This is a genomic window from Morganella sp. HSTU-ASny43, assembly GCF_022819185.1.
Lineage (GTDB): Bacteria > Pseudomonadota > Gammaproteobacteria > Enterobacterales > Enterobacteriaceae > Morganella > Morganella morganii.
This window is the reverse complement of sequence record NZ_WSPG01000008.1, coordinates 57672-113982: the sequence shown is the minus strand read 5'-3', so window position 1 is coordinate 113982 and position 56311 is coordinate 57672. Positions and strand designations below refer to the sequence as shown.

Annotated in this window: 60 protein-coding genes and 2 pseudogenes (2 of these 62 only partly in view); 36 read left to right on the top strand and 26 right to left on the bottom strand. The window is 51.0% G+C overall.

Annotation, left to right across the window (positions count from 1 at the left end; all coding sequences use genetic code 11):
• On the top strand, positions 1-138 hold the final stretch of the coding sequence (locus tag GN208_RS06415; protein WP_004238410.1) for a hypothetical protein. The gene continues 1173 nt to the left of window position 1, outside the view; only the last 138 of its 1311 coding nucleotides appear in the window; its start codon lies off the left edge, out of view; it ends in the stop codon at positions 136-138.
• Between the two features lie 41 nt (positions 139-179).
• Here GN208_RS06415 and GN208_RS06410 read toward each other — a convergent pair whose 3' ends face one another.
• The 3 genes from GN208_RS06410 to GN208_RS06400 form a co-directional block, all read right to left on the bottom strand.
• Positions 180-1370, bottom strand: a complete 1191-nt coding sequence (locus GN208_RS06410; protein WP_004238411.1) for an MFS transporter — start codon at positions 1368-1370, stop codon at positions 180-182.
• 91 nt (positions 1371-1461) lie between these two features.
• Positions 1462-1884: a MerR family transcriptional regulator gene (locus GN208_RS06405; RefSeq protein WP_004238412.1), complete on the bottom strand. Its 423-nt coding sequence runs from the start codon at positions 1882-1884 to the stop codon at positions 1462-1464.
• A complete protein-coding gene (locus GN208_RS06400; RefSeq protein ID WP_004238413.1) occupies positions 1881-2588 on the bottom strand; it encodes a GNAT family protein in 708 nt (235 codons plus the stop codon). Before GN208_RS06400 ends, GN208_RS06405 begins: the two co-directional genes overlap by 4 nt.
• A gap of 424 nt (positions 2589-3012) precedes the next feature.
• Here GN208_RS06400 and GN208_RS06395 point away from each other — a divergent pair, with 424 nt between their 5' ends.
• From GN208_RS06395 to GN208_RS06385, 3 genes are read left to right on the top strand one after another with little or no spacing between them, the layout of a single operon-like run.
• Positions 3013-4077 (top strand): iron ABC transporter permease, encoded by a 1065-nt coding sequence (locus GN208_RS06395; RefSeq protein WP_015422719.1) that lies wholly within the window; start codon positions 3013-3015, stop codon positions 4075-4077.
• A 1-nt stretch (position 4078) separates the two neighbouring features.
• The gene (locus GN208_RS06390) at positions 4079-4819 is read left to right on the top strand and encodes an ABC transporter ATP-binding protein (RefSeq protein WP_015422718.1); all 741 of its coding nucleotides are present in this window, start codon (positions 4079-4081) and stop codon (positions 4817-4819) included.
• 13 nt (positions 4820-4832) lie between these two features.
• Complete coding sequence (locus GN208_RS06385) at positions 4833-5804, top strand: ABC transporter substrate-binding protein (protein WP_061057399.1); 972 nt, start codon at positions 4833-4835, stop codon at positions 5802-5804.
• Positions 5805-5851: 47 nt separating this feature from the next.
• On the opposite strand, the gene GN208_RS06380 is transcribed toward GN208_RS06385, so the two are convergent.
• From GN208_RS06380 to GN208_RS06365, 4 genes are all read right to left on the bottom strand, one after another.
• Positions 5852-6163, bottom strand: coding sequence for an AzlD domain-containing protein (locus tag GN208_RS06380; RefSeq protein WP_004238419.1), 312 nt, complete (start codon positions 6161-6163; stop codon positions 5852-5854).
• Positions 6160-6867: an AzlC family ABC transporter permease gene (locus GN208_RS06375; RefSeq protein ID WP_015422716.1), complete on the bottom strand. Its 708-nt coding sequence runs from the start codon at positions 6865-6867 to the stop codon at positions 6160-6162. The genes GN208_RS06380 and GN208_RS06375 overlap by 4 nt, the downstream gene beginning before the upstream one ends.
• 85 nt (positions 6868-6952) lie before the next feature.
• Entirely contained in the window at positions 6953-7789 is an 837-nt protein-coding gene (locus GN208_RS06370) for an AraC family transcriptional regulator (RefSeq protein ID WP_004238421.1), read from the bottom strand.
• Between the two features lie 88 nt (positions 7790-7877).
• Positions 7878-8282, bottom strand: a complete 405-nt coding sequence (locus GN208_RS06365) for an NUDIX domain-containing protein (protein WP_004238422.1) — start codon at positions 8280-8282, stop codon at positions 7878-7880.
• A 214-nt stretch (positions 8283-8496) separates the two neighbouring features.
• Here GN208_RS06365 and GN208_RS06360 point away from each other — a divergent pair, with 214 nt between their 5' ends.
• Both GN208_RS06360 and GN208_RS06355 read left to right on the top strand, forming a co-directional pair.
• A complete protein-coding gene (locus GN208_RS06360; protein ID WP_004238423.1) occupies positions 8497-8694 on the top strand; it encodes a hypothetical protein in 198 nt (65 codons plus the stop codon).
• The gene (locus GN208_RS06355; protein ID WP_311133478.1) at positions 8658-9680 is read left to right on the top strand and encodes an MFS transporter; all 1023 of its coding nucleotides are present in this window, start codon (positions 8658-8660) and stop codon (positions 9678-9680) included. Before GN208_RS06360 ends, GN208_RS06355 begins: the two co-directional genes overlap by 37 nt.
• Here the strand turns inward: GN208_RS06355 and GN208_RS06350 are convergent.
• Positions 9658-9771 (bottom strand): annotated as a pseudogene (locus tag GN208_RS06350) (LysR family transcriptional regulator); the annotation flags it as partial. The gene GN208_RS06355 and the pseudogene GN208_RS06350 sit on opposite strands and share 23 nt — an antisense overlap.
• A gap of 101 nt (positions 9772-9872) precedes the next feature.
• Between GN208_RS06350 and GN208_RS06345 the strand changes: the two are divergent.
• Together GN208_RS06345 and GN208_RS06340 are read left to right on the top strand one after the other, a co-directional pair.
• Positions 9873-10715: a PhzF family phenazine biosynthesis protein gene (locus GN208_RS06345; protein WP_004238425.1), complete on the top strand. Its 843-nt coding sequence runs from the start codon at positions 9873-9875 to the stop codon at positions 10713-10715.
• A gap of 28 nt (positions 10716-10743) precedes the next feature.
• A complete protein-coding gene (locus tag GN208_RS06340; RefSeq protein ID WP_015422713.1) occupies positions 10744-11601 on the top strand; it encodes a PhzF family phenazine biosynthesis protein in 858 nt (285 codons plus the stop codon).
• Positions 11602-11621: 20 nt separating this feature from the next.
• Here the strand turns inward: GN208_RS06340 and GN208_RS06335 are convergent, their stop codons facing one another.
• Positions 11622-12236 (bottom strand): TetR/AcrR family transcriptional regulator, encoded by a 615-nt coding sequence (locus tag GN208_RS06335; protein ID WP_004237638.1) that lies wholly within the window; start codon positions 12234-12236, stop codon positions 11622-11624.
• Between the two features lie 93 nt (positions 12237-12329).
• Between GN208_RS06335 and GN208_RS06330 the strand changes: the two genes are divergently transcribed.
• Positions 12330-13115 (top strand): DJ-1/PfpI family protein, encoded by a 786-nt coding sequence (locus GN208_RS06330; RefSeq protein WP_004237636.1) that lies wholly within the window; start codon positions 12330-12332, stop codon positions 13113-13115.
• On the opposite strand, the gene GN208_RS06325 is transcribed toward GN208_RS06330, so the two are convergent.
• The 3 genes from GN208_RS06325 to GN208_RS06315 form a co-directional block, all read right to left on the bottom strand.
• Positions 13106-14173 carry an alpha/beta hydrolase gene (locus tag GN208_RS06325; RefSeq protein WP_004237635.1) on the bottom strand — a complete coding sequence of 356 codons (1068 nt, stop codon included), beginning with the start codon at positions 14171-14173 and terminating at the stop codon, positions 13106-13108. The genes GN208_RS06330 and GN208_RS06325 overlap by 10 nt on opposite strands.
• A 4-nt stretch (positions 14174-14177) precedes the next feature.
• Positions 14178-15227 (bottom strand): serine hydrolase domain-containing protein, encoded by a 1050-nt coding sequence (locus GN208_RS06320; protein WP_004237634.1) that lies wholly within the window; start codon positions 15225-15227, stop codon positions 14178-14180.
• A 114-nt stretch (positions 15228-15341) separates the two neighbouring features.
• Complete coding sequence (locus tag GN208_RS06315; RefSeq protein WP_004237633.1) at positions 15342-16244, bottom strand: LysR substrate-binding domain-containing protein; 903 nt, start codon at positions 16242-16244, stop codon at positions 15342-15344.
• Positions 16245-16359: 115 nt separating this feature from the next.
• Between GN208_RS06315 and GN208_RS06310 the strand changes: the two genes are divergently transcribed.
• The 3 genes from GN208_RS06310 (at position 16360) to GN208_RS06300 (ending at position 19275) form a co-directional block, all read left to right on the top strand.
• A complete protein-coding gene (locus tag GN208_RS06310) occupies positions 16360-17547 on the top strand; it encodes an MFS transporter (RefSeq protein WP_243828316.1) in 1188 nt (395 codons plus the stop codon).
• 121 nt (positions 17548-17668) lie between these two features.
• Positions 17669-18643: a prolyl aminopeptidase gene (pip, locus tag GN208_RS06305; protein ID WP_004237631.1), complete on the top strand. Its 975-nt coding sequence runs from the start codon at positions 17669-17671 to the stop codon at positions 18641-18643.
• The gene (locus GN208_RS06300; protein WP_004237630.1) at positions 18640-19275 is read left to right on the top strand and encodes a LysE family transporter; all 636 of its coding nucleotides are present in this window, start codon (positions 18640-18642) and stop codon (positions 19273-19275) included. The genes pip and GN208_RS06300 overlap by 4 nt, the downstream gene beginning before the upstream one ends.
• Here the strand turns inward: GN208_RS06300 and GN208_RS06295 are convergent.
• Positions 19272-20069, bottom strand: coding sequence for a helix-turn-helix transcriptional regulator (locus tag GN208_RS06295; protein ID WP_004237629.1), 798 nt, complete (start codon positions 20067-20069; stop codon positions 19272-19274). The genes GN208_RS06300 and GN208_RS06295 overlap by 4 nt on opposite strands.
• 134 nt (positions 20070-20203) lie before the next feature.
• Here GN208_RS06295 and GN208_RS06290 point away from each other — a divergent pair, with 134 nt between their 5' ends.
• Together GN208_RS06290 and GN208_RS06285 are read left to right on the top strand one after the other, a co-directional pair.
• Entirely contained in the window at positions 20204-21625 is a 1422-nt protein-coding gene (locus tag GN208_RS06290; RefSeq protein ID WP_004237628.1) for an MFS transporter, read from the top strand.
• A 110-nt stretch (positions 21626-21735) separates the two neighbouring features.
• Positions 21736-22131 (top strand): VOC family protein, encoded by a 396-nt coding sequence (locus tag GN208_RS06285; RefSeq protein WP_048884229.1) that lies wholly within the window; start codon positions 21736-21738, stop codon positions 22129-22131.
• Here GN208_RS06285 and GN208_RS06280 read toward each other — a convergent pair.
• On the bottom strand, positions 22084-23304 hold the full coding sequence (locus GN208_RS06280) for an MFS transporter (protein ID WP_004237627.1): 1221 nt from the start codon (positions 23302-23304) through the stop codon (positions 22084-22086). The genes GN208_RS06285 and GN208_RS06280 overlap by 48 nt on opposite strands.
• Positions 23305-23400: 96 nt before the next feature.
• Between GN208_RS06280 and GN208_RS06275 the strand changes: the two genes are divergently transcribed.
• From GN208_RS06275 to GN208_RS06255, 5 genes are all read left to right on the top strand, one after another.
• Positions 23401-24342: a LysR family transcriptional regulator gene (locus tag GN208_RS06275; protein ID WP_015422711.1), complete on the top strand. Its 942-nt coding sequence runs from the start codon at positions 23401-23403 to the stop codon at positions 24340-24342.
• Positions 24343-24352: 10 nt separating this feature from the next.
• Positions 24353-24811 carry a nucleoside deaminase gene (locus tag GN208_RS06270; protein ID WP_004237625.1) on the top strand — a complete coding sequence of 153 codons (459 nt, stop codon included), beginning with the start codon at positions 24353-24355 and terminating at the stop codon, positions 24809-24811.
• 265 nt (positions 24812-25076) lie between these two features.
• On the top strand, positions 25077-26222 hold the full coding sequence (locus GN208_RS06265; protein ID WP_061057397.1) for an MFS transporter: 1146 nt from the start codon (positions 25077-25079) through the stop codon (positions 26220-26222).
• 132 nt (positions 26223-26354) lie between these two features.
• On the top strand, positions 26355-28514 hold the full coding sequence (locus GN208_RS06260) for a TonB-dependent siderophore receptor (RefSeq protein WP_004237621.1): 2160 nt from the start codon (positions 26355-26357) through the stop codon (positions 28512-28514).
• 15 nt (positions 28515-28529) lie between these two features.
• Positions 28530-29522 carry an ABC transporter substrate-binding protein gene (locus GN208_RS06255; protein ID WP_004237620.1) on the top strand — a complete coding sequence of 331 codons (993 nt, stop codon included), beginning with the start codon at positions 28530-28532 and terminating at the stop codon, positions 29520-29522.
• 46 nt (positions 29523-29568) lie between these two features.
• Here GN208_RS06255 and GN208_RS06250 read toward each other — a convergent pair whose 3' ends face one another.
• Positions 29569-30786 carry a hypothetical protein gene (locus GN208_RS06250; RefSeq protein WP_243828315.1) on the bottom strand — a complete coding sequence of 406 codons (1218 nt, stop codon included), beginning with the start codon at positions 30784-30786 and terminating at the stop codon, positions 29569-29571.
• 520 nt (positions 30787-31306) lie between these two features.
• Here GN208_RS06250 and GN208_RS06245 point away from each other — a divergent pair.
• A complete protein-coding gene (locus tag GN208_RS06245) occupies positions 31307-31897 on the top strand; it encodes a phosphatase PAP2 family protein (protein WP_004237617.1) in 591 nt (196 codons plus the stop codon).
• Between the two features lie 237 nt (positions 31898-32134).
• On the opposite strand, the gene metC is transcribed toward GN208_RS06245, so the two are convergent.
• Together metC and GN208_RS06235 are read right to left on the bottom strand one after the other, a co-directional pair.
• Positions 32135-33310 carry a cystathionine beta-lyase gene (gene metC / locus GN208_RS06240; protein ID WP_004237615.1) on the bottom strand — a complete coding sequence of 392 codons (1176 nt, stop codon included), beginning with the start codon at positions 33308-33310 and terminating at the stop codon, positions 32135-32137.
• Between the two features lie 40 nt (positions 33311-33350).
• The gene (locus GN208_RS06235) at positions 33351-34637 is read right to left on the bottom strand and encodes an amino acid permease (protein WP_004237614.1); all 1287 of its coding nucleotides are present in this window, start codon (positions 34635-34637) and stop codon (positions 33351-33353) included.
• A gap of 137 nt (positions 34638-34774) precedes the next feature.
• Between GN208_RS06235 and GN208_RS06230 the strand changes: the two genes are divergently transcribed.
• Positions 34775-35764: a LysR family transcriptional regulator gene (locus GN208_RS06230; protein ID WP_004237610.1), complete on the top strand. Its 990-nt coding sequence runs from the start codon at positions 34775-34777 to the stop codon at positions 35762-35764.
• On the opposite strand, the gene GN208_RS06225 is transcribed toward GN208_RS06230, so the two are convergent.
• A complete protein-coding gene (locus tag GN208_RS06225) occupies positions 35734-36384 on the bottom strand; it encodes a GNAT family N-acetyltransferase (protein ID WP_015422709.1) in 651 nt (216 codons plus the stop codon). The two genes, GN208_RS06230 and GN208_RS06225, sit on opposite strands and share 31 nt — an antisense overlap.
• A 153-nt stretch (positions 36385-36537) precedes the next feature.
• On the opposite strand from GN208_RS06225, the gene GN208_RS06220 reads away from it, so the two are divergent.
• The 6 genes from GN208_RS06220 to GN208_RS06195 all read left to right on the top strand — a co-directional run bounded on the left by GN208_RS06220 (position 36538) and on the right by GN208_RS06195 (position 40464).
• Positions 36538-37125, top strand: a complete 588-nt coding sequence (locus GN208_RS06220) for an NUDIX domain-containing protein (RefSeq protein WP_004237608.1) — start codon at positions 36538-36540, stop codon at positions 37123-37125.
• A complete protein-coding gene (locus GN208_RS06215) occupies positions 37122-37625 on the top strand; it encodes a DUF4274 domain-containing protein (protein WP_004237607.1) in 504 nt (167 codons plus the stop codon). Before GN208_RS06220 ends, GN208_RS06215 begins: the two co-directional genes overlap by 4 nt.
• 64 nt (positions 37626-37689) lie before the next feature.
• Positions 37690-38052, top strand: a complete 363-nt coding sequence (locus tag GN208_RS06210; RefSeq protein WP_004237606.1) for an aminoglycoside adenylyltransferase domain-containing protein — start codon at positions 37690-37692, stop codon at positions 38050-38052.
• A complete protein-coding gene (locus GN208_RS06205; protein ID WP_004237605.1) occupies positions 38049-38564 on the top strand; it encodes a DUF3828 domain-containing protein in 516 nt (171 codons plus the stop codon). The genes GN208_RS06210 and GN208_RS06205 overlap by 4 nt, the downstream gene beginning before the upstream one ends.
• Before the next feature lie 305 nt (positions 38565-38869).
• Positions 38870-39775: a DMT family transporter gene (locus GN208_RS06200; RefSeq protein WP_004237604.1), complete on the top strand. Its 906-nt coding sequence runs from the start codon at positions 38870-38872 to the stop codon at positions 39773-39775.
• Between the two features lie 197 nt (positions 39776-39972).
• The gene (locus tag GN208_RS06195) at positions 39973-40464 is read left to right on the top strand and encodes an ATP-binding protein (RefSeq protein WP_004237603.1); all 492 of its coding nucleotides are present in this window, start codon (positions 39973-39975) and stop codon (positions 40462-40464) included.
• Here the strand turns inward: GN208_RS06195 and GN208_RS06190 are convergent.
• Complete coding sequence (locus GN208_RS06190; RefSeq protein ID WP_004237602.1) at positions 40451-41047, bottom strand: TetR/AcrR family transcriptional regulator; 597 nt, start codon at positions 41045-41047, stop codon at positions 40451-40453. The two genes, GN208_RS06195 and GN208_RS06190, sit on opposite strands and share 14 nt — an antisense overlap.
• Before the next feature lie 197 nt (positions 41048-41244).
• Here GN208_RS06190 and sugE point away from each other — a divergent pair, with 197 nt between their 5' ends.
• Entirely contained in the window at positions 41245-41565 is a 321-nt protein-coding gene (gene sugE / locus GN208_RS06185) for a quaternary ammonium compound efflux SMR transporter SugE (protein WP_004237601.1), read from the top strand.
• A 48-nt stretch (positions 41566-41613) separates the two neighbouring features.
• On the opposite strand, the gene GN208_RS06180 is transcribed toward sugE, so the two are convergent.
• The 3 genes from GN208_RS06180 to GN208_RS06170 form a co-directional block, all read right to left on the bottom strand.
• Entirely contained in the window at positions 41614-42069 is a 456-nt protein-coding gene (locus GN208_RS06180) for an Lrp/AsnC family transcriptional regulator (RefSeq protein WP_004237600.1), read from the bottom strand.
• 229 nt (positions 42070-42298) lie between these two features.
• Positions 42299-43906, bottom strand: a complete 1608-nt coding sequence (locus GN208_RS06175) for an ABC-F family ATPase (protein ID WP_071592711.1) — start codon at positions 43904-43906, stop codon at positions 42299-42301.
• A gap of 117 nt (positions 43907-44023) precedes the next feature.
• Positions 44024-44476 (bottom strand): hypothetical protein, encoded by a 453-nt coding sequence (locus tag GN208_RS06170; protein ID WP_004237597.1) that lies wholly within the window; start codon positions 44474-44476, stop codon positions 44024-44026.
• 117 nt (positions 44477-44593) lie between these two features.
• Here GN208_RS06170 and GN208_RS06165 point away from each other — a divergent pair, with 117 nt between their 5' ends.
• The 5 genes from GN208_RS06165 to GN208_RS06145 all read left to right on the top strand — a co-directional run bounded on the left by GN208_RS06165 (position 44594) and on the right by GN208_RS06145 (position 48781).
• Positions 44594-44956, top strand: coding sequence for a DUF4184 family protein (locus GN208_RS06165; protein ID WP_004237596.1), 363 nt, complete (start codon positions 44594-44596; stop codon positions 44954-44956).
• Between the two features lie 48 nt (positions 44957-45004).
• Positions 45005-45469: a YaiI/YqxD family protein gene (locus GN208_RS06160; protein ID WP_015422708.1), complete on the top strand. Its 465-nt coding sequence runs from the start codon at positions 45005-45007 to the stop codon at positions 45467-45469.
• Positions 45470-45834: 365 nt separating this feature from the next.
• A complete protein-coding gene (locus GN208_RS06155; protein ID WP_004237593.1) occupies positions 45835-47259 on the top strand; it encodes an FAD-binding oxidoreductase in 1425 nt (474 codons plus the stop codon).
• Between the two features lie 40 nt (positions 47260-47299).
• Positions 47300-47788 (top strand): RidA family protein, encoded by a 489-nt coding sequence (locus GN208_RS06150; RefSeq protein WP_004237592.1) that lies wholly within the window; start codon positions 47300-47302, stop codon positions 47786-47788.
• Positions 47789-47980: 192 nt separating this feature from the next.
• Positions 47981-48781 (top strand): hypothetical protein, encoded by an 801-nt coding sequence (locus tag GN208_RS06145; protein ID WP_004237591.1) that lies wholly within the window; start codon positions 47981-47983, stop codon positions 48779-48781.
• A gap of 73 nt (positions 48782-48854) precedes the next feature.
• Here the strand turns inward: GN208_RS06145 and GN208_RS06140 are convergent, their stop codons facing one another.
• Both GN208_RS06140 and GN208_RS06135 read right to left on the bottom strand, forming a co-directional pair.
• Positions 48855-51941: an efflux RND transporter permease subunit gene (locus GN208_RS06140; protein ID WP_004237590.1), complete on the bottom strand. Its 3087-nt coding sequence runs from the start codon at positions 51939-51941 to the stop codon at positions 48855-48857.
• Complete coding sequence (locus tag GN208_RS06135; protein ID WP_004237589.1) at positions 51938-53026, bottom strand: efflux RND transporter periplasmic adaptor subunit; 1089 nt, start codon at positions 53024-53026, stop codon at positions 51938-51940. The genes GN208_RS06140 and GN208_RS06135 overlap by 4 nt, the downstream gene beginning before the upstream one ends.
• Before the next feature lie 128 nt (positions 53027-53154).
• Here GN208_RS06135 and GN208_RS06130 point away from each other — a divergent pair.
• Positions 53155-53343, top strand: a pseudogene (locus GN208_RS06130) (LysE family transporter); the annotation flags it as partial.
• Here the strand turns inward: GN208_RS06130 and GN208_RS06125 are convergent.
• The gene (locus GN208_RS06125; protein ID WP_004237588.1) at positions 53313-54785 is read right to left on the bottom strand and encodes a TonB-dependent receptor plug domain-containing protein; all 1473 of its coding nucleotides are present in this window, start codon (positions 54783-54785) and stop codon (positions 53313-53315) included. The pseudogene GN208_RS06130 and the gene GN208_RS06125 overlap by 31 nt on opposite strands.
• A gap of 163 nt (positions 54786-54948) precedes the next feature.
• On the opposite strand from GN208_RS06125, the gene GN208_RS06120 reads away from it, so the two are divergent.
• Positions 54949-55554 carry a rhomboid family intramembrane serine protease gene (locus GN208_RS06120; protein WP_004237587.1) on the top strand — a complete coding sequence of 202 codons (606 nt, stop codon included), beginning with the start codon at positions 54949-54951 and terminating at the stop codon, positions 55552-55554.
• Between the two features lie 37 nt (positions 55555-55591).
• Here GN208_RS06120 and GN208_RS06115 read toward each other — a convergent pair whose 3' ends face one another.
• Positions 55592-56053 carry a DUF1456 family protein gene (locus GN208_RS06115; RefSeq protein WP_004237586.1) on the bottom strand — a complete coding sequence of 154 codons (462 nt, stop codon included), beginning with the start codon at positions 56051-56053 and terminating at the stop codon, positions 55592-55594.
• A 140-nt stretch (positions 56054-56193) separates the two neighbouring features.
• Here GN208_RS06115 and GN208_RS06110 point away from each other — a divergent pair, with 140 nt between their 5' ends.
• On the top strand, positions 56194-56311 hold the start of the coding sequence (locus GN208_RS06110) for an amidohydrolase (protein WP_004237585.1). 1280 nt of this gene lie beyond the right edge of the window; only the first 118 of its 1398 coding nucleotides appear in the window; its start codon is at positions 56194-56196; its stop codon lies beyond the right edge, outside the window.

Below are 56311 nucleotides of genomic sequence, written 5' to 3'. Positions count from 1 at the left end.
TTGGCGAAAGAGTACGGGGAAACCGTTTTATTTGATAAATGGCGCAATCGTCTGTTCTATTTTCAGGAGAGTCACTACAGCAATAGCCTGACAGGAAACCGTGACGGCATTGAGTATAAAACCTCGGCGGTGCAGTAATGATATCCGCCGCTGTCGTTAAGGCAGCGGCGGTGATGTATTCAGGCGGCGGCCTTTTCCGCCGGGGATTCATTCATACTGTGGCGCAGTAAAAACATCACTACCAGAATCACAATACCGGTTGCCAATCCGGCGACATTTACGGAATACCAGCCCGCATAACAGAAGGCGAACCCGGCCAGCAGACTGCCAAGCGCCCCGAAACTGAAGATAAGAAAATCGGTCGCACCCTGGATTCTAGCCCGTTCATTGCCGGTATAAGTGCGCGGCAACAGATGCGTGGTGCTGATCAGAATAAAGTTCCACGCCAGCCCCAGCGAGGTCATGGCAATGAGAAAATGCGCGTAACTGCTGCCGGTCAGACTGACTGCATTGCTGATTAACAGGCAAATCACTCCCAGCCAGACAAAGCATTTTACCCCGACCCGGCTGATTAACTGCCCGGTAAAGAAAGAGGGCGCAAACATTCCCAGTATATGACACTGAAACACAAAGGCAATTGCCGGGAATTCAAATCCCTGCGCTTTCATCGCCAGCGGGAAAGCACCGACCATATACACTACCAGCGCATACCCGGCGGCACTGACCACGGCGATCAGAATCAGCAGCGGCTGGGAATATAACTGACGGTATGGGCGGTTTTTTGCGGTATCGCTGATCTGAGCGGGAAGCTGAGCTTTCAGCGGCAAAAATGTCAGCAGAACAAAAGCCATCAGATAAATAGCCATCAGCGCGCCGAACGTGCCGAGGAACGGATAAGCCGCCACCAGTGTCCGGGTGGACATCGCCAGTGACGGACCGATCAGCACGGCGATAATCCCGCCGCTCATCACCACGCCGATAGCTTTTGCCCGCAGCGCGGCAGGGGCTTCCTCCAGTGCGGCAAAGCGGTATTGCTGGGCGGTACCGATGGCAATACCGGTAAAGAACGTTCCGGCGGAAAACAGCAGCATGTTGTGTGTATAAATACCGGCGATTGCCAGTAATGCACCGGCCAGCCCGCCGATATTACCGAGAATAAACCCGGCGCGGCGGCCGAAACGCATCATAAAGTGAGCCATCGGCACTGAGGCGGAAATCAGGCCGATATATTGTGCCAGCAGCGGGATCGTGGCATGTGCCGGATCTTCCGCCAGTTGTGACCCGATAAGAACGGCAACGGAAAGCACCAGGGCATTCCCGGTGGTAAATAAGGCTAAGGCGGCAGAGAGCCAGTAAACAGAACGCGGCATAATAATTCCTTATTATTCAACAGAAAAAGTGAATAATGACATCAAACGGAAATCAGTATGCCGGATGATACAACTTCAAGTTAACTTTAAGTCAAGCGGGATTTTTCACCGCTTTGCTTCTGTTTTTTTTCAGACTGACACTCAGGATTTTGCGGAATTTCGGGCACGCCAGATGGTTTTCTGCCGGGCACTGCTCAATATGCAGCAATCCCTGTTTCAGATTTTGCAGCTCGCGGATTTTCTGGTCAATTTCTGTGATTTTTGCCTGAATTGCCGTCCGTTCAATCCCTTTTGACGGCAGTTCGCTGAGCATGACCGCGATTTCATCCAGCGAAAAATGTCCTTGTTTGGCGAGAATGATCAGGGACAGCCGGGTCAGCACCTCTTCATCATAAATACGAGTCAGGCCCCTGCGCCCGGCAGGCGTGATCAGGCCTTTGCTTTCATAATAGCGGATGGTGGCGGTTGTCAGGCCGGTCAGCTCTGCGACACGGCCGATATCAATCATTTTCATGCTGCATCACGCAGGGATGCCAGGGAGCGGATCTGTTTACCGTCCGGTGTGAAATTATCCGCTGACAGCCACTGTTCCAGGGCGTGGTTAACCAGCGGCCATTCACGGTCAGTAATGGAAAACCATTCGGTGTCACGGGTGCGGCCTTTGACAACCCGCGCCTGACGGAAACAGCCTTCATACTGAAAACCCAGGCGCAGTGCCGCATTGCGGGACGGTGCATTGAGGCTGTCACATTTCCATTCATAACGGCGGTAACCGAGGGTATCAAATACATATTTCATCAGCAGCCAGTGGGCTTCTGTTGACATCACCGTGCCGCTGAGCAGCGGGGAAAAATGCACATGACCGACTTCCGTGACGCCGTTTTTCTCATCAGTCCGCATCAGGGAAAACAGGCCAACGGCTTTGCCGGTGTGCTTATCCGTAATCGTGAAAAACAGCGGATCCGACGATTGTGCATTTTTTTCGGTACGGGCGCGGTATTCATTCAGATCGGCCGGTGGTTCATCCGGCAGCCAGGTCCAGTAACGCCCGTCAGGGGCGAGTGAAAATGCCCGGTACAGGTCATCCGCATGGGACGGGCTCAGCGGATCGATCCGGCAGTGACGGCCTTCCGCACTGATGCGGGCAGGGTAAGGGCGGGCGGTCCAGTCCGGAACGATATCACCGACAGTTTGTCCGAATGCATTTATCTGACTCATTTATTTTCTCTCCGCGCTGTTTTGCTTTCCTGTACTGTAATATGCTGAACGGGATGAGAAAAGAGCCGGTTTTTTAAAATTTCAGAGAACCACTTCAGTGATTGGTATTTACAGCACGATTTTCCGGCAGAATAATTTTGATGCGGTAAAATAGTGCTGTTCAGATAAATAAAACGCCGGGAAATCTTCCGGCGTTTTATTCTGTGCTAATCAGATACAGATCATTAAATATGGATATTCACGGATTATTTCCCGGAATATACTCTGGGGGAGTACATAACCTTGATGTATTCTCCGCTATAATCAGAAAAATAGTGGAAACAGAGACTGACAGGCAAATTATGGCGGTATTTTGTTATCATAATGTGATATTTCCGTAAATCTGTTAACAGCCTCTGATCTGATGAAATACAGGTTAACAGTGATGAGTGAAGCAGTAAGAGAAACACCCGTGCGGCGTAAAAAGAAACTGAATGGCCGGAATTTTTCACAATTTTTTATCTGCCTGTCTGTGTTGCTTGCTGCCATGTTTTTTTCACTGTTTTACGGCAGCGTCAATATGGAATTTCATCAGAAGCTGGATACGGTAATCAAAATTATTAGCGGGGGCATCAGCGGTGATGATCTCCTGCCGTATGAAACCATCATTTATAATATCCGTCTGCCCCGGATTATCCTGGTGGCAATTACCGGTGCATCCCTGTCGCTGGTGGGGATCCTGATGCAGACCATAACCCGCAATGAACTGGCCGACCCGTATATTCTCGGGGTTTCCTCCGGTGCCAGCGCGGGGGCGGTATCTGCCATTGTGCTCGGGTTATTTGCTTTTATGTCACCGTATAATGTCTATATCGGTGCATTTGCCGGCGGGCTGATTTCCACTGCTATTATTGTCCTGTTTAATTTCAAAAAGAGCAATATGACCAATCTGGTGCTGATTGGTATCGGTATTTCCAGTCTGTTTTCTGCTATCACTACTGCCATTATTTATCTGTCCAAGAATGAAAGTCAGGTTAAAAGTGCAATGTTCTGGATGCTGGGCAGTTTCTCCGGTATTAAATGGTCTTACATCCCGCTGCCGCTGGTGGCATTAATTGCAGTATTAATTTTTTGTCTGTTATTCAGCAATGTGCTTGATACGTTATTACTGGGTGCAGATGCATCTGCACAATTAGGTGTAAATGTCGGTGCCATCAAGCTGGCAGTGATTATTTTATCATCTTTTGTGGTCTCTATTATTGTGGCCAATGTCGGTGTGATTGCGTTTATCGGTCTTATTATTCCGCATATTGTCCATAATACGATTTCCGTGAAGCACTTTAAGTTATCGCTCTATTCCTGCCTGGTCGGTGGTGCATTTCTGGTGATTATTGATACGATTTCCCGCAGCTGGTTTAAACCGGAGGAAATTCCGGTCGGTATTCTGACCTCACTGATAGGTGCACCGCTGTTTGTTTATATCATTATTAAAGCGAACAGGAGCCGGTAACGTGAGTACTGTTGATATTAATGACCTGAATTATAACGGGATACTGAAAGACATTAATCTGTCATTTTCCGGCAAAAGAGTGATCGGTATTGTCGGGCCTAACGGCTCCGGTAAAACGACTTTATTACGGCATATTTACCGGGATATCAAAACCCGGGGCACCGTTTTCTTTGATAACACGGATGTGGCTCAGTTTTCTGTCAAATCACTCGCCCGCAATATCTCGGTACTGACGCAGTTTAATGACCAGGTGGAAGGCAAACTGACCATTGAGGAAATTGTGGTGATGGGGCGGATGCCGTACAAAAAACATTACGTGGATTACAGCGACCGGGATTTCGTGATTGCAGACAACTACATGGCATTGTTTGGTCTGCAAAAAATGAAAAATAAAGAGTATCACGCACTGTCCGGTGGTGAAAAACAGCGGGTGATGCTGGCGAAATGTTTTTCCCAGGAAACCGATATTATGATCCTGGATGAGCCGACTAACCACCTGGATATCCGCTATAAAGTGGAAGTAATGAAAGCGCTGGCCGCATCAGAATCCACCGTAATTATGACCATTCACGATATTAATTTATCCGCAAAATACTGTCAGTATCTGATCCTGATGAATGACGGGCAAATTTATGCGCAGGGCACACCGGCGGAAGTATTAACCCGGGAGTGCCTGTTTGATGTATTTGGTGTGGAATTTACGGTATTACCGGTCGAAGACCGTGTTGCTATATTTTTATAATCCGGATGAGGAAATGATGAAAAAATTATTATTAGGTACCCTGGTTATCTCTGCATTGTTTTCCGTGACAGCCACTGCGGAAAATAAAACAGCACAGGCTTATGTCCCGGTTGAGTTCAGTGCAGAACTGGATGGCAACGAATATCACTTTAAACCGGAAACATCCCCGCAGCGTATTGTTTCTCTCAGCCAGATCACCACCGAAATGCTGCTGGCACTGGATTTGGGGGACCGTATGGTCGGTACCGCTTTTCTGGAAGAGCCGATTTATCCGCCGGTAAAAGCAGCATATGACAAAATTCCCGTATTGGCAGAAAAATGGCCGTCTTACGAAGTCTTTATGTCTGTCAAACCCGATTTCGCCACCGGCTGGGCAAACTCATTCTCAAAACTGGCACTGGAAGCCAATAAAATTGTGCCGGAAGGGGTTGCCGTTTATGTGCCGGAATCCATGACATCACCGAAAGCAGATGTGAATACCTATTTTAACGACATGCTGAAATTTGGTGAGATCTTCGGTGTGCAGGAGACAGCTGAAAAATACGTGGCAGCAGAAAAAGAAAAACTGAATACCGTTATCAGCCAGATTCAGGCGTATCCGGAAAAAACCGCCTTTATTTTTGATTCTCAGGACGGTAAACCCTATACCTTCTTTGATGGTTATACCTCAGAGATGCTGAAACTGATTTCTGTTAAGAATATTTTTGCCGGCAAAAATACCGGAAAAACCTGGGCGGTCGGTAACTGGGAAGATGTGATTATGTCTGATCCGGAAGTGATCATTATTCCTGTCTATAAAGGCTTCCGTAATGATGATGATTATGACCAGAAAGTGGCATTTATTGAGTCCATGCCGGAAATGCAGGGTGTAAAAGCCGTGAAAAATAAAAATTATATTAAAGTGAATCTGTCCGAATTAGTGCCGGGACCGCGCTCGATTGATATTTTGCCGGTACTGGCAAAAGAAATTCACGAAAAACCGTAACGTTCTCTGAATTCCGCACCGGGTTTCCGGTGCGGATAGTTACATAATCAGAACAGATAAATCAGGGTGTAGAAAAATACCAGCGTCAGGACCACGGTCAGCAGGGTATTTTTAATCAGCCGTGAGGCGATAATACAGAACAGCGTACCCCATAAATACGGATTATCACTGATATCACGGAACTGTTGTTCCTCCAGTAATACAATCGGCGCGCAAATAGCCACCAGCAGACAGGGCGCGGAATAGGTCAGGGCCTGCTGAATAAAGACCGGAAGCCGCAGCGGTAATCCCGGGATCAGAAAAATAAAGCGCAGCGAAAACAGCATCAGCGTCAGTGCGAATATTAATCCCCAGCTCATTTTACATCCCCCCATTTACGCCCCAGCAGAACGGCCAGCAGCATGGCGCTGACGCCGGCAATCACCGCGCTGCCCTGAATACCGGCACGGGTCAGAATAATCGTGACCACAAAGGAAAACAGGGCCCCGGCGAGTGCACTTTTTGATTTGATCAGCGGCACCACAATCGCCAGCAATGTCGCCACCACCGAAAAGTCGAGCCGGAGCCGGCTCAGGTCGCTGATGCTGTGTGCCAGCACAATACCGAGAATACTGACCAGCACCCAGACGAGGTAAAAACTCAGTCCGGCACCGAACAGATAAGCAAAACTCAGGCGCTGCCGCCCGGCGACACTGACCGCAAACAGTTCATCCGTCAGCAGAAAGCCGATACCGGCCCGTTGCAGCGGGGAAAAAGGGCGCACATGCGGGCGCAGCGTCAGCCCGTACAGCAGGTGTTGTGAGGTGATAAAAAAGACGGACACGATAATGGTGATCACCCCGGCACCGCTGTTCAGCAGGCCGAGTGTTACCAGTTGGGCAGCACCGGCAAAGACCATTGCGGACATCGCGACACTTTGTGCAAAGGTCAGGCCGCTGTCCACCGCCATCGATCCGGCAAGGATCGCCCACGGCACCACGGCCAGGTTGAGCGGGGTCATATGCAGTGCGCCGGTGAGGAAATCTTTCAGCGGAGAGGCGGGTAAATCTGTGGTTGTTGTCATTGTTATCATCCGTACAGCGTAAAACAGTCCGGATACTCTGCCATGACACAACAACAGAAAGATTGTACAAAATTGTTCAGCGGGATCAGCGGCGCTGCATAAATTTGCCCGGTGAGACTCCCATTGCCCGTTTAAAATGGCGGGTAAAGTGGCTTTGGTCGGTAAATCCGCACTGTAAAGAAACATCCGCCGGGCGGTCGCCATTTTGCAACAGCTGACGCGCTTTGCGCAGGCGTGCCTGAATCAGCCACGCGTGGGGCGGCATACCGTAACGCAGACGGAACTGGCGCAGAAAATACCACGGGCTGAGATTTGCCATTGCGGCCAGCTCATCCAGGGAATAATCGGTTTCCGGATGGCTGTTCATCATTTCTGCAATATGTTGCAGGCGCTGACCGGCCGGGGTGATCTCCGCCGGGCGAAAGCCTTTTTTATTGTGACGGGTGATAAGCCAGGCCAGGGTTGAGAGCAACAGAGAGCCTTTCAGCAGCCGGTTATCCGGCTTCAGCAATACATCAAACAGCAGGCGTAACTGTGCGGCAAGGCCGGGATCATGGACAACCGCGTGAGAAAACCAGGGGACAAAGCCCCGATCGGCCGATTTGAGATCCTGCATCAGCGCATCCAGCATTTCCGGTGTCGGATAAATCGCACGGTAGGCCCAGCCGGTTTCCAGTGCCGATGAACCAGTGTGGATTTCATCGGAATTCACCAGAATGATATCGCCGGTCGGGGCATAATGATTACTGCCGGTGCGGAAAAACTGCTGAACACCTTCGTCAATCACACCAATACAAAAGCCTTCGTGCGTATGGCGGCTGAATTTCTGCTGATAGTAACGGGCAGAGATCATCCCCAGACCATAAAAATCGTCCAGATGAAAATAATCAGCCTGTTCACGGCAATGCCCGTCACTCTGCATGGTGTGTCCTGCTCTGTCTTTACGGTAACCAGTTATTATCGCGCTGCGTTACATTCTGTCTTGTACAAAATTGCGCAGCTGCGCGATATCAGCCGATCAGTTTCCGTGCTGCCAGGTCTTTCACAATCAGTGCCGCGACCAGAGAACAGCGGGGCAGATCACGGCTGTCCAGCCAGTCCAGTTCAGCAATTTCCGCGGCCGGTTGCAGTACGCCGGTAAATTCCGCCTGATAACAGCGGATACGCACCTGTGTGCCATCCTGTTTACCGTCCGCCTGACCGGTGAATTCCCCGTAAAACGTGATGGTGTCCGGTTTCAGTGTCACCGTCAGTTCTTCGTCAATTTCGCGGCACAGAGCCTGTTCGTCAGTTTCACCGGCTTCGCGTTTGCCGCCCGGCGCGTAGAACAGGGTTTTGTTATGAGAGCGGACCATGGCTACCTTGCCGTCTTTCAGTGTGATCAGTGCCAGTTTATCGATCATTTTTGCCGTCATTGCTGTTCCTTTATCACTCTGGTGAATGTGTGCTTTGCAGCCATTATGACACTGTGCTTTCCGGAGAGTGTCAACTTTTTTGCTACTGACAGTTTCCGTGACTGATCTTCCGTGCTGATCGCAGATTTGCCAGGATAAGCACCGGATATATCCGCACTATCAATTCACATTATTTATATCAGGAGCATTTATCGTGCTTCCTGCGGGTATCTCTATGAAAAATAACGTTATGCTGATTTTACTCTCGCTGTCACTGGCGGTCTTCGGCGTCATTACCACAGAAGTGGCGGTGATTGGTCTGCTGCCTGCCGCAACTGACGGAACAGTTGCAGATCACGGCACCGCAGGGTCGGGTTTCTGGTCAGTATCTATGCTGTGGTGGTCGCCATTACCGGGCCTGCCATCACGCTGATGCTGGGGCGCTATAACCGCAAAACAGTTTTGCTGGTGATTATGGCGATTTTTATTATTTCCAATATCGCGTATGCCATTACGCATCAGTATGATGTGATTCTGTTTTTCCGTATTTTACCGGCACTGACGCACGCGGTATTTTTTGCTATTGCCCTGGTGGTGGCCGCCAATGTGGTGCCGCCTGCACGATCTGCCCATGCGATTGCCATTGTTTTTTCCGGGGTGGCTGTCGGCATGGTGCTGGGAATGCCGCTCAGTGCCTTTATTGCGGAAATGTTTACACTCAATGCTGCGTTCTGGTTCGGTGCGCTGACCAGTGTGGTTGCTTTTACGGGGATCGCGCTGTTTGTGCCGTCATTACCGGTGACACAGGCGCTGAAAGTGCGTGAACAGCTGGCGATTCTGCAACGTCGTGATGTATGGCTGAGTATTGCGGCAGTGACACTGATTTTTTCGGCGATGTTTGCAGGGTTCAGTTATATCGCCGGTTATCTCGTCACTATCACCGGTTTTTCCAACAATACGACCAGCGCATTATTGGTGGTGTTCGGCATCAGTGGTTATTTCGGCAACTTTATTTTCAGCCGGTATTTACAGCGCAATGTCATTAAAACCACGTCACTGTATCCGCTGCTGTTTATCCTGATTTACCTGGCGGTCTGGCTCTGCGGTCCTTCGCCGCGGCTGATGGTGCCGGTGGTGGTGCTCTGGGGAATACTGCATACGTCCGGGCTGATTGTCAGCCAGACCCGGCTGCTGCGTGAAGCCGGGAACACGCCGGAATTTGCCAACAGTCTGTATATCGGATTTTCCAATCTCGGGATCACCCTGGGCGCAATGGCCGGCGGGCGGATGATCCGCAGTTTTGGCGTTGAAACCATTATCTGGGAGGGAATTGTCTTTGCGGCGGCAGCCTTTATCACAATACGGCTGAAAGTCCGGCAACAGGCGGCACACACCGTCTGCCGGCCGCTGATTTGGTGATCCCCAGTTTATCTGCTGCCGCAGTAAAACTGCCGTGCTGTGCAGCGGCGACAAAGGCGGTAATCCCGGAAAAAGAATCCGTTTTCTGCATGAGCGATTTATCACAGTGATGGTTAATGATTTCATCATAATCGTTTTCTGTGATAAAAATCATCAGCTCTGCTCTGTTAACACATAAAAAGGATAATAACGTTGAATACCCGCACTTATCAGTTTTACCAGGTCGATGTTTTTTCTGATGTACCGCTGCTCGGCAATGCGCTGGCGGTGGTGGTTGATGCAGATGATATGACGGATGAGGAAATGCACCGTTTTGCCCGCTGGACAAACCTCAGCGAAACCACCTTTTTGCTGAAACCGCAGGATCCGCAGGCCGATTACCGGGTCCGCATTTTTACGCCGGACGGTGAATTGCCGTTTGCCGGACACCCGACCCTGGGTACCTGTTATGTCTGGCGCGAAACACAGCAGTTTAATGATAAGCGCGATATTATTCAGGAGTGCGGAGTCGGTATGGTGACTGTCCGTCAGCAGGATAACCGGCTGGCATTTGCAGCCCCGGCACTGTTACGCGGCGGGGATACTGATCCGCAGCAGGTGGCATATATTGTGAAAGCACTGGGGCTGCGTGATGAAGATGTGGTGCGCTCCGCATGGGTGGATAACGGCCCGGGATGGATTGGCCTGCAACTGACTTCTGTTGCGAAGGTGCTGGCAGCGAAACCGGATTATTCTCTGCTGGACGGGTACGATATCGGCCTCTGTGCACTGTATGATGACCAGAGCGGACCGGTTCAGCTGGAAGTCCGTGCATTATGCTGTTCTCTGGGGGAAGAAGACCCGGTGACCGGCAGTCTGAATGCGTCGCTTGCCCAGTGGCTGACCGGCGAAGGTATTTTACCGGAATGCTATGTGGCCGGACAGGGACAGGTTATCAGCCGTGACGGCAAAATCTTTGTCACTAAGGAAGCGGGTCAGGTATGGGTTGCCGGGGATGTGACCTGTGTGATCACCGGACAGGCAGCGCTGTGCTGACTGAAAACAAACCAAAAGGATAATTACCGTGAACAACAAAACCCATTCCTTTTATCAGGTTGATGTGTTTTCTGATGTGCCGCTGCTGGGTAATGCACTGGCGGTGGTGGTTGATGCGGATGATCTGACGGATGAGGAAATGCACCGTTTTGCCCGCTGGACAAACCTCAGTGAAACCACCTTTTTGCTGAAACCGCAGGATCCGCAGGCTGATTACCGTGTCCGCATTTTCACCCCGGATGGTGAATTGCCGTTTGCCGGACACCCGACCCTGGGCAGTTGCCATGTCTGGAAGCAGCATACCGGTTTCAGTGAAACGCGGGATATCATTCAGGAATGTGCCGCCGGGCTTATTACGCTGCGTCAGTCTGAACAGGGAACTGCCTTTGCCGCACCACCGATGATTAACGAGCGGGATCTTACAGAAGACGAGTGCAATACGGTTGCATCGGCATACGGTATCCCCCGCAGTGCCATTTTGCAGGCAAAATATATTGATAACGGCCCGGCCTGGACAGGGATTGAGGTGGATTCCGTTGCCCGCCTGCTGGCAATCACCCCGGATTATGCGGTGCTCAGCCAGTCAGGGAATAACGCGCTGTATAAAATCGGCGTGTTTTCCCGGTATCCGGCAGGCAGTGATGCCGTACTTGCGGTAAGGGCATTTATTAACCGCAGAGGCGCGGAAGACCCGGTAACCGGCAGCCTGAATGCAGCACTGGCACAGTGGCTTATCAGCAACGGCACATTGCCGCCGCACTATCTGGCGCGGCAGGGTGAAAGTGTGAAGCGTGACGGCTGGCTGAGTGTCCGGCAGGATGCCGACGGGATCTGGGTCGGCGGTGTTGTGACAGACTGTATCCGGGGTCAGGTTTCACTGCGCTGAAAAATACTCACCGGCGGATATTATGCCGCCGGTGATGTCAGTGCAGACTGCAATACCATCTGACCGGCACGAACCATCTCTGCCAGTTGCCCGGCACTTTCACCGGCCCGGGCGCGCAGGGAAATACTGTGCAGGAACGCAGTCAGTGTTTTCGCCAGCAGCGGGGCGCAATCCGGATCGTGCAGCGCAGTTTTCTCTTCATTCAGACAATCCAGCACCATCATCTCCTGCGCCGCAATCACTTCCTGCAGACGCTTGCGGATGGCAGGGTCGTACACTTCGGCGGCGGCTGTCGATAACACCATACATCCTGCAGGGCCGTGCTCTCCGGTATAAAGGGTGACGGTTGCCTGTAACCAGCGGGTCAGGCGGGCGGCCAGCGGCTCACCGGGCGTCTGCGGTGCCAGTGCGGCGGAGTAATGCGCCTGAGCGATTTCACCGAACCTGTCCATTGCCAGCTGATAAAGCCGTTCTTTATTACCGAAAGCAGCGTACAGGCTGGGTTTCCTCATGTCCGTTTCTGCGGCCAGTTCATCGAGAGACGTTGCGGTATACCCTTTGCGCCAGAACTGCGCCATGATTTTATCCAGTGCGGCGGCACTGTCGTAATTCCGGGGTCTGCCTTTTTGTGCCATTTGATTACCGATCAGTATAAAAACAATTTACATCATTGTACCTCATGCATTATTTTACCGGTTAGTAAATAAATGTTGTCACGGAGTATTTTGATGTCTGATCATGATTATGCAGTTGAAACTATTTACGGGCTGAGCACGCCTTCCATTCAGGCGCTGATCGCTGCCGGACGCGCATCACAGCCCGCATTACTGAAAGTCGGCATTTTTGTCTGTCCGGGTTATATGCCGATGGATATCAACGGTGCGCAGTCTGTTTTTACGATTGCAGGGGCGGAAATCTATTTTATCTGGAAACGCCGGGAGCTGGTGGAGGGCTATATCGGCTGGCCGACGATGCCGACAATGACCTTCGATGAGTGTCCGGATGATCTGGATGTACTGGTGACCGGTATGGTGCCGCCTGAGGTGATTGAAGATCCGGAGGTGATCCGCTTTTTCGCGCGGGCAGGGCAAAAAGCAAAATATGTGATTGGCACCTGTTACGGTTCGCTGATGCTGGGTACAGCCGGATTACTGAAAGGCAGAAGGGCAACCAGTAACAGTAATGTGGTGCCGATGCTGCCGGATGTCGGGGCTGTTGCCGTCGGCGGCAGTGATGTGGTGATAGACGATACTATCTACACCTCCGGCCCGGCTACCGGTTCGTTTGATGCCTCATTACTGGTGCTGAAAGCCCTGCGGGGTGAGGAACTGGCTGCGCTGGTTGAACTGGCGATTGAATATGACCCGCGCCCGCCGTTCCGCACCGGCTCCCCGCAACTTGCAGGGCCGGAAATGACCGCCATATCACAAAGTATGACCGCGCCGCTGAACCGGCAATATCACGAAGCGGCGAAACGGGGCTATGCCCGTTATCAGCAGATGATTCAGGACTGACAAACCGGGTAATAGGCTGTCAAATCCGGGATTTTGTTTTTTATCCAGTCAGTGATAAGAGACAATGCTCCCGGATGATAGGCTTCCCGTCCGGCATACAGAAACTGCCACTGGCGCAGTACCGGCCAGTCGCTGCTGAGCTGATAATTATAGGCGGGTGCCTGTAATAAACCGTGCCCGGCCTGCGGAAAGACAATGACTTTTGTCTTTGGATTATCTTTCAAAAGTGACTGATAACGGCAGGAATTCTGCCGGGCATCGACATTCAGATCTTCCGCGCCCCATACCGCCAGCACACGCCCGTTCATCTGAGGGATTGCCGGGGTGGCATCACTGAGATAATTTTTGACCACAAATTCAAAGCGGTCGGGTGTCATATCACTACGTTGTGCCGGGTCTTTTGAGCCATTGCGGCCAAATATCCGGTCATTCTCTGCCTGTTCTGCTGCCAGCAATTGTTTAATGTCTCCCGGCGATTTTCCCTGCTGTGCGTAGCGCAGCCCCTGATAAAATTGTCCCTGATCCCGCCAGTTCACCGCACCGCCGATAATCACGGAAAAATCAGGCTGCGATTGTGCCGCCGCTGCCGGGATCACCCATCCTGCCTGGGAGAAACCAAGAAAGCCAATCTGCACCGGGGTATTCTGATAAAGGGATTGCAGCAATGTCAGTGCGGCCACGGCTTCCTCTGCGCGATCATCCATTGATTGATGCAGCCAGTTTCCCTGACTGTTACCGATACCGGCTTTATCCCAGGAAAATACTGCAATACCGGCATCCAGCAGGGTATTAAACAGCGGGTTATATCCGTTGTCTGAATATCTGTCCTGCGGGCCGTTACCGTGGATTATCACGGCAACCGCTGCCGGATGTCCGTTGCCGGGCAGCAGCAGGGTACCGGAAAGCCTGTTTCCCTGTGAGGTGAAGGTCAGTTCTTTTGCCACTGCATTGTCAAAATCAAAATCATCAAGATGGCTGGTAAAAAACAGTACCAGTCCGGCAATCAGTAACAGCAGAGCAAGCCCGGCAAGTTTCCGGCGGAAATAACGCTGTATCATGTTGTTATTCTTCGCCCCCGCGAACAGTGATCATCGCAGGGAATGCAGGGCGGAGAAAGGCGGCAGCAGCGGCTCGGGCCAGCGTTTCGGTATCGCACTCTTCGCGGTTGGATAACGCGACGATAGTGGTGTCTGATTTTGTCAGCCGGATAAAGTAAGTGCTGGTACCCATCCAGCCTCCGGCATGTTCCAGACTCAGCTCACCGAAATGATGAAGGGTATGTAACCCCGCAGCATAAGGCTCATAATCCGTAACGGGCGTGCCGTTTTTTGTCAGCGGGGAAAGGGTTTCTGACATCTGTTGTATCAGCGCAGTACCACCGATGCGGGCGGTGCGGTAGTTTTCGCCCCATTTCATCAGGTCAGCGGCACTGGAATGTACCGCGCCGTCGCCGGTGTGTGTCCACGGGCTTTCAGAAATCCGCCACTGACCGGCAGCTTTGCCGTAGCCGGTGGCAATGGTCTGCGGTGCCGGATATTGCTCAACAATAAAAGTATGGTTCATTTCCAGCGGTGCAAAAATCCGTTCACGGGCAAAATCAGCAAATGACTGCCCGCTGACCCGCTCAATAACCTGAGATAGCAGAAAATAGCCGGTATTACTGTAATCATGGCGGGTTCCGGGCGGAAAATCCGCTTCTGTCTGACTGACCAGATCCGCCAGGGTTTCCTGTGGTGTCAGCGGATCATAAAAGCCGGTTTTACGGGCAAAAGCCAGATCCATATAATCCTTCAGTCCGCCGGTGTGGTGCAGCAGGTGGCGTAATGTCACCGGACGTGCATATTCGCCCAGCTCCGGCAAGACGGACAAAACAGAATCACTGAGCGAAATTTTACCTTCCTGCACCAGTAACAGCAGCGAAAATGCGGTGAATTGTTTGGAAACGGAGGCTAAGTTGAAAATAGTGTCCGGTGTTACCGGCGTGCGGGTTGCCACATCCGCCATGCCCCGGCAGCTGTACCATGTTGCGCCGTTATCGGTATGTACCATGACGATAACACCGGGCTCATCCGGCGAAAAGCCTTCTGTCAGCGCATTCAGTGCCGTTTGCATTATTGTTTCTCTCTTATTTTTACAAGGCAGGTTTATTTTAAGACTAATTGCGCTGAAAAATATTGTCGAGAAGATACTGAGATGCGCCGTCAGCGGCTTAAGGTAGTGTTCAGATTAACCGGTGCGTTTAAAACACTGGCTGTGTTGCAGAACAAAGTCGATAAAACAGCGCTGCCGGGGAGAAAGTGCCTGACTGCGGTAATACACCGCATTAATCGGTAGTTTGTTTTCATAAGTGTATGATGTCAGAACCTGACGAAATTCCCCGTTTTCGCGCATTTCGTGTGTCACAAAATCGGAAATACAGGCAATTCCCGCGCCGGAACGTGCCAGATTGCAGATAATTTCCCCGCTGCTCGCAGCCAGTGACGGGGTAATTTTCAATCCCTTTTTATTACCGTTATACAGCGGCCAGGTGTTCAGGCTTTCCGGTGTGATAAATCCCAGCAGAGTGTGCTGTGCCAAATCTTCCGGCGTTTTCGGTTCGCCATGCTGCTGAAGATAACGCGGACTGGCCAGAATCCGCTGGCGGGTGTAGCCCATCAGCGTGGCATGCAGGGAAGAATCCGCCAGCGGACCGAAGCGGAATGCGATATCGGTTTGTTTTTCCAGTAAATTGGTGATGCCTTCATAGTTAGTCAGTTCAAGACGGATTTGCGGATAACGTTCATGGAATTGTGTCACCAGCGGTGCTATCACATGGAGCTGAACAGGTGTTGAAGCATCAATACGCAGTGTGCCGGAGGGGATCTCTTTGTGGTTCATCAGCACATCTTCCGCTTCCTGCGCCAGTTGCACCACATCACGGGCTTTTTGTAAAAACAATGCGCCTTCTTCACTCAGTTTAAGCCGCCGCGTGGTGCGGTACAGCAGCGTACTGTTCATCTTTTCTTCAAGACGCAGCAGGGCGCGGCTGATGGCGGATACGGTCAGCCCGTTTTGTGCGGCAGCGGCTGTGACGGAGCCGCTGTCAACGACGGCAATAAATGCCCGCATTTCTTCCAGGGTGATTTTCATTATTGCGTTTTATTCAATTGTTTTTTGCAGATTAGCGGCTGTTTCCGCAAAAATCAATGTGGCAGAATCGCCGTCCTGACAACACTGTGACGTTGTTTTTTATTCTGAGGACATTATGCGAACAAATACTGCTCTGTTATCCCTGTCTGTCGGCGCGTTTGCTATCGGGGCAACGGAATTTTCCCCGATGGGTATGCTGCCGGAAATCGCCGGGTCACTGGCTGTTTCCATTCCCGCCGCCGGGATGCTGGTTGTGGTGTATGCACTGGGCGTGATGCTGGGTGCACCGGTGATGACGTTACTGCTGATCCGGCGTTCGCCCAAAGCGGCACTGATTTTCCTGATGAGCATCTTTACGGCAGGTAATGTGCTGTCGGCACTGGCGCCGGATTACAATACACTGCTGTTTGCCCGCTTTATCACCAGTCTGAATCACGGCGCGTTTTTCGGCATCGGTGCGATGGTGGCGACACGGGTGGTAGCCAAAGGCAAAGAAGCCGGGGCGATTGCAGGTATGTTTATGGGGCTGACCATTGCCAATATCGGCGGCGTTCTGGCGATCACCAAACTGTCTCAGATGCTGGGCTGGCGTGAATCCTTCTTTGTGGTCAGTCTTCTCGGCCTGCTGACAATGGCGGCGCTGTTGCGATCACTGCCGCGTAATATGCAGGGACAAGAACTTAATCTGCGCCGTGAATTACAGGTACTGACCCGTCCGGCGGTATTACTGGCAATGTTGTGTACTGTGCTGGGTGCCAGTGCCATGTTTACGTTTTATACCTATATTGCCCCCGCACTGACCTTTATCTCGTCTGTGCCGGAAACGCAGATCAGCATCATGCTTGTTCTGGTCGGACTGGGCTTCACACTGGGGAATTATCTGGGCGGTGTATGGGCAAACCGTTCGGTTTCCCGCACATTGTACGGATTATTTGCACTGCTGGCGCTGACGATGGTTCTGTTTCCGCTTATGGCCCGTGACACTGTCACTGCGGGGATTATGCTGGTTATCTGGGGAGCGGCCAGTTTTGGTATCGTTCCGCCGCTTCAGGTAAAAGTGATGCAGGTAGCCTCAGAAGCGCAGGCGCTGGCCTCATCAGTCAATATCGGTGCCTTTAATCTCGGCAATGCAGTCGGTGCCGCGCTGGGCGCATCGGTGCTGGCAAACGGTGGTGATTATGCCGGTGTCAGTTATGCAGGGGCAGCGGTAGCCGCCGCCGGATTAGTGGTGCTGCGGATAACCTTACGCCGGACAAAATCGCAGAAGCCTGCTTCAGATGCAGAGCAATGCACGACTATATAAATGAATCAGCAGGTTAAACCAGTATGGCAGTCCGTGATGTAAATCCACGGACTGCTTGTCTTTTATGCGGGTTATTGATTAGAGTGGTGAATTCTGTTTACTGCTAACCGGTGATTTTGCTATGACAACCTCTTCTGACACAACATTCCGTACGTTGTATCCGGCCATTGAGCCTTATGAGACCGGGTTTCTCGATGTTGGTCATGGTCACCGGATCTATTACGAACGCACCGGCACACCCGGTGCGAAACCGGCTGTTTTCCTGCACGGCGGACCCGGCGGCGGAATCAGCCCGGAATACCGGCGCTATTTTGATCCAGCCCGTTATGATGTGCTGCTGTTTGACCAGCGCGGTTGCGGGCGTTCAACACCGCATGCGGAAATTTCCCATAACACCACATGGGATCTGGTGGAGGACATTGAGCGGCTGAGAAAGCATATCGGTGTCAGTAAATGGCTGGTATTCGGCGGCTCCTGGGGTTCGAGCCTCGCACTGGTATACAGTGAAACGCATCCGCAGCAGGTCAGTGAAATCATTTTGCGCGGTGTGTATACCGTGACAGAGGCGGAACTGAACTGGTATTACCAATTTGGCGTTTCACAGATGTTCCCGGAAGAGTGGGAAGCCTTTTTGGCACCGGTTCCGGTGCAGGAACGGCACAATATGATTGCTGCGTATCATAAACTGCTGACCGGTGATGATGTTCAGGTTCAGCTGGCGGCGGCCAAAGCCTGGACTCTGTGGGAAGGGAAAACCACCACACTGCTACCGGATGCAGAGCACGTTGGCGAATTTACTGATGACCATTTCGCCATCGCCTTTGCCCGGCTGGAAAATCACTATTTTTATCACCGGTGCTGGCTGGAGGAAGGTCAGTTGCTGCGTGATATTCACCGGCTGCAGGGTATTCCGGGAATTATTGTTCACGGCCGTTATGATATGCCGTGTCCGGCAACCTTTGCGTGGCATCTGCATAAAGCCTGGCCGGGATCGGTGCTGCACCTGATTGAAGGTGCAGGGCACGCGATGTCTGAACCGGGGATCCGGGATCAGCTGCTGCGGGCCACAGACTATTTTGCCGGTCAGGAGCCATGACCGGTAATCTGCAGGGTATTTTGGGGCTGGTGATCACCAGCTCCGTGCTGATTGCCATTCCGGGGCCGAGTATTTTGTTTCTGGTCGGCCAGGCGTTATCTGCCGGGAAGAAAAATGCCCTGAAAGGCGTGGCGGGAAATGCCATCGGTATGTACAGCATTGCGGTATTGCTTTCTTTCGGAATTGGTGCGGTGCTGATGTCTTCTCCGCAGATCCTGATGATTATCCGTCTGATCGGGGTACTGGTTTTGCTGCTGATTGGCTGGCAGTATGTCCGGGCATCCCGGATCAGTATGGCGATGGATATGCCGGCGAATAAAGGCCGTCAGTCGTTGTTTGCCGGTATTATTGTCGGTGCCGCGAACCCGAAATCCGTGATTATGTTTGGTACGATTGTTCCCGGATTTACCGGTGAAATTCCGCCGGAGATGTCCGCTACCACTGTGTTGCTGCTGATGTCGCTGATCCCGATAGCCCTGGGCATTGTTATCGATATTATCTGGGTTTATGCCGCACATGCTGTTAAATCCGCGTCATTTTTCCGGGGGAACAGTCTGCGCTGGTTTAATCTGTGCGGCGGTATCCTGATGATCCTTATGGCATTACTGCTGTCGGTGGCATCGGTGATTTAATCCTCACCGGTAACCGGCGTATACACCAGTAACCGGTTGGATTTATCGATATCAAATGTCAGGGACGCATACTCGTAGGTTTCCCGTCTGCCGTTAAATTCAATTTCGCGGATGCCGTTACAGGGCTGATATATTTCGTGTTTATTCCACAACGTGTCAAAAGCCGCAGATTCCTGACATAATGCCGTTATCATCCGCTGAATATTGGGGTCATGCTTTGTTCTGGCATAATCCCGGCGGAAACTGGCCAGCAGACGCTGAGCATCGGTTTCCCAGTCTGTAAAGCGGGTCTGATAGCGGGGATCGGTAAACAGCAAATACAGAAAGTTACACATCCCGGGCTGCGCTTCAGAGAAGTGCAGGTAACGATCTGCTTTTTCATTATACGCCAGCACATCCCAGTGCAGATTCAGCACATAGCAGAGATAATTATCCGGAAAATCATCCAGCATCCGGGTGATAACCGGCGGCACATGATGCTCTGTATCACCGGAAGCTTCCGGAGCCCGCTGGTGAGCCAGCAGATACAGGTGCTGGCGTTCTGCTTCATTCAGACGCAGTGTCCGTGCCAGGTTGTCCAGAAAGCGGGTGGATACTCCGATTTCACGCCCTTGTTCCAGCCAGGTGTACCAGGTCAGGCCCACCCCGGCAAGTGCGGCGACTTCTTCGCGGCGCAGACCGGGAGTACGGCGGCGCGAAGTATGCGGCAGCCCCACACATTCCGGGGTCAGACTTTCGCGTTTTGTGCGTAAAAAATCAGCCAGTTCCGGCCGCGTGCGCGGGTTTTCACTCATTATCAGATGCCTTATGCTATGTTGCCCTGAGTTCCTGTCACTATTAGTAATAGTATAAACGGTTAAATTGTAACAGAATAACGACCTGATTATAGTCTCATTCCTGCTTTTAAAAATGGCAAAATGAGAAAAACATGAATCAGCAGCAACGTATTGCACTGTTTGTATTAGTCCTCGCCGGGTTTGTCACTATTTTTGATCTGTTTGTCGTCAATGTGGCGATAGTCAGTATCGAACGCGGCTTACAGGCCAGTTTCACTGAACTGACACTGATTATTGCCGGGTATGAACTGGCTTTCGGCCTGCTGCTGATCACCGGTGGGCGGTTGGGCGATATTTACGGACGCCGCCGGTTATATCAGGCCGGAATGGCCTTTTTTACACTCGCGTCACTGTTGTGTGCTGCCGCACCGACAGCCTTATTACTGGTGATTGCCCGTTTTATCCAGGGACTGGCTGCCGCATTACTGTTCCCGCAGGTGTATGCAGGTATTCGCCTGAATTTTGATGAAACACAGGCAAGAAAAGCATTCGGCTGGCTGGGGATGACGCTGGGGCTGGCCGCGATTGCCGGTCAGGCACTGGGGGGCTGGCTTATTACCCTGAATCTGTTTGATATGAGCTGGCGGCTGATTTTTCTGGTTAATCTCCCTGTTGGTATTCTGGCTCTGGTATTGTCCCGCCATTTACAGGAGGGGCGCGTTGCGGACGGACTCACCACTGACTGGCCGGGCGTACTGTTATCCGCTGCCGGAATTACCGCATTTCTGTTACCGCTTCTGATGTTACCGGTTTGGGGCCTGACACTTTTCAGTGCCGGATTGCTGTTTACGGGTATGGTTCTGTTGTTCTGTTTTGTCCGTTATCAGCAGCATTTATCACGCACCGGACAAACGCCGCTGTTTGATATTGCCGTACTGAGCAACCGGCCATTTGTTACCGGCACCGGCGCTGTGCTGTGTGTCTATGCCACCTCATCCGCATTTCCGCTGATACTTTCCCTGTTACTGCAAAACGGTATGGGGGCTACACCGCTGGAAGCCGGGCTGATTTTTGTACCGTCCAGTATCGGCTTTGTTATTGCCTCCTTTATTACCCCGCGAATGATTATCGGACGGGGCGAACCGGTGATTTATTACGGTGCATTAGGGTATGCCGCCAGTTATCTGGTATTAATCGCCGGGCTGAATCTCCTGCCGCAAAGCACCGCAAATACGATACTCAGCCTGTTTCTGTTTTTGGTCGGGTTCACACAGGGCATGATTATGACCCCGATGCTGAACATTGTGCTGTCCCGGGTTACACCGGCACAGGCCGGGATGGCATCCGGACTGACGGCCACATTACAACAGATTGGTGCGGCAACCGGTGCAACCGCAGTATCGGTTATTTTACAGTTTTCACTCCGGCACCGCGGGGATACTGTACTGTTATCTGCCCCGGCCGCAGTTTACAGTGTCAGCCTCGGGTTCAATGTGCTGATGGCACTGTGTGCCGCATATCTGATTTACCGCATAACACGCGCCCGGCAGCCGGAAATAGTTTCCTGTCTGTAGTGCATCATTACGGATGTATTAAAAAAAGCAAATACCCCGAATTGTGTATTTTCAGCCAATGTGATACCACGTAATGTACGAATAACAGCGATACAGGGAGTTGTCTGATGATTACAATTTCACACCTTGACCATCTGGTTCTGACTGTGGCCGATATTGAAAAAACCTGTGATTTTTACCACCGCGTACTGGGGTTTTCGGTCATTACATTTCGCGGGGATCGCAGGGCTCTGGTGTTTGGCCGTCAGAAAATTAATTTACATCAGGCAGGAAATGAATTTCTGCCGAATGCGGATAAACCGGTACCCGGTTCAGCAGATCTTTGCTTTCTCACCGGAACCCCGGTTGAACAGACGCTGGCGCATCTGGCAAAAGAAAAAATTGTTGTGGAAGAGGGGCCGGTGGAACGCACGGGGGCAACCGGCCCGATAATATCAGTCTATTTCCGTGACCCGGATTTAAACCTGATCGAGATTGGCCTGCCGGTGACGTCCCGGCCGGTATAAGCGGATAACAAAACCGCAAATCAATATCAGCACTATTGCAGCACAGATGAGTGCTGCAATGACATTTTCCTGTAAGGAGAACGCAGACACCATCATGCCACCGGCAGCAGACCCGGCAGCAATACCGGTGTTGAAAAAGGCGATATAAAGTGACCCGGTTATTTCAATCGCTTGTGCGCTGTAGCGGATCATCCAGTTCATCAGCGTCACAGATACGCCGCCGTATGCCATTCCCCAGAGCGTGAGAATAATGATGTGTGATGCAGGAACGGCAGGCAGCAGGAGTAACCCTGTCAGGCTCAGGGCAATACCGCCGGTAATGCAGAATACGGCACGGAACAGATGATGACCGGACAATAACCCCAGCACGAAATTACCGGCAATACCTGCAATGCCGTACAGCGCCAGTAACCCGCTGAGTTCATGTGCCTGCAACTGAGGATCCCGTTGCAGAAGCGGGCGGACAAAGGTAAATGCCATAAAGTGGGCAGTCACCAGCAGTAATGTGATCAGCAAGCCCGTCAGGATCACCGGGCGGCGGAGTTGGGTCAGAAAATCGCGGACAACCGGTGCCTGAACCGGCGGCAGAGAGGGAAGATTCAGCATCAGCAGCAACACCGCCAGGGAAAACAGGCTCATGATACCAAACACGCCACGCCAGCCGACCCATTCACCGAGGATCACCCCGGCGGGAATTCCCAGCACAGATGCGGCGGCAACACCGGCAAATATCAGAGAAGTGGCAAGTGCCACATGCCGTGAATCGACCAGCCTGACAGCTATTCCGCCGGCGATTGCCCAGATCCCGCCGATGCTCAGCCCGACAATAATCCTGGCCGCGACCAGAACAGAGAAGTGGGTGGCTGTTGCCGCACAGATATTGGCCACCATTAATAACAGCATCAGTATCATCAGCAGATAACGACGGTTCAGGCGGCCGGTGAACAGAATAATCAGGGGGGAACAAAGCGCAGCGACCAGGGCCGGTATGGTTAGCATCAGGCTGACATACGCCTGTGGCACCCGGAACTCTGCCGCAACCGGTGTCAGTAACCCGACCGGCAGCATCTCTGTGGTGACCACGGCAAACGTTGCGAGGGTCAGCGCAACAACAGAAAACCATCCCCGGCGGGCAGGCGGCAATGAAGGTGATAAACAATGACTGTCTGACATACATTCCTCATGGTAATAACTTTACTTGAGAAGAGAGTCTATCTGCGCCAGTATGACAGATAAATATCATCTTTGGCCAAACACCGGGGACAAATCGTGGCAGATAAAAATGGTTTACTGCTGGATAACTTATTCGATGTGCTGGTTTTTGTACGGGTCAGTGAAACCGGTAATTTCACATCAGCAGCTGAAAAACTACAGATTTCACGTTCCGCTGCCGGAAAATGCCTTCAGCGCCTGGAAAACCGTGTCAGTACCCGCCTGCTTCACCGGACCACACGGCGGTTGCGTCTCACAGAAGAGGGCGAATGTTTTTATCTGCATGCCAAACGGATATTATCCGAGGTGGATGATGCGGAAAATGCATTATATGAAGGCAGACAAAAACCTTCCGGCACATTGCGGGTCGCTGTTCCTGTGGTTTTTGGCCGCAATTATGTGATGCCGGTGATACAACAGTATGCCGCACAATGGCCCGATGTTGATATTGATGTCAGTTTTTCTGATGATTACTGTGATCTGATTCAGGAAGGTATTGATGTGGCCGTGCGTATCGGCGGTAATGATGATAGCCGCCTGGTGCGTAAAGTTCTGGCGCCGCATCGCCTGGTGACCTGTGCGTCACCGGGTTATCTGGAACGGCACGGTATACCTGAAACACCGGAACAGTTAGCAGCACATGAGTGTCTTATCTTCCGCCACCGGGGACGAAATGTTCCCTGGCAGTTTATGCGGGATAAAAACGTTCAGTTGCATCCGGTCAGCGGCCGGTTCAGTCTGGGAGATACCGGCGCGGTTCTTGATGCTGCACTGGCTGATGGCGGAATCTGTCAGCTTGGTGCTTTTCTGGCAGGGCCTGAGATAGCGAAAGGGGTATTGCAGCCGGTACTGACTGCATTTACACCGCCCGGAGAACCTGTGTGTGCGGTATATCCGTCAAAACAATTTCTGGCGCCGAAAGTCCGCGAATTTCTCAATACACTGGAAACACAATGGCAGGGGAAAGCGGTATGGGAATCCCCCGTTAATCAAGCATAAGGAATAACTGATGACAGATAGTGAATTTCTGGCTCAGGCGATAGCACTGGCCCGCCGGAATGTCGAAAAGGGCGGTCGCCCGTTTGGTGCCGTTGTGGTCAGAAACGGGGAAATTGTCGGTGAAGGGGTTAATCAGATGCTTGAGCTGCATGACCCTACCGCCCATGCGGAATTGCTGGCTCTGCGCCATGCCGGTAATCACCTCCGGCAGACCCGGCTGGAAGATTGTGTGGTGTATGCCAGCGGACAGCCATGCCCGATGTGTCTTGCCGCAATGCGGATGGCAGGTGTGACCCGTGCCGTCTATGCTTATTCCAATGCAGATGCGGAACCTTACGGTTTATCAACAGCATCCATCGCACAGGCTTTACGGGCAGATCCGCATGAACAGCCCGGCTTCTCTTTTACACAGCAAAAACCGGAAGGTGAACCGTCACTGTATGATTTCTGGCAGCAAAAACAGAACTGATTATAGTTGCCACTGATGCTGCCGGGTTTCCGGCAGCCGGTATTCCTGATACCATACCCGCCGGTATCCTCTGCCGGTTTCGTATTTTTACCTTCTGTATTTTCCGCTCTGTTTCACATCCCTCTTATTTATCCTCTGAATATGCTGCTGTTTATCTGCAGTGCACCCTCTGTCTGCCGCCTGTCATTTCGTCTGTTTTATCTTCCCCTGATGAGTGAATTCAATCCGTAACCCGTTTATTTTCATTTCGTTATACAGGATTTTTATGATTTCACCTTATACATTGCCGGTACTGGCATTCACGGTATTTTTTACCGGCGTTACTGAATTTATGGTTTCACCGATGCTCACGCCGCTGGCGGCTGCATCTGATGTCACACCCGCGCAAGCCTCATGGCTGATTGCGGTGTATACCTTATCGTATGCGCTCGCCGCACCGATGCTGGGACGATTATCAGACCGTATCGGCCGTTACCGGATGTTGCGTGCCGCATTATTGTTGTTTGTGGCAGATGGTATCGCACTGGCACTGGCACCGTGTTTCAGTGTGGCTGTGGGCTTGCGTATTCTGGGCGGTCTGGCCTCTGCTGCGCTGATCCCATCTGTTTTTGCACTGATTGCAGAACAATTTCCGCATGACAGACAGGCTTCCGCGATGGGACTGGTGATGACGGGTATGACCGCCGGTATTATCTCCGGCCCGGTGATTGCCGGATGGCTGACAGTCCGCTGCGGCTGGTATGCACCTTTTCTGCTGACTGCCGCCGGAAGTCTGGTCATGTGGATAGCCTGTTGTTTTGTGTTTCGCGGTGTCAGCCGGACTTCCTCTCAACCGTCAATCCGGCCCGGTAAATGTTATTCACGGGCATTATCGGGGCTGATCACGGCAAAAGGTCTGTGGAACGGTACTGCAGTGGTTATGTTTGTTCTCAGTGGTGAATTGCTGCGTGACCGGTTCGGGCTGAATACAGAAACGATAGGGCTTATCAGTGCAATATTCGGTGGCGGATTACTGACCGGGAATCTTCTGATGCCGCTGCTCCGGCGTTTAAGCGGTACAGATACCCGGCTGCTGCTCATCAGCCTGATAGTGATGAGTGTGATGATTGCCGGATTTATCAGCGGAACAGGCGGGCTTCCCGGGATGATGTTGTGGATGTTATTGCAGGGATGCGCTCTGGGAATTGCCGCTCCCGTCAGTACAGCCATCATTGCTGAGCATGCCGGAATACGTAAAGGAGAGGCTCTGGCATTGTCAGAAAGCATGAATAATCTGAGCATCTTTATTTTATTACCGGTGGCCGCAGCACATCAGGATAGTCAGATATTATTACCCGCAGTTACCGCGCTATTATTTTGCGCTACGGCACTGACGTGGTGCATTCTCAGCGCGATATATTGCAAAAAGTAATAATAACGAGAGAAATTATCTCTTCCGGAACTCATTGATACCGATCACGTTTACCCGAAGCGAAAATCAATATCATTTACGTTATATATATAAATATATAACGATAACAGTAAAACGATAACGGATGGTTCTATGACGACTAACTATATTTCGCGGGCACTGCTGCCTGCGCTGATTTCTGTTGCCCTTTTTCCGGCGCAGCAGGCACTGGCAGATACCATAATTGTGACGGACAAGCCTTCTCATATCACCCCGCAAACTCAGGCCGGGGCCGGTTTTGTGGCGACCGATATTGATATGGGGCCGCTTGGTACCCGCCAGTGGCTGGATATTCCCTACAGCAGCAATACGGTCAGCGAAGCGATGATCCGTAATCAGCAAAGTAAAAGTGTCAGTGAAATGCTGAAATATCTGCCGTCTTCTCAGATGCAGGCCCGCGGCGGCATGGATGTGGGCCGTCCGCAGAGCCGGGGAATGCAGGGTAGTGTGGTGGAAAACAGCAGACTGAACGGCCTGAATATTGTCTCCACCACCGCGTTTCCGGTGGAAATGCTGGAGCGGCTGGATGCCGTGAACAGCCTGACCGGTGCAATTTACGGCCCGGCCAGCCCTTCCGGTCAGTTTAATTTTATCTCTAAACGGCCGACTCAGGATCCGCTGCACCGGGTGACGGTAGGATATCAGAACCGTAATGCTTACAGTGCACATCTGGATCTTGGCGGTCAGGTGGATGAAGAGAAGACTTTCGGCTACCGCCTGAATTTACTGGATGAAGAGGGTGAAGGTTATGTCCGGAACAGTAAAATCCGCCGTCAGCTGGCCGCTGTTGCCCTGGACTGGCAGATCCGGCCGGGAACACAGATACAGCTGGATGCCAGTCACTATCATTTTGTGACCAAAGGATTTCCCGGCAGCTTTGGTTACGGCCCGGATATTGATTTACCGAATGCGCCGGACAGCTCCAACCCTGACCTTGCACTCAATACCGCCGGTAATGACCTGACGACAGATTCCGTCAGTACCCGTTTTACCCACTATATGAATGATGACTGGTCACTGAGCGGCGGTATCGGCTATCAGCAGGCAGATCGGGCAATGCGCTCTGTTTCGTCGCAAATTCTGGACAGCAAAGGGACTATCAGCCGTTCAATCACGGATTCTCCGGCAGCCGGTCGTTTCCGTGTGCTGAGTAACAATCTCGCCCTGAACGGTCAGTTTGATACCGGCTCCGTAAACCATGATGTTGCTCTCGCCACCACCGGTTATACCTGGTCAATTTACAGTGCCAAAGAGCGGGGTAAAACCTTTCAGCTCGGCAATACCAATATGTATGACCCGTCTTCCATGACCGAACCTTCCGATGGCCGCATCAGAACCGGCGGGGAACGTTACAAAGCCAGTGAAAACCAGCAGCAGAGTATTATCATTGGTGACACTGTCACGTTTAACCCACAATGGTCTGCCATGGTGTATGTCAGTCAGAGCTGGATCACGACCCGTAACTTCGATAAGCAGGGACACAAAACTGACCGTGATCAGCAGACCGGTACCAGCCCGAATATGGCGCTGATGTACAAAATCACTCCGGATGTGATGACCTATATCAGTTATGCCGATTCTCTCCAGCCCGGGGATACCGCGCCGGATGATGATAAAGTCAAAAACCGGGGTGAAACACTCAGCCCGTACCGCAGTACACAATATGAATGGGGTATTAAAGCCAATACCGGCAATATGAACCTGAGTGCCGCAGTTTTCCGCCTCAAACGGCCGTTTGCTTATACCGATAGCGACCAGATCTTTAAAAAACAGGGCGAACAGGTAAATGACGGGCTGGAACTGACTGCCACCGGCAATGTCTGGCAGGGGCTGAATATCTACAGCGGTGTCACGTTCCTGAAAGCAGAACTGAAGGATACCGGAAACAGTAAGACTGAGGATAAACGGGTTGTAGGGGTGCCGAAAGTACAGGCAAACCTGCTGATGGAATACAGCCTGCCATCTGTTCCGCAGTGGGTATACAGTGCCAATATTCATTACACCGGCAAACGGGCAGCAAATGATACCAACACCAGCTGGGCGGACAGCTACACCACACTGGATCTCGGTGCCCGCTATACCACTCAGATAGAAAATGTACCGGTCACACTGCGGATCTCTGCGGATAACGTTACCAACGAGCATTACTGGGCGTCTATTTTCCCCGGCAACAGTAACGGTAAAAATGGCGGCGCCAATGCCTTTACCGGTGCAGGCCGTGAATTCCGGGCTACCGTATCATTTGATTTTTAGCACGGAGGCAGCGTGATGCGGCACTATTTATCAGCGTTATGCCTGTTATTTGTCAGTACCTGTGTCTTCAGTGCCCCGGCAGAAACCCCGCCGGAGCCGGCACTGCGGATAGCAACACCGTGGCCGGCGCAGAATGCGATTATTATGATGCTGGGTTACGGCAGTAATATCACCGGAACCTCGCGGGTTGCCAAACAGATCCCGCTGTTCCGTCAGATGCTGCCGCAGATTGATAATGTACCGGTCATCGGCACAACCGGCGGAAATGAGCTGAATATTGAACAAATTCTGAGTCTGAGGACAGATATTTTATTTATTCATGACGGGATCCGCGTTCCGCAGCAGGAGGTACTGACACAGGCCGGTGTTCGTGTGCTGGCTTTTAAGGCTAACAGTATGGATGCCCTGCGGGAGCGGGTAAAACTGACCGGCGAGGCGCTTGGCCCGGATGCGGCAGAGAAGGCGGCGCAATATGAGCGCTATTTCCGTGACAATATCCGCCGGGTGCAGGAACGACTGAAAAATGTTCCGGCGTCTGCCCGTCTGCGGGTGTATCACAGTATGGGAAATCCACTGTATACCTCCGGGCGGCCGTCGCTCAATCAGGACTGGATGGATCTGGCCGGCGCGGTCAATGTGGCGGGAAATTGGTTCCCTGCACACAGCAGCGCGAACGGAGAGGTATCATCAGAGCAGATTATCGCGGCTGATCCGCAGGTGATTATTGCGATGAACCGGCGGGATGCGGAATTTATTCAGCAATCGCCGCAATGGCAGTCAATTGATGCCGTGCGTAACGGGCGGATCTATACCAATCCGCGTGGTATGTTCTGGTGGTGCCGCGAAACGTCAGAGGAGGCATTGCAGTTTCTCTGGCTGGCTACAGTGCTGTACCCGGACGCCTTTGCGGATATTGATATGAGAAATGAAACAGCCACGTTTTATCAGACGTTTTATGGGATTACGCTGACACCGCAGCAGATCACGGATATTCTGCAACCGGAGTGATCCGGATATGCCGTCGCCGGTTTCCGGTGACGGCATTGTACCTCTTTTATACTTTCACAAATTCAATATGCTGCAGCAACCCGCCGCCGGAAAGGAAACGGTCCTCATGTAATGTCAGCACAATATCGCCTTCCTCAAGGTTCACCCGGGTCTCCCGGTAAATGACCGGGCCGTAATTTGACCCGGATTTATACGGTGTCAGCACCGTTTTGGTTAAATCTGTCAGATGGGTATCGGTAACAATTTTTCCGGCCTGTTCAATCCGCAACTGAGTTTCATAATCGAAACTAAGGGAATTGGTCATATAGGCATAGTACAGGCGGATATGGTACTGCCCGGCGCTTCTGACCGGCAGTGTGACCGGGTCTCCGACTCTGTCATAACTGCGGGGTTTGGCGGCGGATAAATAATTGTAGCTGCCGTTAGCAGAAGAATTTCCGGCGGTCAGGAACAGATTGCCGAGATAAACCATATGGTTTTCAGCATTAACCGGATTGGCAGCGATATCGCTGCGTTCAGAACAGACCCTGGTGGATTTTTGTTGCGCGCCGTAAGTCAGATGATCCTGAATATTGGTGTACCCGGATGTCCAGTAAATAACGGAGCGTTTGGCCTGGCTTTCCGGATCATAAAAATCATCATTTTCGGTGTAATTATTGATTTCTGCAGTCAGCACGTCTTTAAACATAATATCCGCCTGTTCCGTCAGAGTTTTGCTGTATTTTTCCAGCATATCAGAGGCATAGCCCCAACTCTTGCCGAATACCAGGGTATCGCGCAGTGTAAAGAAATAGAGCAGGCAGGACAGGGCACACACGCCGCACAGCCGGACAATACCTATTCTTTTTGCGGTATTGATGCTGAGAATGCATAAGCGGCTCATACTTGCGATGGCAATCTTATTGCGTACCACAATCAGCTGGCGCGCCTCTTCTGTCGGTGAATTCTGCCAGGAGCTGATAGCATCCTGCAGGCTTTCGGCATCTTTGCGGACGGCCTGATATTCTGATTCCAGCCATTCAGAGGTATTTTTCATCAGTGTTTCCTGAATAATACCAATAACATCCACTTCCTTTGGCTCTGTCATTTTTTTATAAACCAGTTTCAGCACCATGCTGAGAATGGTGGTGGTAATTCCCTGCGGTGAAGCGGCAGGTACGGCGAAAGAGGCGGGCGGGATCATATTCAGTGCCTGTAACGTCAGCATATGCAACTGTGGCTGGGTACTTTCTGCGGCAAGGTGAAAGGCAGAAGTCTGAGTCATAATGTTTCTCCGGCAGATAATAAACAGATAAGGGGAAATCAGTTTATGGCTGCTTATCTGCCGGTAACAGACTCATTTTTATCAGATTTATGAGAAACGCTATTACAGAGGTTTTTCCATAACCTGCGGGTGATATTCACTGACCGGGTAAACATTCAGTTCTGTTTCTGAATCCCGGGAAGCAGAAAAATGATAGCGGTACGCGGAATATCCGGCATTGCTGACATAAATAGTTACCTGCTGGTTTTACGCTTTTAAAACAGCCTGCCGGATAAATTAAACCGGAACCTGAAGGGTTTATAAAATATTATCCGTCAAATCAATAGAGTGACACTATTTTGCTGAAAAATTAGGAATTTTCCTTGTTGTGGTAAATGACTGTAGTACCTTGATATTATTCTGATTTTACAATTCAACATAAAATGACACGATAGTATTTCGTGCCCTGGTATGCTAAAACACTGTGTGCTGAAAATCAGAAAAGCAGTTTAATTGATTTTTTTTAAAAGGAAATTTTCAGATGATGTTTATCGACAGGGTTATTCACCTGGTGCTCAGTGGTATTATTATCGTAGGTGTCTATCAGTTTTATTTCTTTACGCAACGTCATATGGTCAGGCCGGTTAAAACATTTAACTCTGCACTGGATGAAAAAATTCCTTTCTGGCCCTGGTGGTCCTGGATCTACAGCTTTCTTTATTATCCGGCGATTCTCTATCTGAACTGGATTATTCAGGATTCACGTCAGTTTATCATCATCGTATTCAGCTATGTTATCCTGTTACTGATGCAGATGTTTTTCTTTGTGGTGTATCCGGTTGCCACGCCGCCGCACTGGCGTGAAATGAATACCGGGAAGAAAGCGTCCGAAAAATTCCTGCTGTTTGTGCAGAAATTCGACGATACATCCAACTGTTTCCCGAGCATGCACGTCTCTGTTGCCACATTAACCGCGCTGCTGGCCTATGCCACTCTCGGACCATGGGTATTCATGTTCCCGCTGTTAATCGCCTTATCCTGCATGTTCACCAAACAGCATTATATTATTGATTTACCGGCAGGTGCCGTACTCGGCTGGCTGGCTTATCAATGTTATGTAGTATTAATATAATACCCTCATGACTTAATTGCCGCATTCAGTGCGGCATTTTTTTGCCCGGATTCTGGTTATATTCACTGATACTGAAAAAATTCAGACTGAGCCAGGCGAGGATCATATAGATGATAAGTCCGAAAATATCGGTAAGGTAAGTTCGTCGCAAGGGCATTTGTTGAATGGAATCAACAAAAAACCTGCAAAATGCAGGTTTTTCGGTATACCTTACTATTGCTTTTTTCCGGCGGAATATCAATGCGCCATACGCGCAAATCCATCCGCCAAATCACGCTTCAGGTCATCAACATCTTCCAGCCCGATTTGCAGGCGCAGTGTCCGTCCGCCCGGATTCCACTGTGTGACGGTGCGGTATTCCGCGCAATCAAACGGCGTGATCAGGCTTTCAAAACCGCCCCAGGAATAACCCATGCCGAAGATGGAGAGGCCGTCCAGTAACCTGCCGACGTCATCCTGTGTAAATTTCGGATCCAGGACCACTGAGAACAGGCCGGAAGAGCCGGTGAAGTCACGTTTCCAGATCTCGTGCCCCGGGCAGTCTTCAAAGGCCGGATGCAGCACGCGGATCACTTCCGGACGCGATTTCAGCCAGTGTGCAATATCCAGCGCCCGTGACTGCGCTTCTTTCAGGCGGATTGACAGGGTACGCAGCCCGCGCAGTGCCAGGAAGCAATCTTCCGCGCCCGGCAGCATTGCCATCAGATCATAGGTTTCCCGCAGTTTCGGCCACCATTCCGCGTTGGCGGAGACAATTCCCATCAGCAGATCGGAATGACCGCCCAGATATTTGGTACCGGCCTCAAGGGAGAGGTCGCAGCCCATATCATGCGCCCGGAAAAACAGCGGGGTTGCCCAGGTATTATCAATAATCGTCGCGATATTGTATTTTTTCGCCACTGCCGTAATGGCCGGAACATCCTGAACCTCAAAGCTCTGCGATCCCGGGGACTCCAGAAAAATCGTGCTGGTGTTGCTTTTTATCAGAGATTCAATGTCACCGCCGATCATCGGGTCGTAATAGGTGATGGTGATCCCCATTTTTTCCAGCAGACCACGGCAGAAATTGCGGGTCGGACGATAAACACTGTCCGGCATCAGCAGGTTATCGCCGCTTTTCAGTGTGGTCAGCAGCGCCAGCACAATGGCGCCCAGCCCGGATGGTGACAGCACGGTTCCTTCGGCGCCCGCAAGGGCGCTCCAGGATTGCTCGAGGTTCTTAATGGTCGGCGTGCCCGCAGTGCCGTAGTTAAACTCAGCCCGGTTATTGAGCAGGGCATCCATAGTCGGGAAAACCACGGTAGATCCCCGGTAAACCGGAGCATTAACAAAACCGGACTGAGACGCCGGGTCGCGTCCCAGCTGCGTTATCTGTGTATCAATATGAAAATCTGAAACGGTTTTTTTAGTCATAACATCCTCACGCGTAATACGTCATTATTCATTTACAGCGTTATTCGAAAAACTTAAAGAACGGAGAGAGACACAACAGCACGCCGAAGAAGATAATAAACCAGACTGTTGCACCTTTGAATTTATGTAAGACCGGCACGCGGTAAACCAGATAGCACGGGATCAGGCAGGAAACCACGCCGAATAACGGCCCGCCGAGCTGCATAAAGAACAGAATTGAGAAGCGGGTGGAGACCCAGAACCACAGGGACAGGATCACCCCGATACATACACCGTAATGCAGTACGGTCTGATTAATGCGCTCCTGCGGCATAAAGCGGGTCAGGATATTCACCACAATACCTTTAATCGCTTCCTGGAAACCCAGATAAATACCGAGAAACGCGGTCAGAATCGCGAAAATATTCAGCATTGCGGTCATGACTTTAACAACGGAGCCCGGAATTACCTGTGCGGCAATTGCCAGTGCCGAGATATTCTGCTCAAACGCTGAGACGGCCTGGTCGTGGCTTATCGAGAACGTAAACGAGAAGGCAAAGAACAGAACAGCAACGGCCAGAATAATATACGCCACCCGGTTTGCCCGTACCGCGCGGTAAGTTGCGACACGCTTGTCTTTTTCCAGTCTGCGGTAGGCAATGTTCATCGGGCTTAAAATCTGCACGAACAGAATGGAGAACAGGGTAAACGGCAGTGTCAGAAACACATCCCGCAGGAACGGCAGGAAGTCCGGGAACGCGCTGATATTGGCAAAGTTCCAGTAAGGCACCATTACAATCCCGAGTAATACGATAATCCCGAATTTCACTATTACCATCGGGCCGGAGACTTTAAATAACAGGCGCTCCCCCTGTGCGGCGATAGCCACCAGAACTGTCAGGATAATCAGCCCGTACCACACCGAATCGGATAACAGTCCTTCCGTTAAACCGAATGTTTTGATGTAGGAGGCACTGTCAAAGGTCACGGCGAGTGAATAGGAAAACATGCCGTGCAGCAGCATCAGGAAATAGGCGATACCAAGGGCAACCCCCCAGTTTTTCCCCAGATACTGCGTGATAACGCTGGCATAGTCTTCACATTCTTCCGATTCTGATAATGTCCTCAGATATAAATTCTGCAGCCAGTAAATCGCCGGATATGACAATAATGTGGCGGCAATAAATACCCAGATGCCTTTAATACCAATCTGAACCGGCATAAAAACAATCCCGGAACCGATCGCCATCCCGATACATAATACAACCCACCCGGCATCATATTTGGTAAAGGGTATCTTTTTTAAATCACTATTTGCATTTGCACCTGTCTGAATGCTGTCTTGCATAGTCAATTCCTCAACGTTATAGATTTAATTATTTAAAAAGTCAGGAACAACGTGAATATATTTATGTTGTATGGATACAGTGTTATAAAGCCATTGTTATAGTAAAGGGTAACACGCAGGCTGAACAGGGTACGACTATGCTAATAAATAAAAACACTTTTGCGTTTAAAGCAAAAATTGACAGCTACGCGATTTTTCGCCATCTGGAGCTGTTTATCAAAATTGTGGAGTGCAACAGTTTCAGCGGTGCGGCACGAAAACTCAATGTAACACCGTCGTCTGTCAGCCGTGGCTTACAGCAGCTGGAAGAGCAGCTCGGTGTGGTTCTGCTGAAACGAACCACCCGCAATTTTATCCTGACTGAAGCCGGACGTTATTTATTGCAGAGGGCGCAACAGTTACTGACAGATCTCGATGACTCATTAGTGAATACGGCGAGTTTTTATCAGCATGCACAGGGACAGCTAAAAATAACCTGTTCAATTGCCTTCGGCGTCTGCCATTTAATGCGGCTTTACAGCGAATACCGGGAAATAAATCCGCAGGTCAGCTTATCCGTTGATCTGAACGATGCATTAATTAATTTAAATGAAACTGACTTTGATATTGCATTGCGTATTACCAGTCATCCGCCGGAAAATTTTGCATTACGGAAACTATGCAATATAAATTGGATCTATTGCGGCAGCCGTCATTATTTTGAACAAAACGGGATCCCGCAGTCACCGGCGGATATTGCCCGGCACAATTGTTTAATTAATCCGAATATCCCGGACACCTGGCGGATGAATGATAAAGACGGTGTAGCCTATCCGCTGGCGATCAACAATATGATTGAGGTCAACAGCAGCCTGGGATTACTGGAGGCGGCGCGCTGTCATCAGGGGATTGTCTGCCTGCCGACCTATATGCTGGGAAACTATATTGATAACGGTGAATTATTGCCGGTATTACTGGATTACAATCCGAAAACCACGCCGTTCGCGCTCTATGCACTTTACAGCCCGGCGCACACCCATGCCCCGAAAATCCGCACCTTTATTGATTTCCTGGCGGATAAGCTGCCGCTTGACCCGCCGTGGGACAGCTGGATGCATCAGGACAGAGCAGGGAGTTCCCCGGCATAAACATAATAGGTTTCAGTCACGTCATGGCCGCCCCAGTCATAGGCTTGCGCGGCGATACGCTGTAATCCTTTGTGTTCATAAAAACCGAAATCGGAATCACTGTCTGTCCAGAGGAAATAACGGGCGGATTGTTTTTCCCGCAGATAATCCATCGCCAGCTGCCAGAGCCGGTTACCGATACCGTGTCCGCGGAAGCGGGCATCTATCATAAACAAATTCAGAGAGGCATCGAAATTCCCGTCACAGGAAGCCAGCAGATTTCCGTTGATAATCAGCGTATTCAGATACATATCAAACAGGGTTTCTTCCTGCGGGTCACGGGCGATAATATTTTTCAGGGCAGAATACTGACGGGTTTTGGCGTGGACTTTCTCCCGCAAATCGGCAGATACCGTGACCGCCATAATACCGGCGATGGTATCGCCATCCCGCACCACAAAAATTCGTGATGAGGTCAGAATGACATCATCCAGCAAAAATTCCGCCATCGGCAGAACTTTCTCTTTCGGGATCCAACTACGGTAATCCCAGGTGGTGATAATTAATTCATTAATTTGTGCGATATCTGCATCAGATATTGTGTGTAATTCGCTGTAACTCAGTGCCTGAGTGTCACTCATGCAACCCGCCTTGTTTGTGGATTATCTGCGGCAGATTATATCGTCAGCATTAATATGCCTGCAAATAATGCTGGCAGTTTTGCCATTGCCGGAGGCGGATAAAGCGATTAGAGTGTTCTGCAAACCCGCAATTTTGCTGACATCCGGTGAACTATGACTTCCGAACAGAGCACTGTCCGTATTATTGATACCATCACGCTTTCCGATAACTGGTATATCCTCAAAAAATATGTCGTTGATTATCTGCGCCGCGACGGCACCCGCCAGCGTCTGGAGCGGGAGGTCTATGACCGCGGTAACGGTGCGGTTATTCTGCTGTATAACCGCCAGAAAAACAGCGTCATTCTGATCCGTCAGTTCCGTTTGCCGGTGTATGTCAACGGCCATGACGGCTTTCTGATTGAAGCGGCCGCCGGTCTGCTGGAAGAGCAGGATCCGGTATCCCGCATCAAAGCGGAAGCAGAGGAAGAGACTGGTTTTCGCATTACCGATGTTGAAAAAGTCTTTGAAGCCTTTATGAGCCCGGGAGCTGTCACCGAGAAACTTTATTTTTTTATTGCCGAATACGAAGACAATAACCGGCAGACGGCCGGTGGCGGTCTGCCGGAAGAGGGCGAAGATGTGGAAGTGCTGGAAATGCCGTTCCCGCAGGCTCTCGCAGCGATCAAAAGCGGTGAAATAAATGATGGCAAAACGATTATGTTGTTACAGCATCTGGCGTTGTCGGGGAGAATGGCATGACGGACGAAGAAAAAGAACAGAAAGAAGCACAGTTAATCCGTGATTTTCTGACAAATGCAACGCCGGAACAGCGGCACTTGTTTATCGCCCGGTCTAATTATGACAGTAATTATGATGCACTGAACGAACTGGCGGCGGATCCGCAACTGGATCGGGCATCCGCACTGCTGATGTACTGGTCTTTGGGTGCTGCCTGGTATGTGCAGTATGGCCATGATGATGATGTACCGGACTATTCACGGCAAACACTGGCATTGATCCGGTTAATTGAAACCCGCTATTCTGCGGGGTTTTATGCCGATCATGGTATCTGGTTTGACCCGATGCAGTCAGAAGGCGGACGGCCGGATGACTACCCGGACCTGCCGGTCAGGCGGCCTGTGCCTGACACCATGCTGATCGCCGCACCCGGTGATGTGTATGTTGATTTGGATGATGAGGCTTATGATGACGGTTTACCATTACCGCTGGCAGAGCAGTTGTATGCACTCTATGAATAGCATTTGCTGATGAAAATCAACCTGAATCATGTCCCGGTTACTATCCGCAGCCAGGTTGCATAATATGCCGTTACTTAATGGTGATGCGGCAGTGATATTTGACGCCGTTCCGCAGACCGATCTGAAACGGGCATTTTCCGCGACACTTGCACAATGGAACACACCGGAGGATTGGGAAAATGATGAGTGCAATATCATTCTGGCTTTGTCGCGCATTGCTTATACTCTGACAACCTGGCACATTGCATCCAAAGCAGACGCTGCGGCGTGGCTGGCTGAATCAATTTCCGATCCGCAACTGCAGCAACTGTTGCAGGCAGCAAAGCATAGCTATCTGACCGGTGAATCATTTCCGGTTTCTGATAAACAGGCAATCAGCTGTTGCATTCTTTCTCTGCGGGCTTTATGTGACGAAAAATTATCATGAAAACAACAAAATACCTCCCGCTGATTTTGTCTCTGCTATTGCCGTTATCAGCGGTTGCTGCACAATTATCACCGGAAAATGTGGTATTGGATTTCTACCGTCTCAATTTGCAGGATCCGCCTTCTGATGGTTATGCAAAAAGCCAGGATTTGTATGTCAGTCCGGCGTTGCAGGAAAGCATCAGTGAATCCCTCAGTTGTAATTTCGATGGTCCGGGCACTGATCAGGCGTTCTGCGACCAGCCGCGTCCCTGCAAAGAAACCGAATATAGTTATATCTGTCTGTGGGGAGAGCATTGGGTGGAAAATGATGTCAATTATTACACCAAGTCACAGGATTACCCGGATTCGTGGATGACAGAGCGCGCGGCACATACTGAATCACAAACCCCGGATACTGCCACAGTGCGCATCACACTGGGTAAAGCACCGGAGCCGCTGCGGTCATTCCGGGTAAAACTGATTCAGCAAAACGGACAGTGGAAAATTGATAGTATTGTGATGCTTGAGTGATGCTTGAGTGAGGCTGTGGGGTTATACCCGGCAGGCTTATATTCATTCAGGTTCAGACAGCATTACAACAGGGAAAATGCCGGGGAAAAATTGCTTCATACTTAACACCCGTTCTTCCTTCTGGTATTAATGAGCGCAGATCTTTTCCCTTCTTTCAAACCGGGTGTAAACTGGCAGAAATGCAGATTGCATGAGGTCAGTCCGTCTGCGGGCATCCGGCATATTATTCCGGTTATGGTACTATAAAAACAGGAGCCGCACGCGGGGTACAGACGGGTACTGCCGTGAAGTGGTCACAGGATATTATGGCTTTACGGGAAAAAGACAATGCCATCGCCATTACCGGCCTGGTCATTTTAACACTGATCTGGAGTTACAGCTGGATCGCTATGAAGCAGGTCACGCACTATATTGGTGCGTTTGACTTTACGGCGATGCGCTGTGTATTCAGCGCCATTATGTTATTACTGGTGCTGTATATCCGCGAACGCGCGATGGGGCGGAAAATCCGCTTTACGCCATTCCGCTACACGCTGGGGATAGCCGTCCTTCAGACCTGCGGTATGGTCGGGCTGGCACAATGGGCGCTGGTCAGCGGCGGTGCGGGGAAGGTGGCGATCCTCAGTTATACCATGCCGTTCTGGGTGGTGATTATGGCAGCAGTATTGCTCGGTGAGCGGATGCGCCGCCTCCAGTATGCGGCTATTTCAGTTGCCGGTGCAGGGCTATTGTGTGTGATCCAGCCCTGGACGCTCGATTTCGCCTCTATGAAAAGTGCCTTTCTGGCCGTGGCATCCGGTATCAGCTGGGGGGCGAGCGCGATTGTGGCGAAAAAACTCTACAGCCGCTATCCGCAGGTGGATTTACTCTCTCTAACCACCTGGCAGATGGTGTATGCCGCAATTATTATGACCGTGGTGGCGCTGCTGGTACCGCAGCGCACGATTGACTGGCAGCCCTATGTCTTCTGGGCACTGAGTTACAGCGCTATTCTGGCGACCGCCGTTGCCTGGAGTTTATGGCTGTTTGTGCTGAGAAAATTACCGGCGGGGATTGCCAGTCTGAGCACACTGGCGGTGCCGGTCTGCGGTGTGCTGTTCTCATGGTGGCTGCTGGGTGAGGAGCCGGGCAGCACAGAAACGGCAGGGATCGTGATGATTGTGCTGGCACTGGCGGTGATAAGTATTAAACGGCCGAAAAAAACTGCCTGACATCCGCGGCAGACTCTGCTAAAACAGAATCACTGAAATGATGATTATTTCAATAAGGTTAATACCATGAATTTATACAGCGCATCCGGCATGATTATTATCTCCGCACCATAGCGGGGGATGTGCTGTATTCAGAACCCGCCGCCTGAGCGGGTTTTTTATTGCTCTCTCAGCGGCATAACAGACAGGGAGCAATCATGTCAGAAACACAATCTTCCGCCACACTGCATTTCCTCTGCGGCAAAATCGCCTCAGGGAAATCGACACTGGCACAACAATTAGTCCGCGGACAACAGGCCGTTCTGCTGTCTGAAGATACCTGGCTGGCGGCACTGTATCCGGGACAAATCACACAGCTGGCTGATTATATTGAAAAAAGCCGTCTGCTGAAATCCGCCCTGGAGCTGCATCTGGTGACGTTATTACAAAAAGGAATAACACTGGTACTGGATTTTCCGGCGAATACCCCGGAACAACGCCAGTGGCTGAAAGGACTGGCAGAGCAGGCCGGATGCAGCTATTGCTGTCATGTGCTGAATGTGAGTGATGAAGAGTGTAAACGGCGCCTGGCCGCAAGGAATCTGAGCGGGGAAAACCCGTTTGCCACCTCAGCGGAGCAGTTTGATCTGATTACTGCACACTTCAGTTATCCGTCAGAAGAAGAAGGGCTGGTCATCAGCGGCCGGTGAACCGCTTAAGCTGGTCGGCCAGCAGGGTTTTGACCAGCCAGATGGCTTCTTCACAGACTTTTGCTTTCAGCGCCGGGTCAGCAAACATCATCAGGCACAGTGACTCGGTTGCACCGAAAATCATCACAGAAGTCCATTCCGGGATCCGGAAATTATCCGGCAGCCAGCGCTGCAGTGCACGTTGCAGGATCTGGCAGAAAAAATCCTGCACTTCGCGGCTGATCCCCGCATATTCAGGATAGGCTTTCAGTGCCGCCACGGTGGCATTGAAGGCTTCCCCGTCATCCGCCATCACATCAAAATAGGTCGTGATAAAGACAGAAACGGCCTGATCGAGGTCCGCTATCGGCTGTTCCATCCCGGTATTCATCCGTTCAGTCAGAACATCATCACTGTATTTAAACAGCGCGTGCAGCAAAGACTTGCGGTTGCCGAAATGTTTGTAGGTTACCGGCTTGGTCACGCCCGCCTTTTCCGCAAGGGTAATGAGGGTCAGGGCATCGGTGCCTTCCGCCAGGATAATGCTGTTGGCGACATTGAGCAGCTGTATCTGGCGCTCGTCGCGCTGTAAACGTCCGGACAAATCTGCCTCCTCATTGATATTAAAGTCGTTCTGTCTGCCGGAAAGTGTATCACAGAGTTCCCGGTCGCGGTCAGCTGGCAGAAAAGATCGAAAAAAGATCGGAAAGGTGTTTACAAGTTACCAAAGGTAACATATAACTATACCAAAGGTAACTTATAAACGTTTCACCTGCAACCAGAAATCAGTGAGGATGTACCATGCCGTGGATTTTATTAATTACTGCCGGATTATTTGAAGTCGTCTGGGCATTTACCATGAAACAATCAGAGGGTTTCACCAAACTGGGGCCGTCAGTGATCACCATTATTGCCATGCTGATAAGCTTCGGGCTGCTGGCAATGGCCATGCGGGCACTGCCGCTGGGGACGGCTTACACCATCTGGACCGGGATTGGCGCTATCGGTGCCTTTATCGTCGGGATTGTGGTGCTGGGAGAACCGGCAAACATGATGCGGATTATCGCAGGGGTATTAATTATCTCCGGGCTGGTGATGATGAAATTAGCCAGCCCGGCATAAAAGATTCAGTACTGTGTTGCTTGCCGGCAGATATTGCCGGCTTTTTTGTTACAACAGGGGCAGTTCCCGCGCCGGGATCACATCTTTCATTACCAGGGTGGAGGTCAGGCGCTGAACCCCCGGCATGGCGGCCAGGCGGCTGTCATATAATTTCTGAAAGGCATCGATATCTTTGACCACAACGGTCAGCATATAGTCCGGATCGCCAAACAGCCGTTTGGCTTCGATAATCTGCGGAATATCCGCCACCGCTGTCTCAAATTTGCTCATACTTTCCTGGTTGCCGTCTTTCATAGTGACAAACACCAGTGCGGAAAAATTCAGCCCCAGCACGCGCGGATCAAGCTGTGCGCGGTAATCGCAGATAGCTCCGGATTGCTCCAGTGCTTTCAGCCGCCGGTGGCAGGGGGATAAACTCAGACCCACGCGATCTGCCAGCTCAGTGACAGTTAATCGCCCGTCGAGTTGTAATTCAGAAAGAATCTTCCTGTCAAAGCTGTCCATTGATGATTTTCTCCCTCAAATAAGGTAAATCAGGGTCTGATTAGCAAGCACATTCTACCCGAATACAGATATTCTTCCTATCAGTTTCCGGTACAGGACAGAGGTATGCGGGAACTGGTTTCTGAAAAATGTCAGATATGCCGGCAACCGCCCCCGCCGGGTCTGACGAAAACAAAAAGCCCCGTTTCATGGCTCTGAAACGGGGCTTTTCTTATTGGCAGAACGGAAATCAGTTGTTTTCTGATTCAATACCGCGGCTGCGCAGGTACTCATCGTAACTGCCGGTAAAGTCAGTGACTTTCTCCGGTGTGATTTCGATGATGCGGGTCGCCAGGGAACTGACGAACTCACGGTCATGGGAAACAAACACTAATGTTCCCTGATATAACTCCAGCGCCATATTCAGGGATTCAATGGATTCCATGTCGAGGTGGTTGGTCGGTTCATCCATAATCAGAATGTTTGGTTTGGTCATCATTAACTTACCAAATAACATCCGGCCTTTTTCACCCCCGGATAACACCTGTACGGATTTTTTAATGTCATCCTGGGAGAACAGCAGGCGGCCCAATACACTACGGACTGATTGCTCATCATCACCCGGCTGCATCCACAGGCTCATCCAGTCAAAAACCGTCATATCAACTTCAAAATCGGTGGCGTGATCCTGCGCGTAGTAACCGATATTGGCGTTTTCAGACCACTTATAACGACCGGTATCCGGTGTCAGCTCACCGACCAGGGTTTTCAGGAAGGTGGATTTACCCACACCGTTCATACCCAGAACCGCGACTTTTTCACCCACTTCCATCATCATATTGACGTTTTTGAACAGCGGGGCGTTACCGTCATAACCTTTGGACAGGTTTTCCACTTCCAGCGCATTACGGAATAATTTTTTATCCTGCTCAAAACGGATAAACGGGTTCTGACGGCTGGACGCTTTAATCTCGGTCAGCTGAATTTTTTCAATCTGTTTGGCGCGGGAAGTCGCCTGACGGGACTTGGAGGCATTTGCGCTGAAACGGCTGACAAATGACTGCAATTCACTGATTTGTGCTTTCTTCTTCGCGTTATCCGCTAACAGACGTTCGCGCGCCTGAGTGGCGGCAAACATATATTCATCGTAGTTGCCCGGATGCACATTCAGGCTGCCGTAGTCCAGATCGGCCATGTGCGTGCACACCATATTCAGGAAGTGGCGGTCATGGGAAATGATGATCATGGTGCTGTTGCGCGCATTCAGCGTCTGCTCCAGCCAGCGGATGGTGTCGATATCCAGGTTGTTGGTCGGTTCGTCGAGCAGCAGAATATCCGGGTCCGCAAACAACGCCTGTGCCAGCAGCACACGCAGTTTCCAGCCGGGTGCGATTTCACTCATCGGGCCGTTATGCTGTTCCAGCGGGATCCCCACACCCAGCAGTAATTCACCGGCGCGGGATTCCACGGTGTAGCCGTCCATTTCAGCAAACTGCACTTCGAGATCCGCCACGCGCATACCGTCTTCTTCGCTCATGTCCGGCAGGCTGTAGATGCGGTCACGCTCCTGTTTGACTTCCCACAGTTCGGTGTGACCCATAATGACTGTGTCGAGCACAGAAAATTCTTCATAGGCGAACTGATCCTGTTTCAGTTTACCCAGACGTTCGTTCGGGTCGAGAAACACGTTGCCGCTGCTTGGCGCCAGATCACCGCCGAGAATTTTCATAAACGTGGATTTACCGCTGCCGTTTGCGCCGATCAGGCCATAGCGGTTACCGCCGCCGAATTTGACAGAGATATTTTCAAACAGCGGCTTGGCGCCGAACTGCATCGTAATATTGTTGCTGATTAACAAGACGAATACTCATAAGTTAAAGGAGAAAATAAACGGCGGGCATTATGCCACAGATGGGCGGCGAGGCACAGATGTATAAAAAAAGGGCGGTAACCCGGCAGGCCACCGCAGTACATATTATTGTGAGTTCGGATCCATGGCATAGATTTCACCGGATTCATCTTCCGGTAGTCCGTAATTCAGAACATCATAGATCCCCAAATCGGTTTTACAGACCTTTTTATTGATGACTTTATCGCCTTTATAGACTGCCAGGCCGGTAAATTCCCAGCCGCGGCCCATTCCGCTGTATACCACATAGTTAAACGGGCCGTTTTCAAAGCGGATATACGCCGAACCACCGCCGCTAAACATGGTTTGTCCGACATAAACACCATTTTTCGCATTGCCTTTTACCGGCAGGGTAATTTCCGGCTTTGCCAGCGTCCCGTAGCGGTATGCCGGCGTTTTACCTTTTTCCACCACCACACTGACATATTTATTATTTTCCAGCTGACAGGTAAACTCCTGAGCCAGCGCGGGGGCTGATAACAGCCCGGTTACGATCATCCCGGTAAGATGCTTTTTCATTTTTCTGCCTTTACAGGTTATTGCCCGGAGTTCGGTGTGTTATTAATTGTTGTGACCGGCTATTTATTAGCACAAAAATGAATTTATTTCCGGTTTTCCGGAGCAGGATAAGTATATATGCCATGGACTTTTGCACATCCGGCGATTGTTTTTCCCCTGAAACAATCCCGTTACGGGCGGTGGCTGAATCTGCCCGCGCTCATTACGGGCAGTGTATCGCCGGATTTGCTGTACTCTTCCGGGATGTACCGCGCAGCGGATGAGGCGCACCATTTTACCAGCTGGTTTTATACCGGACTGCCGGTGTGTCTGGCAGTTCTGGCGGCACTGTGTACGGCGCCGCTGGCGTACCGTCTGGCGCAGACAGCAACCGGTGTTCATATAAATCGTTTTGTCTTTTATGAATTGTCGTTTTCTATCTCATTTTTTGCCGGTTTTGTTGCTCTGGCGGCACTTTTTCAGGTTATCAGAAAGCGTTAATGCGTTATGATCGCGGATTAAATTTTGCAGTACAGAGGAAAGTAAACAGTGGCGATTTGGGTGGATGCGGATGCCTGTCCGAAAGTTATCAAAGAGATCCTTTACCGGGCAGCGGATCGGGAAAAAACAGAAGTCACCTTTGTGGCCAATCAGCGGCTGGTGGTACCGCCGTCACCGTTTTTAAAAACATTGCAGGTCTCTGCCGGGTTTGATGTGGCCGATAATGAGATTGTCCGCCGTGTGCAGAAAGATGATCTTGTCGTCACCGCTGATATTCCGCTGGCCGCTGAAGTGCTGGAGAAGGGCGCGGTCGCACTGAACCCGCGCGGCGAACGTTATACCCCGGCGACTATCCGTGAGCGCCTGACCATGCGTGATTTTATGGACACTATGCGGGCTTCCGGCATCCAGACCGGCGGTCCGGCGGCACTGAACCAGCGTGATCGCCAGTTGTTTGCCAATGAACTGGATAAATGGTTTCTGCAGCTCAGAAAACGTACGCCATCCGCCTGATCTTTCCCTTATTGTTAATATCTTTATAAAACGCCGGGTGCTGCTGTGGTATCCGGCGTTTTATTTTTATCCCTGATGTAACAACTTCTTAAAAAAGCTCACTATTTAGCCTTATCCACTATAATAACAAGGGTTTATGATATTTACCGCTGGATTTACCGCAGACGATCCGGCCTGAATCCTGTTCATCACCTCGTCAAATCCGATACTTTATATCGGCAATTCCTGATAAAGATTACCTTAAGTCTCGTTATTATTAACATCACACTATATTCATTAACATTATAATGATAGTTGTTATAATTAGTGTGCTACTTAATTAAAAAAATGCCACACAAATATTACAGATAATGATGAGGCTTTAGATGAAAATCTCACGCAGAAAGTTAATTTTAGGGGTTGGTGCTGCCGGCGTACTGGCAGGTGGTGCTTCAGTATTAGTTCCTATGGTTCGCCGCGACGGCAAATTTGTGGAATCGACTTCACGCGCAAAACATGTTGACGGCACCGAAGGTGCATTACCGAAAGAGTCCGATGCAGTCATTATCGGCGGCGGCATGATGGGGATCATGACAGCGATTAACCTGGCGGAAAGAGGCATGAGCGTCACCGTCCTGGAAAAAGGTGAAATCGCCGGTGAGCAGTCCGGACGTGCTTACAGCCAGATCATCAGCTACAAAACATCAAAAGAAATATTCCCGCTGCACCATTACGGCAAAATGTTATGGCGCGGTATGAATGAAAAAATCGGGGCGGATACCAGCTATCGTACCCAGGGCCGTGTTGAGGTACCGTCAAGCGCAGAAGATCTCGCAAAATCACAGGCCTGGGTTGAGAATGCCAAAGAGTGGGCCGCTGATTTTGAAGCACCGCTCAACACCCGTTTCATTCAGGGCGACGAACTGAAAAAACGCCTGGTTGATGCCAAAACAGACTGGCCGATCGCCGGTTTTGAAGAAGATTCAGGCAGTGTTGACCCGGAAACCGGTGTACCGGTTCTGGCGCAGTATGCCAAATCCCTGGGTGTTAAAATCTACACTAACTGCGCGGTCCGTGGTATCGAAACTGCCGGTGGTAAAGTCTCTGATGTGGTCACAGAGAAGGGTGCAATCAAAACCTCTCATGTGGTCCTGACCGGCGGTATCTGGTCACGCCTGTTTATGGGTAATCTGGGCATTGATATCCCGACACTGAACGTCTATCTGTCACAACAGCGTGTTTCCGGCGTTCCGGGCGCACCACGCGGTAACGTGCATCTGCCGAGCGGCATTCACTTCCGCGAGCAGGCAGACGGCACATATGCCGTGGCACCGCGTATCTTCACCAGCTCTGTGGTGAAAGACAGCTTCCTGCTGGGGCCGAAATTCCTGCATCTGCTGGGCGGCGGTGAGCTGCCGCTGGAATTCTCCATCGGTGAAGATTTGTTCAACTCCTTCAAAATGGCAACATCCTGGAACCTCGATGAAGTCACACCGTTCGAGACTTACCGCATCGCAACCGCCACACAGAATACCGAACACCTGGATGCGGTATTTGCCCGCATGAAAGCGGAATTCCCTGTATTTGAACAATCGAAAGTCGTTGAACGCTGGGGCGCGGTTGTTGCACCAACCTACGACGAACTGCCGATTATTTCTGAAGTGAAAGAGTATCCGGGTCTGGTGATCAACACCGCGACTGTCTGGGGTATGACAGAAGGTCCGGCATCCGGTGAAATCACTGCGGATATCGTGACCGGTAAAAAACCGGTTATTGACCCGGCTCCGTTTAGTCTTTCACGTTTTAGTTAATTTTCTGATTACTTACGTTGATACTATTAAGAGGCTTAATATGCGTTACAAAAGTTTACTGTTAGCTCTTCCGCTGGTCTGGGGCGCGGCTCACGCGTCAGAAGGTGTTGTTCATCATAAACTGAACGGTATGCCTATCTCTGAATCTGTGGAAATCAGCAGCAGCAAAAATATTATTTTCCTCAGCGGTAAAGTACCGACCAAAATTTCCAAAGACGCACCGGAAGGTGTTCTGGCGTCATACGGCAATACTGAAGCACAGACCATCAATATCATGGAACAGATCAAGGCGCACCTGGCTGGCTTAGGTCTGGAAATGAAGGATGTGGTGAAAATGCAGGTATTCCTGGTCGGCGGCGAAGAGACTGACGGTAATATGGATTTCGCGGGCTTTATGGCCGGTTACTCCAAATATTACAACGACAAAGATTCCGGTAACATATTACCGGCGCGTACCACTGTTCAGGTTTCTAAATTAGCAAACCCGGCATGGCGTGTAGAGATCGAAGTGACAGCTGTTCGTCCGTAATGGTATCAGCGCGTTAACAGCGGGTTTGCCTCCGGAAGGGGCAAACCCGTTTTTTATTACCTGATATCAGAACATTATCCGGCCTGATGCATTCCGGATACCCCGTGGTTAAATTATAGAACTGTCCTGTACCTTATTCTGATGTAAAAAAGAAGCCCGGACATATTGCCGGAATACTTCGGAGAAATAAGAATGACCACAGCAAATTCTGAAAAACCGCGTAACGGATATTTGACGGATTATCAGTACAATGGGGTATGGCGTAAAGGGATAAAATTTCCGGAAGGGAAACTGAGCTATTATGACCAGTATGATATTGTTATTGAAGGTATTACCTGGCAGTCACCTGAACAGATTGACAGCGAAAATATAATTCTGGTTCCGGCAGAAGAGGATATCGTATGGAACAGCCGGATCGGGATATATGGTTCGCGGGGTTCTGAAGCCAGTGAGACCGTTTATCTGGAAGGAACCGAAATTAAACCATTCGGCGGCAAAATAGACAATTCCGGAACACAAACCCGGGTTGTGTTCGAAGAAGGCAGTGTTACCCGTTATAATAATTATCAGGCTGTCATCGGCGGCAAAAAATATACGGATTTACCTGTTGATTCCGCCAATAATGCGATCGGCCTGACGGTTAAAATGGGTGAATATGACGGTGTGGTTTTATCCGGGCTGAATGACCGCAGTCAGCCGGTCACAATTTTTGAAAAAGACGGCGAAAATAAACCATTACAAGGTTTTGTTATTTTTCACGGCAGCACATCTACCTGTATCATGTTTCGTAAAGGTGACCTCACTGCCTTTGCTGCCGGGTATAAATTGTACTATGAGGATACCTTTACCACCGCATCAATTAACCTTGAGCCGATTCATATCCGTTTTGAATCCGTAGGTAAAAATATCCGCACAGAAGTACGTTTGGTTGCCCTTGACAGTAATGGTGCAGAGGGGGAAACCTTATTCCGGGGTCGTTATAATCAGGGATAAACTTTATATTCCTGGTTTTACTGTGTTAAAGCTGCGAACAACCAGTAAATTACTTATTGTTCGCAGCGGGACTTTACCACTCCTTCACATCCCGGTCGGCTTTGGTGACGGAGGTCAGTTTTGCCAGACGTGGTAATAATGCTTTTTTCAGATCATCGATAAAGGTGTAAATCACTGGTACAAACAACAGACTGAGAATAGTGGAGCTTATCAGCCCGCCGATAACCGCAATCGCCATCGGCGCGCGGAACCCCGCATCTGCGCCGGACGTCAGTACCAGCGGGATCATGCCGGCAATCATGGCAAATGTGGTCATAATTATCGGGCGGATCCGCTCGCGTCCCGCGTCTTTTACCGCCTGTTCACGGCTGAGCCCGGCGCGCTCTTTTTCCAGGATAAATTCCACCAGCAGAATGGAGTTTTTTGTCACAATGCCCATCAGCATCAGAATGCCGATAATCACCGGCAGATCGATCATTGCCCCATACAGTACGAGAGCGATAATCGCGCCGCCGACAGAAAACGGCAGGGCGGCGAGAATGGTGACCGGCTGGAGAAAATCTTTAAACAGCACAATCAGAATCGCCAGCACCAGCAGAATACTGAACAGTATGGTACTGCTGAAACGCATAAACATATCATTCATATATTCCATATCGCCGTATTCCAGTTGTGACACTGTCGCCGGGAGGTTCTGATACTCCGGCAGCGCCATCACTGCATTCAGTGCTTCACCGAGTGATAAACCGGTCAGATTAGCTTCCACCGACATTTTCCGGGCGCGGTTTATCCGGTCGATTTGTGCCGGCCCATCACTGAAATCAATGGTTGCCACCGCTTTCAGCGGTACATTTCCCTGAGCCGTGCTTCGTACGGATAAATCATTCAGCACACGGATATCATTCCGCTGATATTCAGGCAGTACCACCTGTAATGCCAGTTGTCTGTCCGGCAGATTGAATTTGGCACTGCGGGAGCCTGATTCCCCCATGGTCGCGATCCGCAGCGTGTCGGCGATTTCACTGACACTCACGCCGGTCCGCCCGGGGCCGTCAGGACGCGGTGTGACAATCAGCTCTTTGCGCAGCAGCGGTTTTATCACCTGCACATTACTGAATCCCGGCAGGCGGGCAATACCGTTACGCAGATTTTGCATGGCACTTTCCAGTTCAGCCGGGTCTGTGCCGGTGAAAACCAGCGAAAACTCTTTGCCGCCGTTACTGTTGCTGAAGTTATAACGGGCATCCGGCAGTTCACTGAACAGCGGGGCGATTGCGTGCTCAAATTCCTTCTGTGACAGTTCACGGTCACCGGGATCAACCAGTGTCAGAATGATTTCCCCCTTATGCTGCGCGATACCATCCGCATCATCCGCCACACCCGCAATGGTATAAACGGATTTTATCTCCGGCCGGTCTTTCAGGGATTTTGTCAGTGTCCGCAGGCGTTGCTGTGTCTGCTCAACCGGCGTGCCGGGCGGCAGTTCCACTTCAATCTGTGTCACACTGATATCGCCCTCCGGCATAAAGCCGACAGGCAGCCGGGTCACGGAAGCCACAGAACCCACCAGAAATACTAATGCCAGCGCCAGTGCGGTTTTCCGATGTTTCAGTGTTGCAGATAACAACCCGGTGTATTTTTCTATCCAGCGCGGTACGGCTGATTCCGGATGCGGTTTCTTTGACGGTAACAGGATATACGCGGCCATCAGCGGCGTAACCAGCCGTGCAACCAGCAGAGATGAGAACACCGCCGCAGATACCGTCACTCCGAACGGCACAAAATATTTGCCGACAAATCCGCCGATAAAACTGACCGGCAGGAAAACCGCCACAATGGTCAGTGTGATCGCAACAATCGCAAAACCAATAGCATCAGAGGCTTTGAGTGCAGCAAGATACGGGCGCTCACCGCGCTCAATGTATTTCTGGATATTCTCGATTTCCACAATCGCGTCATCAACCAGGATCCCGATAACCAGTGTCAGTGCAAGCAGGGTGATGCTGTTGAGACTGTAATCAAACAGTGCCAGCACAAAAAATGCCGGTAATATGGATAACGGCAGCGCCACTGCCGCAACCAGGGTTGCCCGCCAGCTTTTCAGGAAGAAAAAGACAATCACGATGGTCAGGAATGCCCCTTCCAGCAGGGTTTTAATCGTCAGCTGATAGCTTGATTCGGTATAAGTAACGGTGGATGAGATCAGTTCAATCGTCAGTTCCGGATGTTTGGCGGCGATCTCCGTCAGGGCGGCATTTACCTGTTCCGCCACGGCGGTATCACTGGCACCTTTGGCGCGGAATACAGCAAACCCGGCCACATCACGGCCATTGAGCTGAGAAATACTGCGGGTGGTTTTTTGTCCGTTATAGATCTCCGCAATATCACCCAGTTTTATCCATTGCTCATTTTCAGCAGGCAACTGAATGCTTTTAATATCATCAGCCGTTGTTTTTTCACCCAGTACACGGATGGTATGGGCCAGCGAATTATACTGCGATGAGCCACCTGCCGCGTTCTGATGCACACCGCGCAGCCATTCATTCACAGTAACCACCGACAGATTCAGGGCAGAGAGTTTGTCCGCGTCCGGTTCAATGCGGATCACCCGGTCAGCGCCGCCCTGACGGCTGACTTTCTGAACGCCGGGTAACATAATCAGCTGCTTACTGATGGTGTCATCAATAAACCAGGAAAGATCGGCTGCCGGAACGGTATCGGATGATACGGCGTAGCGCAGTATGGCACCGCCTTCGACGTCTATCCGGTTAATCAGCGGTTCATCAATGCTTTGCGGCAGTTCTCCCCGAATTTGTGAGATCTGCTCGCGGACATCATTAGTGGCAATATACGGATCAACATCGAGGTTAAATTCCACCGTAGTTGAGGAAATACCTTCTGTTACGGAAGACGAAATATGACGGATGCCGGGAATGCCGGAAACGGCCCGTTCGACCTGTTTGGTCACCGCATTTTCCAGCTCTGACGGCGAGGAGCCGTCCTGAGTGACCGTCACTGTCACAATCGGGAAGTTAATCACCGGATTGGCTGTTACCGGCAATTGTGCAAAAGAAAATAACCCGGCAATGGTCAGCGCCAGAAAAATAACAATGACCGGAACCGGACGGGTGATAGCCCATGAGGAAAGCTGTAATTTCATTGTGCGGCCTTCACCGGTGTGACGGTGTCATTATCAGTTAAAAATGCCTGCGCATTGACCACCACATCCGCATCCGGCGGAAGCGGGCTGAGGACAGTAATCTGCCCGTTATCAATAGCGCCGGTCTGCACCGGCTGCTGCATCACTTTGTTATTTTTCACGATAAACACTGTGCGTTCACCTTTCGCACCGGTGCGTACCGCACTGTAAGGCAGGCTTTGATACTCACGGGGCGCGGCCGTGTATGTCAGTACGCCGGTCTGTCCCTGCCGTAAATCAGCGCCGTCCGTAACAGTGACCCGTACACGGCCGGACTGTGTCAGAGAGGAAAGTACCGGTGAAATAAACCGGACAGTGCCGTTCAGTTGCCGGTTGTTGGCCGTTTTCATCGTGACTGCCGACGTTTCCTGCATTTGCGCCAGTTCATCAGCCCCCGCAGTAGCCTCAAATTCGATCTCACCGTTTTCGATCAGCTTAAACAGCAGGGTGTTATCAGACAGCATGCCCTGTACCGCGTGGCGCTCACTGATAATCCCAGCGGCCGGAGCATAGATTTTTGATTTATCCTCCTGGCTTTTTTCCCGTGCCAGTTGCGCCTGTAACTGACGCAGTTCTGCCTGCCCGGCATCAACCAGTGCCCGCTGGGCCTGGGTGTCTGATTTGGCTTTTTCAAATTCACTGGCGGAAATAACGCCGCTGCGGGCGAGTTTTGTCATCCGGGTCAGATCACGCTGAGATTGCGCCGCCAGCACACTTTGCTGCCGGATATACGCGGCTGCTTTTTCCGTTTCTGCCTGCAACTGCCGGACAGCGGCACTTTGCAAAGGGGATTCCAGGGTTGCCAGCAACTGATTTTTCTCCACCGGCTGACCTTCCTCAGCAAATACTGCCGTCACCGTCTGTTGCTGCAGCGGCGAGCCGATAGCAATTTCATTTCTGGCCACAAATTTTCCCGGCAAGGTAATGACCGGTGCAGAGCGGATTATTTGCGGATGCGTCACACTGACCCGCACATCATCTGCCAGGCCGGCAGGTGATACAGAAAATAAAAAGAGTGTGGTTACTATCAAAATACGGTTTTTCATCGTGGTACAATTTCCGTCCGGAAGCATTGCCCGCTAAAATAAACTAAATAGTCTAATTTTCCTTAAACCCGCGTTAAGCCGCGATTTTTCGTTAAGCTGAATTAAGCTTTTCCGGGGAGAACCCCGTTATGGATCCGCTGCACAGCATTGCCGTCACGCTTTTTTTGTTTGTCCTGACTTTTTTCAATCCCGGGGCAAATCTGTTTATTGTGGTGCAGACCACACTGAGTTCCGGACAAAAAGCGGGGCTGACCTGCGGTTACGGCGTGGTGCTGGGCAATGCGATTTACTCGGGGCTGGGATTATTCGGGCTGGTGAAGGTGTAGGTCAGCCCCGCACGGTGGCTGTAAACTGAGGTATCACTGTTTTGTGTTGTTCCGCTGAGGTTGTTGGTGGTTTTCAGTGAGGAATCATCATAACGGCCGCTTAAAATCAGGCTCCATTGCTGCCAGCGCAGATGATCCTGCATATAAACACCATAGCGCCGGTAAGTCTGTCCGGTGGAGGTGGATGATGTCATGTGCGGCGTAAACTGCGGGCGGTAGTGAGAACCGTACGGATCAAATGTTACCGTTTGCGAGCCTGACCAGTCCTTATCCAGCTTACCGGTCTGAAGATCAAAGCCGGTCAGAATTTCATGGGATACCGGGCCGGTGAGGGTTTTGTAAATCAGTTGGTTATGTGCTGCCAGGGTTCTGGCCCGGGACGGGGAATCCTGATACACCGCTGTCAGCAGGCGGTTATCCTGCACAAATCCGCGCGTAAAATCACGGCGGATATGCGTTTTCACATCCGCATAGCGGAGGTTCTGTTTCAGTGTCAGTGAATACGATACCTGCCAGCTGACCAGCGAAGTAATGGATTGCTGTGTCCGGCCCGATTTTTCATGATCAGGATTACTGTAGTTGCGGTGCCTGTCAAGAGAGCCATAAGGCGACGGCAACAGGCCGAGAGCAGCGGCGGGAAGGGTGTTGTAGTAACCGACATAAGGGTCATGCTGATAGACACCGGCCACTGTCCAGCTCAGGTTATTCAGAGGTTGCCAGGTGATGGACGGTGCTATCAGGTAACGGGACTGTTTAGTATTTTCAATCTGTGAACCGGACGATGCTGCCGAGCCGGTCATCCGGTAAAGCCAGGTTTCATCCTCATTCAGTGCGCCGGTGCTGTCAAAGCGCAGCGCATTGTTATCATAATTTCCGCTCTGAAACTGAATCTGATGGGATTCCTCCGCCCGGGGCAGCCGCGACTGCATGTTGATCACACCACCGGCACCGCCCTGACCATACAGGGCAGACGACGGGCCGTGAACCGCTTCGACGCTCTCCAGCAGCCAGGAATCAATTTGTGCACCCCAGCTCCCGCTGTTACCCGCGACCCGCAGGCTGTCGAGATAATAATCCGCATCAAACCCGCGCATTTTCGAAAAATCAATGCTATTGCCGAAGCCCCCGAATTTTTCACTGGCCACCCCGGCGCTGTAGCGCAGCGCTTTGCTGAGGGACTCAGCCGGCAGGGTATCGAGCTGATCACGGCGGATCACTGATACAAACTGCGGCGTTTCCGCCAGTGCGGCGGAGCCTTTTGTTGCCGAGGACTGACGCAGGGCACCATAACCGTGCGGCTCATAATGAACATCATCCGCAGCGGTGACATACACCACATCGTCCGGTTCCGCTGAAACAGACGGAGCAGACAGCAAAGAGGCAGAAAAAACAGATGTAATAACGACAGGGTAAGAACTCAGTAATCGGCGCATGAGGGTTTTTCTCAGTTGATCAGAACAGCGGCAGCATATACATTGACCGACCATCAGTCAATAATGGTGGTAATTGTTTTCATTTGCATTTAAAAAATCAGGATGGAAGGGACACAAAATTTCGCTATAGTGGGGCGGACTCCATCACCCAACGGACCGGGAAATGACAAAAAACACTATCGATAACACAGAACAGCCTGCGCAGAGCGGTATAAAAATCTATCTGAGAAACGGGCTGTATTTTGTGCTGTTTTTAATGGCGGTACAGTTACTGACCACACTGACCGGCGGGGGATTAACTGCGCTGGGTATTGAGCCGCGTACGGTTAACGGGCTGTTCGGTATTTTCCTTGCACCTTTTATTCACAGCAGTTGGGGGCATTTATTCAGTAACCTGCCACCGCTGTTAATTCTCAGTGTGTTACTGATGATCCCGTCAGTGAAACATTATATTAAGGCGTCCCTGTTTATTATTATCGTCGGCGGATTACTGGTCTGGTTATTCGGGCGGACGGCCGTACATGTCGGGGCGAGCGGCTGGATATTCGGTCTGTGGGCGTTACTGATTTATCAGGGGATTTTCCGCCGCAAACCACTGGATATTATTATCGGCATTGTGGTGCTGATTTATTACGGCGGCATGATCAGCGGACTGTTTCCGGGACAGCAATTCGTCTCAGTTGAATCCCATCTGAGCGGTGCCGCCGCCGGGGTTTTATTCGGCTGGCTGCAATACCGCAAGCAGAAACAGAATAACAAACCGGTATAACACTCTGCCGGGTGATAACACCCGGCATCATAATCTGTCAGCCGCGGATGCGGGATGTCAGACCTTTCAGGAAATAACGCAGCAGCTGATCACCGCAGTCGCGGTAATTTTTATGATCCGGATTGCGGAACAGAGCGCTGATTTCCGGTTTTGACACCCGGAAGTCGGCACGCTGAAAAATATCAGCCATATCCGTATCCTTCAGTTCAAACGCAACGCGCAATTTTTTCAGGATAATATTGTTGGTCAGACGGGCATCTACCGCCGGTACCGGGCGGCTTTCATCTTTGCCGCGGCGGAAAATAATCAGTCCGTTGAGAAAATGACCGGTCACATTATCATCACAAAGCTGATAATCCGCTTCATCTTCTTTTTTCAGCCAGTCGCTCATCTGCGCTTTGGTGACAGTTAATCCGGCAAGTCCGGTGATTTCGGCCATTTTTGCGTCACTCAGATCCAGCATGTAGCGGACACTGCGCAGAACATAGTTATTCAGCATAAACAGGGGTTATCCATGGAAGGAGTTATAAACCCTGCAATACTAGTGATTATCCGTCCGCATTTCAATGAAATCCGCTGGTTGGAAGTGAATTAATGGCGGTGATATAGTAGGTTTTTCCGTTCAGTCATGAGGTTACTATGTCATTGTCCCGCGCGTTTGCCACCACACTGCTTGCAGCTGCCTGCTCCGCTTATGCTGCCGACCCGGCAGACCTGATGATAACGGACGGCACTGTGCTGACCATGAACCCGGAAA

What these genes read in the sequence shown, in the direction of transcription:
- GN208_RS06410 (WP_004238411.1), bottom strand. Translation starts at nt 1,370, where the DNA reads ATGCCGCGTTCTGTTTACTGGCTCTCTGCCGCCTTAGCCTTATTTACC.
- GN208_RS06405 (WP_004238412.1), bottom strand. Translation starts at nt 1,884, where the DNA reads ATGAAAATGATTGATATCGGCCGTGTCGCAGAGCTGACCGGCCTGACA.
- GN208_RS06400 (WP_004238413.1), bottom strand. Translation starts at nt 2,588, where the DNA reads ATGAGTCAGATAAATGCATTCGGACAAACTGTCGGTGATATCGTTCCG.
- GN208_RS06395 (WP_015422719.1), top strand. Translation starts at nt 3,013, where the DNA reads ATGAGTGAAGCAGTAAGAGAAACACCCGTGCGGCGTAAAAAGAAACTG.
- GN208_RS06385 (WP_061057399.1), top strand. Translation starts at nt 4,833, where the DNA reads ATGATGAAAAAATTATTATTAGGTACCCTGGTTATCTCTGCATTGTTT.
- GN208_RS06380 (WP_004238419.1), bottom strand. Translation starts at nt 6,163, where the DNA reads ATGAGCTGGGGATTAATATTCGCACTGACGCTGATGCTGTTTTCGCTG.
- GN208_RS06375 (WP_015422716.1), bottom strand. Translation starts at nt 6,867, where the DNA reads ATGACAACAACCACAGATTTACCCGCCTCTCCGCTGAAAGATTTCCTC.
- GN208_RS06370 (WP_004238421.1), bottom strand. Translation starts at nt 7,789, where the DNA reads ATGCAGAGTGACGGGCATTGCCGTGAACAGGCTGATTATTTTCATCTG.
- GN208_RS06365 (WP_004238422.1), bottom strand. Translation starts at nt 8,282, where the DNA reads ATGACGGCAAAAATGATCGATAAACTGGCACTGATCACACTGAAAGAC.
- GN208_RS06360 (WP_004238423.1), top strand. Translation starts at nt 8,497, where the DNA reads ATGAAAAATAACGTTATGCTGATTTTACTCTCGCTGTCACTGGCGGTC.
- GN208_RS06335 (WP_004237638.1), bottom strand. Translation starts at nt 12,236, where the DNA reads ATGGCACAAAAAGGCAGACCCCGGAATTACGACAGTGCCGCCGCACTG.
- GN208_RS06330 (WP_004237636.1), top strand. Translation starts at nt 12,330, where the DNA reads ATGTCTGATCATGATTATGCAGTTGAAACTATTTACGGGCTGAGCACG.
- GN208_RS06325 (WP_004237635.1), bottom strand. Translation starts at nt 14,173, where the DNA reads ATGATACAGCGTTATTTCCGCCGGAAACTTGCCGGGCTTGCTCTGCTG.
- GN208_RS06320 (WP_004237634.1), bottom strand. Translation starts at nt 15,227, where the DNA reads ATGCAAACGGCACTGAATGCGCTGACAGAAGGCTTTTCGCCGGATGAG.
- GN208_RS06315 (WP_004237633.1), bottom strand. Translation starts at nt 16,244, where the DNA reads ATGAAAATCACCCTGGAAGAAATGCGGGCATTTATTGCCGTCGTTGAC.
- GN208_RS06310 (WP_243828316.1), top strand. Translation starts at nt 16,360, where the DNA reads ATGCGAACAAATACTGCTCTGTTATCCCTGTCTGTCGGCGCGTTTGCT.
- pip (WP_004237631.1), top strand. Translation starts at nt 17,669, where the DNA reads ATGACAACCTCTTCTGACACAACATTCCGTACGTTGTATCCGGCCATT.
- GN208_RS06300 (WP_004237630.1), top strand. Translation starts at nt 18,640, where the DNA reads ATGACCGGTAATCTGCAGGGTATTTTGGGGCTGGTGATCACCAGCTCC.
- GN208_RS06295 (WP_004237629.1), bottom strand. Translation starts at nt 20,069, where the DNA reads ATGAGTGAAAACCCGCGCACGCGGCCGGAACTGGCTGATTTTTTACGC.
- GN208_RS06290 (WP_004237628.1), top strand. Translation starts at nt 20,204, where the DNA reads ATGAATCAGCAGCAACGTATTGCACTGTTTGTATTAGTCCTCGCCGGG.
- GN208_RS06280 (WP_004237627.1), bottom strand. Translation starts at nt 23,304, where the DNA reads ATGTCAGACAGTCATTGTTTATCACCTTCATTGCCGCCTGCCCGCCGG.
- GN208_RS06270 (WP_004237625.1), top strand. Translation starts at nt 24,353, where the DNA reads ATGACAGATAGTGAATTTCTGGCTCAGGCGATAGCACTGGCCCGCCGG.
- GN208_RS06265 (WP_061057397.1), top strand. Translation starts at nt 25,077, where the DNA reads ATGATTTCACCTTATACATTGCCGGTACTGGCATTCACGGTATTTTTT.
- GN208_RS06260 (WP_004237621.1), top strand. Translation starts at nt 26,355, where the DNA reads ATGACGACTAACTATATTTCGCGGGCACTGCTGCCTGCGCTGATTTCT.
- GN208_RS06255 (WP_004237620.1), top strand. Translation starts at nt 28,530, where the DNA reads ATGCGGCACTATTTATCAGCGTTATGCCTGTTATTTGTCAGTACCTGT.
- GN208_RS06250 (WP_243828315.1), bottom strand. Translation starts at nt 30,786, where the DNA reads ATGACTCAGACTTCTGCCTTTCACCTTGCCGCAGAAAGTACCCAGCCA.
- GN208_RS06245 (WP_004237617.1), top strand. Translation starts at nt 31,307, where the DNA reads ATGATGTTTATCGACAGGGTTATTCACCTGGTGCTCAGTGGTATTATT.
- metC (WP_004237615.1), bottom strand. Translation starts at nt 33,310, where the DNA reads ATGACTAAAAAAACCGTTTCAGATTTTCATATTGATACACAGATAACG.
- GN208_RS06235 (WP_004237614.1), bottom strand. Translation starts at nt 34,637, where the DNA reads ATGCAAGACAGCATTCAGACAGGTGCAAATGCAAATAGTGATTTAAAA.
- GN208_RS06230 (WP_004237610.1), top strand. Translation starts at nt 34,775, where the DNA reads ATGCTAATAAATAAAAACACTTTTGCGTTTAAAGCAAAAATTGACAGC.
- GN208_RS06225 (WP_015422709.1), bottom strand. Translation starts at nt 36,384, where the DNA reads ATGAGTGACACTCAGGCACTGAGTTACAGCGAATTACACACAATATCT.
- GN208_RS06220 (WP_004237608.1), top strand. Translation starts at nt 36,538, where the DNA reads ATGACTTCCGAACAGAGCACTGTCCGTATTATTGATACCATCACGCTT.
- GN208_RS06215 (WP_004237607.1), top strand. Translation starts at nt 37,122, where the DNA reads ATGACGGACGAAGAAAAAGAACAGAAAGAAGCACAGTTAATCCGTGAT.
- GN208_RS06210 (WP_004237606.1), top strand. Translation starts at nt 37,690, where the DNA reads ATGCCGTTACTTAATGGTGATGCGGCAGTGATATTTGACGCCGTTCCG.
- GN208_RS06205 (WP_004237605.1), top strand. Translation starts at nt 38,049, where the DNA reads ATGAAAACAACAAAATACCTCCCGCTGATTTTGTCTCTGCTATTGCCG.
- GN208_RS06200 (WP_004237604.1), top strand. Translation starts at nt 38,870, where the DNA reads ATGGCTTTACGGGAAAAAGACAATGCCATCGCCATTACCGGCCTGGTC.
- GN208_RS06195 (WP_004237603.1), top strand. Translation starts at nt 39,973, where the DNA reads ATGTCAGAAACACAATCTTCCGCCACACTGCATTTCCTCTGCGGCAAA.
- sugE (WP_004237601.1), top strand. Translation starts at nt 41,245, where the DNA reads ATGCCGTGGATTTTATTAATTACTGCCGGATTATTTGAAGTCGTCTGG.
- GN208_RS06180 (WP_004237600.1), bottom strand. Translation starts at nt 42,069, where the DNA reads ATGGACAGCTTTGACAGGAAGATTCTTTCTGAATTACAACTCGACGGG.
- GN208_RS06170 (WP_004237597.1), bottom strand. Translation starts at nt 44,476, where the DNA reads ATGAAAAAGCATCTTACCGGGATGATCGTAACCGGGCTGTTATCAGCC.
- GN208_RS06165 (WP_004237596.1), top strand. Translation starts at nt 44,594, where the DNA reads ATGCCATGGACTTTTGCACATCCGGCGATTGTTTTTCCCCTGAAACAA.
- GN208_RS06155 (WP_004237593.1), top strand. Translation starts at nt 45,835, where the DNA reads ATGAAAATCTCACGCAGAAAGTTAATTTTAGGGGTTGGTGCTGCCGGC.
- GN208_RS06150 (WP_004237592.1), top strand. Translation starts at nt 47,300, where the DNA reads ATGCGTTACAAAAGTTTACTGTTAGCTCTTCCGCTGGTCTGGGGCGCG.
- GN208_RS06145 (WP_004237591.1), top strand. Translation starts at nt 47,981, where the DNA reads ATGACCACAGCAAATTCTGAAAAACCGCGTAACGGATATTTGACGGAT.
- GN208_RS06140 (WP_004237590.1), bottom strand. Translation starts at nt 51,941, where the DNA reads ATGAAATTACAGCTTTCCTCATGGGCTATCACCCGTCCGGTTCCGGTC.
- GN208_RS06135 (WP_004237589.1), bottom strand. Translation starts at nt 53,026, where the DNA reads ATGAAAAACCGTATTTTGATAGTAACCACACTCTTTTTATTTTCTGTA.
- GN208_RS06125 (WP_004237588.1), bottom strand. Translation starts at nt 54,785, where the DNA reads ATGCGCCGATTACTGAGTTCTTACCCTGTCGTTATTACATCTGTTTTT.
- GN208_RS06120 (WP_004237587.1), top strand. Translation starts at nt 54,949, where the DNA reads ATGACAAAAAACACTATCGATAACACAGAACAGCCTGCGCAGAGCGGT.
- GN208_RS06115 (WP_004237586.1), bottom strand. Translation starts at nt 56,053, where the DNA reads ATGCTGAATAACTATGTTCTGCGCAGTGTCCGCTACATGCTGGATCTG.